We start from the raw sequence: 57671 nt of genomic DNA on the forward strand, positions 1-57671 counted from the left end.
TTGTTCATCCGAACTGTCGGTATCACCCGGGCCACCATGAGGATCGGGCTGGCCAATATCGTCTACAACATGCGCCGCTTCCTCTTCCTCGAAAGGTTGAACGCGAGCGCGTAGTCATCCAGCGGGAGGGCAGTCCCCGATCTGCTCAAAACGCAGATCAAAAGCTACCCCAAAAACCGTCAATCAAATCGCCAAAACCCTGAAATCACGAGCCAGGCGCATCAACCAACGGTTCTTCGATCCCTCCACCTTCACGTCATTCATATATGTCATAGCCATAGCGCTGCTATAGGTCGTATTGAAGTTAAACGACGCGCGGCGATAGGTATAATTGACGTTCGCTTTATACATGAACTTTGGATAGAAAACCTGATGCTTCCCCTTAATACTGACAGTGCCGCCATTATAGGGGATAGCGCTTGATTTATACTGGGCATCATTCCAACTGAAGCTATTGGTAATTTCCAGACCATGGAACGGGCGAATGGTACCCAGAACATCGGCACCATTCATGGTTTCACGCCCCACATTCAGATAGGCGCTGTAGGTATTGTTAACAGGGCCTGAGGTGATACCCGCCAGACGATTGTAATAATCCGTATGATAGAAATCGACTGCGCCGGAGAACAGAGCGGAGTTATAGCGGTAGCCGACAACATAGTTCCATGTTCTCTCCGGCTTCAGCTTACTCTTGTTTTCATCGAAAACCTGCTGGGCAGAATTGCTTGCATTCCCAAGACCTCCCCACGGCGTGCCACCGTTTGTCTGGGTTGCGTAATCATACGTGCGCATGTTTTCCGCAATATCCCAGTAGAATTCATGCTTATCAAGAAAATGGTAGTCAAAGGCAAAGTGCGGCAGAAACGCATTGGAAGAGGTCATGCTTCCGGACACGGGATGCGCGTAATACGTTCCCCACGTGGAAGCGAGTGCGGCAGTATTGTCCACTTTCGTGCCGCCATGCGTTGTCTGCGTCAAAGAGCGGAAGCCACCTTCCAACGTCATGCCCGGAATAATATGCCAGACGTCTTTCAGGTAAAACTGAAACGTATTGCTGTTGAATGAGTCCGCCCACCATGTGGTGCCGGTGCCTTTTTTAAAACCGCTCAGCGTGGCGTGTGCGCCATTCACGCCATCTTCATACAAACGTGTGGGATAGTTGAAGCTATTATTCTGATACCAGACACCGCTTTGAATATCATTATTATGCAGTTTCAACGTAAAGCTTTGCGTAAAGCCAATACGTCGGACGTCCGGGTGCCCCATCTGCTGCACCATGGGGATACCGGAGGTGGGAGACGTCAGAAAGTTGTTGGTCCCACCATAATCCCCGTTTGAAACATGCCCATAAAGAACCGTGTCAGATTTGAGATTACTGAGAATTTTATACTCATTGACCAGCGCGCTGAGATAATTCCTCTGCACCTGCGAGCCATCCCAGAAAATGTTGGAGGCTTCATCGGCTGAAAGCACACCCTGCACTTCTGTTGGTACCGTACCAGCCTGCGCATTAGCCGCCCAGCGAACGGCCTTTGCATAGTCAGGCTTGAGCATGGCAACCTGACCGTAGTTCTGCCACATGTTTTTCGTCATGGTCAGGAAGTTGTATTGTGTAAAACCAGAATAATCGAAAATTGCTGTCAGCTTCCCGCGGCCGTTCAGATAAGGTTGCACAAGTTTAAAGTTGGCCTGATTTTCCCGCTGATCTCCATACCCTTTCCATAAATTCTGTGACGTCCGAGCATAGGACGCGTAAAATTTTGTCCCGGTCTCATTCAGAATACCGCTGTCTACACGGGCAAAAGTACGAAAGCCGTTATAGCTGCCAAAGCTCTGGCTAATCTTGCCACCCGCCTTGTCTTTCGGGTCTGAAGACTGAAACGTCAACGCGCCGCCCAGCGTCTGGCCAGATGGCATATCGACTGCCCCTGCCCCCTGAGAGACAGACATGGACTGGATATTATCCTGAATTTCAATCTGGTCGATATTCAACCCATACCAGTTATGAAACCCAAATCCGCCCATTGGGATACCGTCAATCGTGCCACCCAGCTGAGACTGATTAAAGCCACGCACATAAAAGGTACTGGCAGCGGTATCCATCCCCAGAGCATCAGATGACCCAAAGCTGACACCCGGTGCCGTAGCAGCCAGAACCTGAAGCGGACTGGACCCAGCAGTAAAGTGATCAATCACGGCACGGGAGATAACCACCTTTGCGCCGACTGAATGGGCATGATTGGAGGTAACCTGCACCTCCTCCCCCGCAGCAGAACGGACAGCACGCGGCGCACGCGGAACAGAGGGAGAATGATGCCCCGCAGAGACACTCTTTTTAGAAGAAGGCTGCACCGGATGGCGCTGTTTTGCGACAGCCTTGCTAGACCGGGGTAATGAGGCATCGGCGCGGGCCTGCTCCACGCCCCCAACTGAGCACAACACGAGGGCCGTGCAGGTTAAAAAATAGGAACGTCCTCGCAAGCCATTAAGCAACGCCATCATTATATTCACCCGTGCCGCATATATTATACGATCTCACGGTATGGGATTCCGATACTAATTCGAAATGGATTCTCCGAAATTTGTATTCACGTTCTCGTGTACTTCCTCCATACGCAAGAATTCATAAATTTATTTCTTCAATGAATTTTATTCATGCAATTTTTTATAAAAATAAATGTAATTCTGTCTTTCTTAAAACGTAGCCATCACAATCCGATGCAGCCACACGCCCGCTTTTCCCTCCGGCACCGGCACTGCACTCTCAACTGCATCATCCTGCGCATGCACACTGCCTTGTTCCGAGCATTGATAAGGCAATACAGCCCAGCGTGTTCCCCTGTCTGAGCCAGAGGAGGTTTTTCCCTTGTCATTTTGAAGGGGAACTGAAGCCGGTGCCGCGCAGACACCATTATCTTGGGAGAACGCGTTTTCCACCAGAATCCCCAGAACCGGCTCCATCCCCGACCGCCAAAGCAGCACACGGTCAGAACGCCGGGGCGGCATATCGGGCATCAGCACCAGTGAACTACCTTCGCGCAGCAGCGGTTCCATACTGTCCGTATCCACGCGCACGGCGTAGGCGTCTCCCGTTACGGCGCAGGGGAGCGTCACATCTTCCCACAACACGCCGTTAGGGCGGCCTGTGCTATCAAACAGGCCGCTGCCCCGCAGGCGGGAGAGTGGCAGGCCGCGAATGCGCCGCGCTGCACCAATCCCTTGCCCGCGTCCCTCGCCTTCCAGCCTCCGAATAAAATCCGCCGGGGAAATTTTGAGAACATCCAGCGCCCGCAGCAGGGTGGGTAATGCCATCCACCGCATGTCACCATGCGGGCTGATCCTGCGAGACGGATTAAAGGTGGTCGGGTCCAGTCCCGCCGCACGAGCAAGACCGGAGGGTGTCAACCCCTGTTCCAGCGCCAGTGCATCCAGCGCCTCCCACAGATCATCCGGGCGAATCATTCATGTGGTGCAGACGCTGGCTTGAGCCCGTCTGCGATTTTCAGCACTTCCCGCGCATGGCGAGCCTCACCCTCATCGGTGACAAAAAAGCGGCCCTGTCCGTTATCCCGCACAAAGCCCATGCCTTCCATCCGCACCAGACACGGATCATCCCGCTGCCCGGCGGGACGTCCCACCGCTCCCGCCAGACACAAACGGTGCAGGGCGGAGCGACAACAGGTTTCCAGATACGGTTCATTCCACATGGAATGCAGGATCATCAATCACTACGGGGAATGCAAGCGGCTTCTCTGCTCAGGCCGCATTCTTCGTCAAAACCTGCTAAAAATAGGTTTTCAGATCAGTCGGGCCCTTTAGAGGGGCAGGAGGCACGTCATACGCCTGCGTGACAAAAATTTCTGTCATATGCGCGTAAGACTGCGCGGCACTGTCTGAAAACCCACTCTGACGATACGCTGCCAGCCACTCGGCTTTGGGAAGAGACGCCACGCGCACCGGCTGGTTCAAAACCTCCCCCAGCACCTCCGCCACATCCTCTGGACTATACTGCTCCGGGCCTTCCACCGCATACACGCCGACTTCAGAGACGGGCGCACGCAGCAACTGTGACGCCACCGCCCCAACATCCTGCGGAGCTACCATCGGCACTTTTTGCGCGGCAGGCAGAAAGGTTTCCAGAACGCCGGATGCACGCACGGCGTCCATGCCAAACGTCCAGTTGCTCATGTAGTAGGCGGCCCGTACCACACAGAGCGGAGTGCCCAACTGGCGCGCCCCTTCCTCAAATTCATACAGAACACCCAGATCCCCGCAGTGCGCGCCCGGCTGAGCGCCGTAGGTTGACTGAAGAACAATCTTTTCCAGCCCGGCACCCTGCAAGGCCTTCAAAATGGCCTGTACCGTCTTGCGTTCTTCCTCATCAGTATTCAGGGCCGGGCTGGCGGGCGGGTTCAGCACAAAGGCGCGCCTGGCTTTTTGAAACAAGGCGGCCAGAGCTGATGTGTCCTGCACATTCAGTATCGCTGCCTCAGCCCCTTTCTGCCGCCATGCTTCGGCTTTTGCCGCACTGCGGGTAACGACGGTAACAGCCTCTCCCGCCGCCAGCAACGCCCGCGCCACACTGCCCCCAACATGGCCCGTGGCCCCCATCACGACATACATTTACGCACCTCTTCTTACCCACATTCTGGCAGGCCATATCTGGAAATACCCCTGCACGCCACGGGCACAGCCTCATTTTCCCCATAAAAAAAGGGACGAACCCGTTTCCCGGTTCGCCCCTTCCCTTACGTCATGCCGGAACACCGTCCGGCAACAGTCTGGTCAGATCAATGCTTTTCCGCACCATCCGGCAGCGCATAGGCCACAATATAGTCGCCCAGCTTGGTGCCGAAGGAGCCGTGGCCGCCGTCGGCTGTCACCACAAACTGGCGACCATTGGCTTCATACGTCATCGGTGTGGACTGACCACCGGCAGGCAGACGGTCCTGCCAGAGCTGGCGGCCGGTCGTGACGTCATACGCCCGGATGTAATAATCCGCCGTGGAAGTCAGGAACGCCACGCCACCAGCCGTGGTCAGCGGGCCACCCAGAGACGGAATACCAACCTTGAAAGGCAGCGGCAGCGGAGAGCTGTCCCGCACGGTGCCGTTGCGGTGCATCCACATGATCTTGTTGGTCTTCAGATCAATGCCTGCCACATAGCCCCAGCCCGGCTGTTTGCACGGAATGCCCAGCGGGGAAAGGAACGCATGGAGGTCCACACCATACGGGGTGCCATATTGCGGCTGCACACCACTTTCTGAACCGGACGGCCCGACATTCGGGTTCGGCTCAGCCGGGTTGCGCGGCCCACGCGGGATAAGGGTAGAAACAAACGGAATGGCAATCGGGTTGGTAAAGGCAATCTGACGCACAGGGTCCACAGCCAGACCGCCCCATTCAAACATGCCCAGATTCCCCGGGAACACCAGCGTGCCCTGCTCGGACGGCGGCGTAAACGGCCCCTCATAGCGCAGTTTCTTGAACATGATGCGGCACACCATCTGGTCCAGCATCGTGCCGCCCCACATGTCCGCATCCGTCAGGTTTTTCTTCGGGCGGAAAGTGAGTTCGGAATAAGGCTGAGTAGGAGCCACATGGTCACCGGGGGCTGCACCCTGCGGCACCGGCGTTTCCGGAGCCGGGACAATCAGGTGCCCGTTGCGACGGTCCAGCACAAAGATGTTGCCCGTCTTGGCCGGCGCATACAGAGCAGGAACCACCGTGCCATCTGCCTGACGAATATCGACAAGGCTCGGCTGGGACGGAATATCCATATCCCATAGATCATGATGCACGGTCTGATAGAACCAGACCTTCTCACCCGTATCGGCGTTCAGTGCCAGAATACCGGAGGCATAGCGTTCCTGATCGGCAGAGCGATGACCGCCCCAGATATCCGGCGTGGCCACACCCGTGGGGATGTAGATCATGTTCAGCCGGGCATCGTAAGACGATGTAATCCAGGAGTTGGGAGAGTTCGCCACATATTTGTGGGTGTCGGACGGCAGTTCGTTCGGGTTGGGGTTACCCGCATCAAATGCCCAGACCAGACGGCCCGTATACAGGTCATACGCACGCGTCACACCGGAGGGTTCATGCGTGGAATAGTTATCCGTCACCGCACCGGAGACAATAACAACCTTCTGCGTCACCACCGGCGGAGAGGTCGGCTCATAGAACCCGGCCTCATGCATCGGCATGCCGCCCTTCAGGTCCAGTTCGCCATCCTGACCAAAACCGTGGCAGCGCTCACCCGTTTCCGCATCCAGCGCAAACAGGCGGCCATCATTGGTCGGCAGGAACACGCGGTGGCTGCACTCGGTAGGAGCCGGCGTGCCATCACTCGTCACATCACCGGGGTGCATCTCAGAATAAGAGACGCCACGGCAGGTCATGTGCTGGAAGGTCGGATTGTACTGAAGTTTCGGATCGAACTTCCACCGCTCCTTGCCCGTGGCCGCATCCAGCGCAAACAGGATCTGGTGCGGGGAGCAGAGATACAGTGTGTCGCGCACCTTGATGGGCGTGACTTCATCCGTGAATTCGCCCGGGTCATTCGGGGTCTTCAGGTCATGCGTGCGGAACACCCATGCCACTTTCAGACCGGACACATTGGCCGGGGTAATCTGCTTAAGCGGAGAATAACGGTCACCAAACTGGGTGCGGCCATAAGCGGGCCAGTCGGCATCGGCCGCATCCTGTGCATCACCCGGCACAATGGCAGCCTGCGGTCCTGCGGAGGGCAGAACGCCGGCAAGATCCTGCGGGTCCTGCGTCAGCGCAAAGCCATAGACTGCCAGACCAGCCACCACGCCCAGCGCCAGCGGCGCACGCCCCATGCGGGAGTGCGGGTAGAGGTCTCTGGTCACAAATGGCAGGAGCATCCACAGGCCCAGCGGCAGCAGCACGTCCCCACGCGGAGCCAGCGCCCAGAAGTCAAACCCGACTTCCCCCACGGACCAGATGAGTGTTGCGAAAACCAGAGCGGCATACAGCCACAGGGCTTCCTGCCGGCGCCGCCAGAGCAGCACCGCCGTGACGAGCAGGACCAGCCCGCACAGCACATAAAAGAGAGAACCGCCCAGAGAAGCGAGCCATGCGCCGCCTCCCGTCAGGAACAGGCCCAGCACTGCCACAAGGACAGTCGTAATCAGTAACGGCATACCGGGCCGCGAAGATGGTGGCGTCATTCAGGTCAACCAATGTTGTCAGAAATGTAAGAAAGGACCACAACCGTATAAGATAAATTCATTTTTTTCCAGAAAAATTCTGGAACTGCGTCGCGCCCGATAGAAAACAAAGCAACTGATTGCTCTCCGCACACACTCGGTATGCTTTTTATCTTTTCTCAAGAAAGAACACAGACTCTCTATCCTGAAGAAATAGAAATTTCTTCAAGAAGTCCTGAGAGAATTTTCTTTTTTTATCGACTCAATTCTAAAAACATTCCAGACAAGACTGTCAAAACATACAAAACCACAGACAGACACCGCCCGGCCCGTGGCCCTGGACATGAACTTTCATGCCCTCATGACGTTATTGGCCAGTATACGCCAACGCGGCGTACGGGCATTTGTTCCGGCCAGTACACATGAACGGTCTTACACCATGACTTCACGCTTAGTTTCGCCTGCTGCCAGACCACACGGCCTCATGGGCCGCCTCTCCCGCTCTGCAACACTGGGGCTGGCCGCGCTGGGGGCGCTGCTGCCGTCCCTGTCCCACGCGGCCCCGCCCGGAGCGTTTGAAGCCGAGCCGTTTGGCACACTGGCAAACGGGCAGAAAGTCTCGCGCTACACGCTGCGCAACAAGGCTGGCCTCACCGTGCAGTTTCTCTCTTATGGCGGGGTCATTACCGCCATTTCCACCCCGGATAAGACCGGAAAACAGGCCAATATCGTGCTCGGTTTTCCTACGCTGGAGGGCTACACACGGGATAGTGCAGAAGGCGGCCTATTTTTTGGCGCGCTAGTGGGCCGCTACGCCAACCGCATTGCAAAGGCGTCGTTTGATCTGGACGGCAGGACCTATCACCTCCCGGCCACCGAACCGCCGAACACCCTGCATGGCGGCCGGAACGGGTTTGATAAAAAGATATGGTCTGTCAAAAAACTTTCCGACCTGACAAACGCCACAGGGGCGGAACTCACGCTTGTCAGCCCGGATGGGGATGAAGGCTTCCCCGGCACGCTGACGGTCCGTGTGTCCTACATTCTGGACGACAGTAACCGCCTGAGCATCCGCTACCGCGCCAGCACCGACCGCCCCACCGTTCTGAACCTGACAAACCACAGCTATTTCAATCTGGGCGGTGAAGGCTCCGGCACGGTGGAAAATCACGTCCTAAGCCTGAACGCGGACCATTACACCCCGACAGATGATGCCTCCATCCCCACCGGTGATATTGCCAAAGTTGACGGCACACCACTGGATTTCCGCACACCGTACCGCATTGGGGAACGACTGCGCAGCACGTTCGGGCAGATGCGCCACGCCAAAGGGTATGACCACAACTGGGTTCTCACCGCACCAACCGGTCCGGCCCCCCGTCTGGCCGCCACGCTGACGGACCCGGCCTCAGGCCGCACCCTGTCCGTTTTCACCACGCAACCCGGCATTCAGGTTTACACAGGCAACAGTCTGGATGGCCGTTACGCAGGGCCGTCTGGCCAGACTTACCGCCAGACGGACGGCATTGCGCTGGAAACCCAGTTCTTCCCGGATTCCCCACACCACCCCAATTTTCCCTCAACCGTGCTCAGACCGGGTGAAGAGTTTGACCACACCACAGTCTTTGCTTTTGGGGTTGAGCCGTAAAAGGGTCTGATGGCCTGCCGTCACAACGCCGCAGTATGACGAAGCAAAAACGCATCAAGCCTTTCAAGCTGGTGCGTCAGAGCGTCATCATTCAGAAAAGAGCCAAGGAAACTGTTCCGCGCCAGCGTCGCAACATCCCGGTTTGACAGTTTCCCTGCATCGACAAGGGCGCGGTAATTCTCCGCAACGTAGCCGCCAAAATAGGCCGGATCATCCGAGTTCAGGGTCGCCCGCAGCCCTTTTTCCAGCATGATATCAATGGGGTGGTCCCGCAGATCTTCCACCACGCACAATTTGAGGTTGGAGAGCGGGCAGACGGTCAGGGTCATGGCGTCCCGCGCCAGACGGCTGGTCAGAAAAGGATCTTCCAGTGATCGGTTGCCGTGGTCCAGCCGGTCCACCCGCAGGATATCAAGGGCTTCATACACATAGGCGGGCGGCCCTTCTTCCCCCGCGTGTGCCACACGCTTCAAACCGGCATCGGCTGCGGCGGCAAAGACTTTTGCAAATTTTGAAGGCGGATGCCCGACTTCTGAAGAATCCAGCCCGACGCCGCTAATCTGCCCAAACCATTTTTCAGCAGAGCGGAACGTCGCAAACGCGGACTCTTCATCCAGATGCCGCAAGAAGCACAGGATCAGCAGCACGCTCATACCATGCCTGCGTCGGGCCTCTTCCACGCCAGCGAGTAGCCCTTCCATCACCACATCAAATGGCACACCCCGCAGCGTATGCGTCTGGGGATCAAAAAAGATCTCGGCATGCGTCACGCCATCTGCTGCAGCGCGGTCAAAATAGGCGACGGCCAGATCCCGAAAATCCTCCGCCGTCAGCAGCACATCAGCCCCGGCGTAATAGATATCCAGAAAATCCTGCAATTTTGTAAACTGATACGCCTTGCGCACATCCTCTACAGAAGAAAACGGGATGGAAACCCGGTTCCGCCGCGCCAGCGCAAACATCAGTTCCGGCTCCAGACTGCCTTCAATATGCAGATGCAGCTCAGCTTTCGGGATAGTCGAAATAAAATCCTGTGTAGACATTTTTGCTCCATCTCACCTTTTACTGCTGTGCAGGCTGAGTTGAAGCTGCGACTTCAGGCGGGGTAATACGCACCAGAATATACGGGCGTTCCTGCATGTCCTTGCCATTATGGAAGTCCGGCAGGCGCGCCCACTGGCCGACTGTCAGCAAAATGGTGTTGCCATCAAACGCCATGCTGTCCGGTGCAATCAGCCGGGCATCCTGCGCAACGAGGGACAGGCTGCCATCCGGTGCGCGGCGCACCACGGCATGGCGCTCAATATCCGTTACATACAGGCTGCCATCAGGGGCGGTCATCATGCCGTCCATAATCCCGACTTCCCCTTCGTCCTTCACGGCAGCTTCCAGCGTGGCTTCCGTGGCGTTGGGGTCTGCCAGCACAGCTGTCGGCGCGCTGTAGAGGCGGCGGGAAGACAGCGGAGACCAGTAAAGGCGCGTGGAATCCGCACTCAGGGCCACACCATCCACCCCGCCCTGCGGCACGGTGGGATGCTCGGCATCATACCGGCCAAGGCGACCGTCCGCTTCCATCACAAAACCCGGCACCGGGCTTACGGACACGGTTTCTTCCAGAATACGCCGCACCTTGCCACTGGCCAGATCCACCACCAGCAGAGCGGGGTGCGTGGTCTGGGACGTATCGCTAACAAATGCCGTGCCTGCGCTGCCATGTGTGAGGTCAACCCGCACATCATTCACATGGCTGTCTGGCCGCACAGCAGGTGTGCCAAACGCATAACGACGGACAATCCTGTTCGTCTTCGGGTCAATATGCAGCAGGGCCGGTTTGGCTTTGGCCTTGCTGCCAGCACGCACGCCTTCATCCAGCAGCCAGAGCTGGCCGTTGGCGTCCACCGTCATACCCAGCGGAGAAATCATCTTGCTCTGCGCGGCTTTGCTGGGAAACGGCGTCAGTTGCCCCTGCGTCCACGTAACCAGCACCGGGCCTTTATGTCGCTGGGCGCTGGTGGGGAGAGACAGCACAATCCGCCCGTCCGGCAGCCGCGCAATGCCGGACGCCTGCACATCCGGGAAGCGATCCGCCACCGTCACATTCCCGCTGGTGGTCCAGTTATGCACCGTGCTGTCTTCCGCCAGCGCCGTGCCGGACACGGATGCGCAGAGCAGGCCCATCAGCATGCCAGACCGCACCAGTGCCTTAAGCGTGCGACGCACCGGCTGGCGCTGTGTGTACTGTGTTTCGGGGCGTTGCGTGACCATACGGGAAAAACCTTTCTGAAATACGTCTCAAACTGTCTTGTCACTCTAACGCATGGCGTAAAAAAGGCCATTTGCCTTCTGGCATGCGCCCCGTGCGGGATCAGTAATTCAGCGTAAAGCCACCATATCCGGCGCGACCGGGCTGTAGGTAGCCAATCGGGTCTTCATACTGCCGGTTAAGCAGATTATCCGCCCGCGCAAAAACCGAGATATAGCGATTGATTTTGTAATGCGCGGTCAGATCAATCGTGAAATATCCATGCCCCTTGCCACAGGTGCTGCAATAATTTTCACCCACCAACGGGTAATCCCGCCAGCCGCTGGTGTAGAGAATATTGCCGGACAGCGTGAAGTCCTTCACCGGGGACCATGTGGTGTTGAAATTGAACTTATGCTGCGGGCGACGCTGCAACGGCGCATTATTTTCCGTATCCCGCGCGTGGGTCCAGGTATAGTTCAGCGCAAAACTGAGCGTATCCAGTGCTTTCCAGTCCAGGAACGCTTCCACACCATACATCCGCGCATGGCCAACATTGCCGTAGGAATAGATGTAATCCCCCCACGCGCTCCCTGCCACTGGCAACACGTAGGATGAAGACTGGATGAGATTCCGCACCTTGTTGTCATACCATGTGGCGCCAAAATGCAGTTTGTCATGCAGCAGTTTCTGCTCCACGCCCACATCGTAGCCAATCATGGTTTCGGCTTTCAGGTTAGGGTTGCCCTCTTCCCCCCAGCCTGCCCCACGCTGATTGACAAACAGCTGATACAGCGACGGCGCATGGAAGCCTGACCCGGCACTGGCTTTGATAATAGTGCCAGTGTTCGGCACATGAATGGCCGGAGCCACACGCCAGGTGACATGGTTGCCGTAGCGGGAATTGGAATCATACCGCACATTGGCCGCGCCGTAGAGAATGCGGTTCCAGTTGCCTTCATACTGCCCATAACCCGCTGTGGTATCCATGCCTGCTGTGGTGTGCATGGGTTCGGTCGGGTCACTGGTCGAGACATCAATCGTGTCATGAAAATGCTCGGCACCCACAAGAAGAGTCCCGTATTTGCGCAGGTCCACCGTGCCGTGCCAGTCCACCTTGAGTCTGGTTGAACGGTAATAGTACGGGTCCGTCATGGCGGGCTCACCATCTGCATAAGACCCGTCCTGCATGTAGCGGCGGCGGTTGGTCATGTAACCAAGCCCCAAAACCTGATCGAACATTCCGCCAAACGATGACAGATGCGCTGTGCCGCGCACAACAGCCTCATTCTGCGTATTCTGGTCCCGGATCAGCTGGTCACCGTTATACGGTGTGAACACGTCATCATACGATGTGAAGGTATGATAATTGGCCTGTATCAGGCGCGCCGTCAGACCGAGATCAAAATTATGCGTGACATCATAACCGAGTTTGACGTTTGCGCTGCGGTTATCATTCCGGTCGCCCGCGCGGCGCTGGGCACGATTGGCCTCATTATACCGATCAATATAACGCGGGATTTCATGAAAACCGTCGGTGCGGTAATGGGACAACACGACATTATAATGGAACCGCCCGCTGCTGCCGGACGCGCCAAACGCCTGATTGAAGGTACCGTAAGATCCACCCTCAATCCGCACAAACGGTTTGAAGCGCCCTTCACCCTGTTTGGTGTTGATATCAATCACCCCGGCCATGGCATCTGCGCCATACAGGCCGCTCTGTGGGCCGCGCAGGATTTCAATGGAGCCAATACCGTCCGTTACAAACTGCCCGGCATCAAACGCATTATCGGCGGAGCTGCCATCATTGATGTCCATGCCATCGATCCGCACCTTCACGTCATTGGCGTTTGAACCGCGCATGAAAATGGACGTTGTGCCGCCAAAGCCGCCAGACCGCACCACATTCAGCCCCGGCTGACGCGCCAGAATATCGGGCAGCGTGCGCCGCTGCTGGGTGGCAATCTGCTCATCCGTGACCACGGTGACGCTGGAGCCCACATCATCCGCCCGCACTGGCCTGCGCAACGCACTGACCGTGACAACCTCTGGCAATCCCTGAGACGGGCTGAGCGAAACAAGTGTACGCCCCGCCGGTGCTGTGCCGACCGGCTGCTGAGCCGCCGCTCCGGCCCGACCTTTCAGGATCTTGCCGGAAGAGGCGGCTTTATGGGCCTGAGATTTGCCTGAGGGCGTCTGTGCGTCAGAAAGGGCAGCAGCCTGCGCTACCCCGCCATAGCCAGCCACAGCCAGAATGGTGGAGGTTGTCAGCACGCAACGAAGGAAGGTCATAATACTCGTATCCTGTGGTCAGCCGTTGCCACAGGACAGCGTCTCCGGCCTGCCCCATACGGCAAGTAGCCGGGGCAGAACTCAGTTACGCACGCCAACACACCCCGACTGACGTTTCCTGGTCGCAACCACTTGCTGGATGGCAGGTCTCCTGGCTTGCGGCGTCGCAGCTGAGCAATCCCTTCCCGGAGAAACACCATCTCCAGTGGGCCGAACGCCTTGCGTCCGGACTACTCAGCCATACCGCTTACAGTTGCGGGGACAGCCCGGGACTAAGGCCAGCAAGGCCTGCACCCGGTTCCCTTTTCATTCCCTTGTGTGGGGGAAACCATCACAGGCGTTGTCTTATCGCCTCACCCCGCCGAGTCAATCACCCAAAAGGCACAGTGCAGCCCGGGCGCAGGCACAAAAAAAACGCGGCCCTCCGAAGAAGGCCGCGTTCCTGATCGACTGAACCTCTAAAGGAGAGGGATCAGACGGAGTAGTACATTTCGAACTCAACCGGGTGCGGGGTGTGTTCAAAGCGATACACGTCTTCCCACTTCACCGTCAGGTAGCTTTCGATCTGGTCTTTGGTGAACACACCACCAGCCAGCAGGAACTCATGGTCAGCAGCCAGAGCTTCCAGCGCTTCACGCAGGGAGCCGGCAACCGTCGGGATCTGCTTCAGTTCTTCCGGCGGCAGGTCATACAGATCCTTGTCCATGGCATCGCCCGGGTGGATCTTGTTCTTGATGCCGTCGATACCGGCCATCAGCATGGCGGAGAACGCCAGGTACGGGTTGGCCGTCGGGTCCGGGAAGCGGACTTCAACGCGCTTGGCTTTCGGGTTGGTGGCATACGGAATACGGCAGGACGCAGAGCGGTTGCGCGCAGAGTAAGCCAGCAGCACCGGAGCTTCAAAGCCCGGGATCAGACGCTTGTAGGAGTTGGTGGACGGGTTGGTGAAGGCGTTCAGCGCCTTGGCATGCTTGATGATGCCACCGATGTAATACAGGGCGGTGTCGGACAGGTCCGCATAGCCATTGCCTGCAAACGTCGGTTTGCCGTCTTTCCAGATGGACTGGTGAACATGCATGCCAGAGCCGTTATCGCCATAGATCGGCTTCGGCATGAACGTGGCGGTCTTACCGTAGGAATGGGCCACGTTGTGCACGCAGTATTTGTAGATCTGCATGAAGTCGGCAGAGCGAACCAGCGTGTCGAACTTGGTGCCCAGCTCATGCTGAGACTGTGCGACTTCGTGGTGCTGCTTTTCAATCGGCAGACCCATCTCACCCATGGTGGCGAGCATTTCGGCGCGCAGGTCGTTCTCGCTGTCCACCGGCGGTACGGGGAAGTAGCCACCCTTCACACCCGGACGATGGCCCATGTTGCCTTCCGGGTAGTCCTTCAGGGACGCGCCGGGTCCTTCGATGCTGTCGAGCTGATATTTGCCGAAGTTCGGGCCCGTGCCAAAGCGCACGTTGTCGAAAATGAAGAATTCAGCTTCCGGGCCAAAGAAGGCGGTGTCGCCCAGACCGGAGGACTTCAGATACTGCTCAGCCAGCTTGGCGGTGGAGCGCGGGTCACGGTTATAGGGCTGACCTGTGGACGGCTCGATGATGTCACAGAACAGGATCAGCTGCGGGCGGGCCGTAAACGGGTCCATCACGGCTGTTTCCGGGTCCGGCAGCAGAACCATGTCACTTTCGTTAATGGCTTTCCATCCGGCAATGGAGGAACCATCGAACATGAAGCCCTCGGTAAAGGTGTCTTCTTCAATCGTGGTGACATACTGCGTGGTGTGGTGCCACTTGCCGCGCGGATCCGTGAAACGCAGATCGACAAACTCGACCGAGTTTTCCTGGATCAGGTCAAAAACCTTAGCAATCGCTGCGGCTTTGCTGTCACCCGCAGTGGTCGTTTTCTTCACCATATGTCTTCACCTACAACCTGTTGCGCACCACACTCTTGCGGCACGTCTAGGATTATAAAACTCGCGTCCGCTCTCGGGGCGCCCCGGGCCGGGCTGCCTCAGATAGCATCTTCCCCTCGTTCCCCCGTGCGGATTCGCACCACGTCTTCCACCGGGAGAATAAAGATTTTGCCGTCGCCGATTCGTCCGGTGCGCGCTGCGGCCGAGATAGCCTCCACGGCGCGTTCCACCAGATTGGCGGGACAGACAACCTCAATTTTCATCTTGGGCAGAAAATCGACAATATATTCCGCGCCACGATAGAGTTCCGTGTGCCCTTTCTGCCGGCCGAAACCCTTGGCTTCGATCACGGTAATGCCTTGCAGGCCGAGTTCGTGAAGGGCTTCCTTCACCTCGTCCAGCTTGAACGGCTTGATTATGGCCTCGATCTTTCTCATGTCACGTCATCAATATATCTGGTGCTGCACTGAACAAGAGGGGGTCCTTCCTGCGCGTAACCTGCCCATAAGGCATGAAGGCTCAGGGCGAACAGCCCCAAACTTGCACGGGTTGGCCGCGCGGGCAATCGGCCTTGTGCGAAATATAACGATCCGGCATCAAACTCCCCTCTTTTCTCCCCTTGCCAGCCCGTGGCAGTCTGCCCGCCACTTTTGTAGTTTCCACTGCGTTTTTCCCCCGGCAGCCCCCAGGACATACGGCCATGACAAAACCGCTCAACCGGCAGATTGCCGCCCTGCCCACCACCATTTTCACCGTGATGTCGGAACTGGCCCGCGCGCATGACGCCATTAATCTGGGGCAGGGCTTCCCGGATACGGAAGGCCCGCAGGACATGGTGCAGGCGGCGGCAGATGCCCTGCTGGATGGCCGCAACCAGTATGCACCGCTGACCGGCCTGCCGGAACTGCGCCGTGCGGTGGCAGACTCCAACGCCCGCTTTCAGGGGCTGGAGATTGATGCGGAGTCGGAAGTTGTCGTCACCTCTGGTGCTACGGAAGCGCTCGCCGCCTCACTCATGGCGCTGATCGAACCCGGTGATGAAGTGGTGCTGATTGAGCCGCTTTATGACACCTACCTGCCCATGGTCCGCCAGCTTGGCGGCGTGCCAAAGCTGGTGCGGCTGGAGGAACCGGGCTGGACGCTCCCGCGGGAGGCTCTGACCGCCGCCTTTTCTGCCCGCACCAAGGCCATTCTGCTCAACACGCCCATGAATCCCACCGGCAAGGTCTTCACCACGGAAGAACTGGACTTCATCGCCGGTTTGCTGATTCAGCACGACGCCTATGCTGTATGCGATGAGGTGTATGAACATCTCACCTTCGGCACGCCGCATGTCTCGCTGATGAGCCGCCCCGCCATGCGGGAGCGGTGCCTGCGCATTGGCAGTGCGGGCAAGAGCTTCTCGCTCACCGGCTGGAAGGTAGGCTACGTCACCGCCCCGGCCCCGCTGGCCGCCGTGGTCGCCAAGGCGCACCAGAATCTGGTGTTTGCCACCGCCCCCAACCTGCAACGCGCCGTGGCGTTCGGCCTGAACAAGGACGAGCAGTATTTCCGCGATCTGGCCGGGGACATGGCCCGCAAGCGCGACATCCTCTCCGCAGGCCTGCGCGGCGTAGGACTGGATGTGCTGCCGTGTGACGGCAGTTACTTTGTGATGGCGGACATTACCCCTCTGGCCAACGGGCTGGATGATGTCGCCTTCGCCCGGATGCTGACGGAAGAAGCCGGTGTCACCACCATCCCCGCCTCCGCCTTTTATGACTCGTCCAACGGCACCCCGCCAAAGCATCTGGTCCGCTTCGCCTTCTGTAAGCAGGAGAGCGTATTGCAGGAGGCCGTGGCCCGCATCGAACGCTGGGCAAGCAAGCGCGGCTAACCCTCCCCGGACCTCTGGCGGCCCATAAATCAAGACACCGGACCGCCAGAGCGCCGCACCATCCGTGCGGCAAAAGCGGGTTGTGGAATTTTTTGCCCCTTCTCCGCATCTCGGTCTTGACGGGCCAGCTCCGTTTCTCTACATGAGCGCTTGCTGTGTGGCGGATGTAGCTCAGCTGGTAGAGCGCCGGTTTGTGGTACCGGTTGTCGCGGGTTCGAGCCCCGTCATTCGCCCCAGCAATTTTTTCCTGAAAAATCACCAATTAAACTCTTCGTTATTTTTTCAGAGTTTAGCGCGGCATAATGTGCTCCTCTTATACCTTTTAGTTCATCTGAAGGGGTGTGAAGACGTATACCAACCGCTTCTGAGGCGTCGGAGTTATACGATCAGATTCACAATTCCGAAGAAGCGCTGGATAGACGTTTGGGCCATGAAAGGCTTTGTCAGTTGTCTACATCGGGAAATTGTGCGGATCCCAGACACAACAGACAGTTTTAAAACTATCGGGCGTCAGGATGCCGCAATCACAGCTATTCATTCAACCTCATAGGGGTTTCTTGCGCTGTTCTTCATCAATCAATACAATCAATAACGTCTTTGGGTCTGCTTTTTGATAGTCAATCAGGGACTCGAATGGCTCACTATGACCTGCGGGAGATCCATTGCGGATGCTGTGATTAAATAATCCAGCCTACAAAAAATGCTCGCACTGCCAATTTTTCTAAATCAAGATGATATATATATTACAGGTGAAAAAAATTATGCCGTCAAAAGAAGTGCAATCATTTCTACACATAATATTTAGTATAGGAGCAAGAGATTATAAATTTTCTTCGGAATCTCGAGCTAAAGCAAAAACTAAGAAAATGTGGAGGCTTTCTCTTCCTAATAGAATTCCCTTTGCTGTTCAGATTAATACTAAAATACCTATAATTTGGATGGCAGCAAAGGATGAAAGAAACATATTAAAGGCTTTAGGAAAGTGGGATTTTTATCCGTCGAGCCTTGATGACGGTGAACGTAAAGGCAGCCATTCTAATCTCACGCAGATAGAAGAATTTCGCAATCGCCCAGACATGGTGAAAGTGACTATTACGACTCATAATCCCACATCTATCCAACAGGCTTTCTCTCGCATTATCGCTCACTGAAACGATGAATTGCACTCCAACAAGACAATTACGAGGTGCACCTCTACTCTCAAGCCCCAACTAGAAACCGCTCTGGCTCATATGCAAGAAGGCAGCATATGTCGTAATCACGAAACTAGACCATCCTGTTTGTTGGGCCTTAGACCTTCTCGGCCATGAGGAGAAGGTGAATGCTAAGAAGAGTATGGTTTAGTGATCCTGTCCATGTCCAGTATGACACTGGATCCCCCCCACGTCTAAGCTAAGGCTTTTCATGCTTACAGCGGTCCCAAAGTTTCAGTTGGGACTGATGAAAGAGCGTCAGGCTGAGCGTTGCCAGAGATCCATTCAAACTAACTGACACAATCAAGGAAAATAGCCCCGGTTTATGAGGCCAGTTGTAATGACTTTGAGCTCTGTCATTCGCCCCAGTATTTTTTCCTGAACACTACTCTCGTTTTCGCTTAAGTCTGTATGCGTTATTATGACGCTCCGTCTTAAAATACGGTACAGTGACGCACATTATCTCCCATCTTCCCATACATTTTACGCATCACCATAATGCACAAAATCGCACAGTAGCCCCCATTTTCCGGGGGAACGCTGCGCAACTGTATTATTCCTGCATCAGTCCCATGATTATATTCCTTCATATACAGGTTTATGCACGGCCATATATGGACAACGCTCGGCAGGCTCGGCAGAACCGGCTCACCTTTTGTTCATTTCTATTCCGGACCTGCCAGAGCCATGCACGATCGTTTTCCCCGCCTTTTCGCCACAGGGACATTTGGCGCACTCCTGCTGACGAGCTCTGCTCTGGCCTCAACGCCCGCTCCGGCCCCGCAGACCGCGCCTGACAAACAGGCCGCCATTAAAGCAGCCCCCGCCAAAAAAGTTGCGCTTAAAACCCCTGCGGCTGTGGTGCCCGCAAAGCGCACCTCCACTCCCATTGCCGGGATTCTTGACGGCTCCAATGGGGAAACGATCAACGTCCACGGCCACCATGCCGCCGACGGCACCGCCGCCAAATATATGAACAAGGTTGTGTATCTCGGCCCGCTGGGAAACCGCGATACGCTGGATACGCCCTATTCCGTCATGGGTGTGACGCATGACGTTGTGGTCAACCAGCAGATCCGCAGCATCAATGACATGGCGCAGTATCTGCCCTCCGTGCAGCTGGAAGTGCGTGGGGACCCCAACACATCCCGCCCGCAGTCCCGTGGGTTTGAATCCGATGTTGTCGCCAACTCCCGTCTGGACGGCCTGAACGTGGTCTCCACCACCCCGTATCCGGCGGAATGGGTGGATAACCTTCAGGTTCTCAATGGTCTGGCAGGGGCCATGTATGGGCCGGAAAACCCGGCTGGCGTGTTTGAATACACGCTCAAACGTCCGACTGACCGCCGCACGGAGCGGCTTTCCGTTGGTGTGGATTCCATCGGCACCCCGACTGTGAATGGCGATATTTCCGGTCGTCTGGGCCGCAATGGCTGGTTTGGCTACCGCCTGAACATGCTGCATGCCGATGGCACGGCCTACACGCAGGGCAGCTCCATGCGCCGTGAAATGGTCAGTGGCGATTTCGATTTCCATCTGGATGACAAGACAGTTATCGAAATTGACGCCAGCCACTACACCTATGACCAGCGCGGCGGCGCGCCCGGCTTTGGTATTCTGGCCACCGGCGTTGGCGGCGACAAGCTCCCGGAAGCTCCGGATCTGAGCAAGCGTCTGGCTCCGGAATGGAGCGGCTACCACATGGAAACCAACACCTTCCTCGGCAAAATCAAGCATCAGTTTAATGAAAACTGGAGCTTCACGCTGGGTGGTTTGTATCAGGACGCAGCACGTCAGGCTTTTGGTGTAGCTGATACGCTGTGTGACGGCGGCAAAACCTGTGGCGGTCTGCGCGGCAGTGACGGCTGGTACAGCTCCAAAGCCACCGCCACCACCACCGCGAACGATTTCCGCGTTGGCAGTAACATGGCCTACATCAACGGCCGCGTTTACACCGGCCCCATCCGGCATGATCTGGTGATTGGCACCAACGGCTACATGATGGGCAACTACAACCCGGTTGCGGCCTCAACCGCTGCGCAAAATCTGGGGATCCACAACATGTATGGCGCGAGCCAGAACGGTGGCACGCAGCCTTATTATCATGGGCGCTATAAATCCAGCAGCATCATGAGCCAGTCCTTCATTGTGGGGGATACCCTGCAACTGAACAAACACTGGTCCATCATGGGCACGCTCTCATGGGGCTGGATCCATCAGCGCGGCGCTCTGAACGCCAAAAGCGCTCTGCGGGATACGTTTGAAACTTCCGCAGCCTTCAGCCCGACCGCCAGCATCATGTATAAGCCGACCGATAACCAGACCTTCTACTTCACCTATGGTCGGTCTATTGAAGCCGGACCTGTTACCCCCAACAGCACCAGCTACACCAATACGAACATCGCGCTGCCTGCCGCCCATTCCGAAGAATATGAAGTGGGCTACAAACTGCGTTACAATACCATGCAGTTTAACGTAGCCGGTTTCCGCATGACGTCGCCCTACGCCATGTATGTCGCCGCCGCCAACCCGAACGCCGGCTGTGCTGCCATGACCAACTGCCAGACCTACCAGTATGGTGGCACGCAGCGGAACTATGGTGTGGAAGCCCAGATTTCGGGTGAAGTGCTGCCAAACCTTTCCGTTCTGGCGGGCATGACCTGGCTGGATGCTGAGCTGGTGCATGCGGCCTCCCCCACGCTGGACCGCAAGGAAATTGTGGGCGCGGCCCCGCTGCAGGCCAACCTGCTGCTGGACTATCGCCTGCCCGCGTCTCTCGGTTCCTTCGCCTCCGGCTGGGCGTTTAATGCCAACGTGCATTACATGGGCAACCGCGCTGCCAACGTGACCAACACGCTGCACACGGGCTCCTACACCACGCTGGATCTGGGCACGCGCTACACCTTCCGCGCGACCGAGCGCCTGCCGATGGTCCTGCGCTTTGGGGTGAGCAACGCCACCAACGAGCGCTACTGGGCCTCCGTCTTCACCGGTGCGCCCAGCGGCACATCCGGTGCCTCTTCAAGCCTGTATGCCGGCCTGCCGCGTGTGTATCACTTCACGCTGTCTGCTGAGTTCTAAGCACACCAGCCCTGCCAGCACTGCGGTGCAACGATCCTTCCTCTGACGTGTTCTGGTTACGCAAAACCAAGAGACTGGCCGGCCCTCCATGGGCCCGGTCGGAGTGAGGAAGTCTGTCGTTGAAGCTCTATATTTACGAACACTGCCCGTTCTGCTCCCGCGCCCGCATGATGGCGGGCCTGAAGAATATCCCGGTTGAACTGTGCGTTGTGATGGAAGGCGACAGCGAAACCCCGCTGCGCCTTACCGGTAAAAAGGGCCTGCCCATCCTGCAGAAAGACGACGGCACCTGCATGCCGGAAAGTCTGGATATTGTGCACTATCTGGATGACACCTACCCGCCACGCCTGCTGACATCCCCCGCCAATGAGTCCCTTATGGTCTGGAGCAAAGAGACGTGGTCTCTGGGGCTTAAGCTGATTGTGCCGCGCTTTACCCGTGGCAAATTTGCAGAAGTGGCGACCGATGCCGCGCGACAGGCCTTCATTACCCGTGAAGAGCAGCATTTTGGCAATCTGGATGCCCTCATGGCGCAGACAGACACGCTCCTGCCCCCTGTGCAGGCGCAGCTTGAGAAGCTGGACCCTCTGCTGGCCAGCCCACCTTCCCTGACAGAAGCCGACTTCCACCTCTACCCGGTACTGCGCTCCCTCAGCATTGTCCAAGGCCTGACCTTTGACCCCCACACTCTCCGCTATATGCAGGACATGGCGCAAAAAAGCCGTGTGCCGCTGCTGACGGATCAGGCCCAGTAACTGCTGATACCGACTGCTGATATTGGACGAACAGGAGACCCCGTATGACACCGCACACATCCGGCCAGTTTTCAGGCAAAATTGCTGTAATTACCGGAGCTGCCGGCACCATCGGCCTTGCTGTAGCCGAACATCTGGCCTCTCTGGGGGCGGACATTGCCCTTCTGGATCTGCAAAAAGACAAACTGGAGGACGCAGCCACCAAAGTTCGGCAATACGGCAGCACTGTCCGGCCTTATGTGTGTGACGTAACGGATGCGGAATGCGTTAACAGCACAACAGAGCAGGTTGTTTCCGATTTTGGAAAAATTGATTTCCTGTTCAACAACGCTGGTTTTCAGGGGGCTTTTGCGCCGATACAAGATTACCCGGAAGAGGATTTTAACCGCGTCATTCAGATCAACGTCTGTGGCGCATTTCATGTGCTGCAAGCCGTTGCCCGCCAGATGGTGGCGCAGAAATCCGGAGCCATTGTGAACACGGCCAGCATGGCCGGGGTGCAGGGGCCGCCCAATATGGCAGCTTATGGCGCGTCCAAATTTGCCATTGTGGGGCTAACGCAAACAGCCTCCAAAGACCTTGCGCCGCATAATATCCGCGTCAACGCCATTAGCCCTGCCTTTATGGGGCCGGGGCCGATGTGGGACATGCAGGTGGAAAAACAGGCCAAAGCCAAGACACAGTATTTCTCCACCGATCCTGAGACCGTAGCGAAGCAGATGATTAGCAGCGTGCCCATGCGCCGCTACGGCAATATTTCCGAAATTCCGGGGGTGGTGGCGTTTTTGCTGAGCGATGCCGCCAGCTACATGACAGGCGTTAATCTGCCGATTGCAGGCGGCATTCTGTAAAACCCGCACGGGGCACAGACCCGGCATACCGTTTTTACCCAGAACCTTTTGCAGCACCCTGCGTTTGGCCTCCAACTTTATTTATGGAGACCTGGTGTGAAAACGCTGCCGCCCTGCCCCGCAGATGCCCTTCAAACGCGGCGCAGACACGAACTCTGGACAAAGAGCAGCCTGTTTGCCCGCCCAGACGCAAACGGGGCGGAGGATTTCCCTCCGCCCCGTTCGGAACTCATGCAGGCAGGAACGCCGCCGCTTACTCCGCCGCAGCCTGCGCGGCGCGGTGCTGGGCGTCCCACCGGCGGGTAAAGGGCAGACACACCACAAACAGCAGCGTGCAGCCAATGCCCAGCAGGAACAGCATACGGAACAGGCCCGCATAAACCGGCAGGGTCTGGGACGGGTCACCCGAGGCCACAGCAGGCCCCACCGCCGCCAGATTGGCCAGCGCGCTGCCCAGATACATCGCCACACCGTTGGACACGTTGTAGCTGCCCATCATGAACCCACCGACATTGGCGGGCGCATACCGCGCGACCACGGCCAGCCCGAGCGCGCTGATCAGCAACTCCCCGACAGACAGCGCCCCATAGGCCCAGAACATCACCCAGGGTGAGACCAGATGGTTGCCCCCCGTCGCCGCACTCCACCACCAGATCAGGAAGGAGAGCGAGACCAGCGAGAAGCCGACAATGAACTTCTCGGCAATGGGGAAATTCCAGCCCCGGTCCGCCATGGATTTATAAACCCAGGACAGAAGCGGACTGGCCAGCATGATCCACACCGGGTTAAGCGCCTGAAACTGCCCGGCTGACATATGGAACAGCGTCACGCCACCCAGCGTAAAGGCAGAATCCACATCCCGCAGCGCAAACAGCGTGAGGGATGTCACCATTTGCTGGTAAAACACGAAATACAGCATGGTCTGCACAATCAGCAGATAAGCCAGACGCAGGCCGGGGCGCACAGCGGCAGAGGCGCGGCGATACAGCAGCGTCCACACCACACCCACGCTCAGTGCGGCAACCCACACGCAAGCTCGGCCCGCTGCCGGATAGCGCAGCAGCCCGACCATAACCGCCAGAACCAGCACCATCCCGCCCAGCACCGCCATAAAGCGGGAGAACACCAGCGGCTCAAAATCCGGGCGGGAGCCAATGCGCGCCAGCCACTTGCGGCACACCGTGTAGCACGCCACCCCAAGCGCCAGCCCGGCCGCACAGACCAGAAATGGCGGAGACCACCCATACTTCTCCTGCAACCACGGCGTGAGCAGCAGAGACAGTGTAGAGCCAACATTGATGCTCATATAGTAAATGGTGAAGGCCACATCGATGCGAGCATCATCCCCTTCGTAAACCCGCCGGACCAGATTGGCCGCGTTGGATTTGAACAGCCCGTTCCCCAGAGCGATGACCGCCAGAGCGACAAACAGCGCCATCTGGCCACCCAGATCCACGCCCAGCAGGACATACCCCAGCGTCAGCACCACAGCGCCCATCACCATGGTGCGGCGGGCGCCCAGAAGGGTGTCCCCTACCCAGCCCCCTACGGCCGGAGCGGCATAACACACGGCGGAAAAGGTGCCCCACAGCAGGTTGGCCTGCGTATCGGAAAAGCCAAGCCGCTGGATCATGTAAAGCAGCAGGATGCCCTGCATGCCGTAAAAGCCGAACCGTTCCCACAGCTCAATCGCCAGCACGACAGAAAAAGACTGGGTTCGGGACGGCAGAGAAGACGCAGATGCTGTCATGAAGTCCTGACCATATTGTGATGCCCCCTCCTACACCAGTTCCGCCACAAGCACACACCCCGCACAAATCCGGCCTCCAGCGGCACAAAACCGGGGAAAACACCCCTCTTACGGAGATTTTCCTAACCGGAATGTGAAGCGACAGACTGCCCCGGTCCTCTTATCCCGTTCATCCGCCTGCCGCATGATGCCCATACGCCTCATGCGGGTTTTTATGGTCCCGTGCGGGGACGAGGGAGTATTCACCATGACAAAAATTAAAGTTAAAAATCCCATCGTCGAGATGGATGGTGATGAGATGACGCGCATCATCTGGCACTTTATCCGTGAGCGCCTGATTCTGCCCTATCTCGATATTGACCTGAAATATTATGATCTTGGCATTGAACACCGCGACGCGACGGATGATCAGGTCACCGTCGATGCCGCCGAAGCCACCAAACGCTACGGCGTGGCCGTAAAATGCGCCACCATCACCCCGGATGAAGCCCGCGTGAAGGAATTCGGGCTGAAGCGCATGTATCGCTCACCCAATGGCACCATCCGTAACATTCTGGATGGCACCATTTTCCGTGAGCCCATCATCTGCTCCAACGTGCCGCGCCTTGTGCCGCACTGGACCAAGCCGATTGTGATTGGCCGCCATGCCTATGGTGACATCTATCGCGCGGTGGAAACCCTCGTGCCCGGCCCCGGCACCGTCAAGCTGACCTACACGCCCGAAGGCGGCGGCGAGGCCGTGACGCTGAACGTGCATGACTTCAAAGGCCCCGGCGTAGCACTGGGCATGCACAACACCCGTGCGTCCATTGAAGGCTTTGCCCGCGCCTCCCTCTCCTACGGGCGGGACCGCAACATGCCGGTCTACCTCTCCACCAAGAACACCATTCTGAAAGCCTATGACGGCCTGTTTAAAGACGTGTTCCAGGAGATTTATGACAAGGAATTCAAAGCCGATTTTGAAAAAGCCGGTCTAACCTACGAACACCGCCTGATTGATGACATGGTGGCCTGCGCCCTCAAATGGCCGGGCGGGTATGTCTGGGCCTGTAAAAACTACGATGGCGACGTGCAGAGTGACATTGTGGCGCAGGGCTTTGGTAGCCTCGGGCTGATGACCTCCGTGCTGCTCGCCCCCACGGGTGACGTGGTGGAAGCCGAAGCTGCGCATGGCACCGTGACCCGCCACTACCGCGAGCATCAGAAAGGCCGCCCCACCAGCACCAACCCCATTGCGTCCATTTTTGCATGGACCCGCGGGCTGGCCTACCGGGGCCGGTTTGATAACACGCCGGACGTTGTCCACTTTGCCGAAACGCTGGAACGCGTGTGTATCGAAACGGTCGAAGGCGGCCAGATGACCAAGGACCTCGCCCTCCTGGTTGGCAAAGACGCCAAATGGCTGAACACGCAGGACTTCCTTGATGTGCTGGATGCCGGATTGAAAAAAGCTCTTAAAACAGCCTGAAGGGAACGGGGATTGTGCGGATTCGGAAGAAAAAAATCCGCGGCACAGTCCCCCTTTCTCCTCATACCCAGCAGGCAGTCTGTACGTTATTGCACACGCCTGTCTGGGGACCGCCTGCTGTGATATCCTAACGATACCTCCTGATACAGCACGTCAATTAACACCTCATCCATGATAGAACCTTAGCCCGCACAGCCTCTCCCACTTCAAACATATCTTTCAAATGCTGCGGACCTGTTTCAATATCGATCATATCTTCGTATAAATATTTATTCTCATCCTGAACAAAAAGTGGGAATTTGTATTCACATGTCGACTTTAGGTGCCCATTAAGGGTCGGGGAACAGGACACAACTTTTTTTATATTATTAATTTCTTTTTCGTAAAGCGTATTTATTATTCCATAATATTCATTAAATCCTAATTTGTCTTTAACCGGATTATTTAAATTCTTTATCCCTCCTATTTCGACATTTCTGTCAAGTAACGCCTGACCAGAAACATTTCCTGGAGAGTTAGAAAAAATAGAAATCGTGATCACACCCCGGTCTTCAAAGGGGCCATGAGACGTCGGATCTGGATGATAGAATTGATAAGAATTTGGAGATAAATCAGGCCACTTGCTTATCATTCCAAGATAATCTTCTCCACCGGGCTGACCTGATGCAATATAAGCAACCACATAACCCGCAGGAATTCTGAAACATTTTCCGTTTAATCTGTAGTCTTCAAAAGGAGAAGGCTGGTCGTAAAAAGATTTAAAAGCCGCACCAGCTAGTAGTAAGACAAGGCCTGCAAGCACCCATTTGCGGCATGTCAATTTTTGAAAAATATTAGACATTTCAATAATACCCTTTAACAATATAATATAAAATTATAACTTTTCCTTCCAATCATGCTTTTTTAAAAAATACGCATCCTTATGACTTCCTGATCCTCACTAAACGGATGACATTGAATTTTGGTCATATAGACTGAGCATCTCAAACTTATATACCCGGTACATTCAGCAATCCAATGCTGAAACGTCCGTCCTCTATGTTCATGTCTAGCATGTTTATACTGCTCGGGAATCCCACTCCCTCTAATAGGGGCATAGAAGGCTCCCGAACCCTGCCCTATTGCGCGGACTGCGGACCTGTCGCAAAAACAACGGCAGATCATACGGGCAGAAGGGGAGATGTACCGCGCCATGACGGATATGCCGATCGAGACTGACGTCGCCATTATCGGCGCTGGCCCCACGGGGCTGTTTGCTGCCTTCCAGTGCGCCATGTTGCGCCTGCGGTGCGTGCTGATTGACGTGCTGCCGGAAGTGGGCGGCCAGTGTGTGGCGCTCTACCCTGAAAAGCCGATTTACGACATTCCCGCCTGCCCCGCTGTGGAAGGTGCGCAGCTGATTGCCAATCTGGAACAGCAGATTGCGCCGTTTGATATCCCCCGTCTGCTCAAACACCGGATTGAAAGCCTGAGCGGCCACCGTGGCGCGTTCACGCTGGGGACGGATAAAGGCGCAACCCTTAACGCCAAAGCGGTGATTATTGCCGCCGGTGCAGGCGCATTTGGCCCCAACCGTCCGCCGCTGGACGGGCTGGAAGCGTTTGAGGAAAGCGGCGCTGTGCAATATTACGTGCGCCGCAAAGCTGATTTTGAAAACAAGCGCATTGTGATTGCCGGCGGCGGGGATTCCGCGCTGGACTGGGCGCTGTCTCTCAAAGACAAAGCGGAAAAGCTGTATCTGGTGCATCGCCGGGACCGCTTCCGTGGTGCGCCGGAAAGCCTGCGTCTGCTGGATGAAGCCGTGGCCGCCGGGCAGATTGAAAAGGTTGTGCCCTACCAGTTGCACGCCCTGCACGGGGCCAACGGCGCGCTGGAAAGCGTGGAAGTGGCGGATCTGGACGGCACAACCCGGCATCTGGAAGCCGACACGCTTCTGCCCTTCTTCGGGCTGGCGACGGACCTCGGCCCCATTGCCCGCTGGGGCATGGACACCGTCCGCTCCACCATCCCCGTCACCCCGTCCACCTGCGAGACGAGCATGCCCGGCGTGTTCGCCATTGGCGATGTCGCCACCTACCCCGGCAAGCTCAAGCTGATCCTGCAAGGCTTTAGTGAAGGTGCAATGGCCGCCCATTCCATCTACCCGATCGTCAACCCCGATCAGGCCCTGCACTTCGAATATTCCACCAGCAAGGGCGTCCCTGCGGCCTGAGGCCGTCCCTTCTGGCAGGCGGCACTCTTTTCCTCCGGGTTTCCGGGTGCCGCCTGCATTGCGTCTCCAAATTCAGAATTGGAGACTTCCCCCCAAAAAGGTTTTTAGTGAATCTGCCTTGGATATGAGGAGCACAGGTCGCGGCCTTGAAGCCTCTGTTCCGGGTATCCTCCACGAATGGGCGCTCCAGCCGGAAGACCAGATGTAAGGCACCACCCGATACCGCGTGGAGCCGGTCAGCACGCAATGCAGACGGGTCAGACAGACAGGGCGGTGTCATGATAACGTCATTTTAAATCGACGCTGAGATCGTCAAAATTCCCCCTCACCGCGCAAAAAGGAGCAGGCGTGCCACATCCCCGACCACCCTGCTTATGCGTCCCACACCGCCCAGCCTTCCCCACGCCTGACACGCTGACGCCTGACCGACAGCCCCGGCATTCGGCAACGGGCCGCCTGCTCACCGTGCTCTGCGGTCTGCTCGCCTGCCTGTTTTCCATCCCTTCAGCACACGCCGCCAACATCCCGCTCGCCACGGACATTCTGCCTTCCGGCGTGCCGCTTCCCGTGCCCTCGCCCACCTTCTCCCCACCGGAGGAAGACGCCAGCACGGAACTGCTCGGCACCATGGGCGGGGCGCGCTCATGGCTGGGCAAGAAAGGTGTCAGGATCACCATACAGGATGTGGAGGAACTCTGGGGGCTGGCCTCCGGCGGCATGCAGCGCGGGGCGACGTATGATGGCATGACCGCCGCAGCCCTCTCACTGGATACCGGCAAAGCCTTTGGCTTGCAGGGCGGTTTGCTGAATGTCAGCGCCCTGCAAATTCGCGGACGCTCCTTTACCGGGGAACGACTGGGCGCGCTGAATACCGTCAGCGGTTATGATGCCGGGCGCTCTACCCGTCTGTTTGAACTCTGGTATGGCCAGAGTTTTCTGAACAGCACGCTGGACGTGCGCGTAGGCTCGCTGGATCTGGATACGGAATTTCTTGTCAGTCAGAACGCCTCGTTCTTCCTGAACTCCAGCTTCGGCTGGCCGCTTTCCACCTCCAACAACCTCTATTCCGGCGGTCCGTCCTGGCCATATTCCGCTGTTGGCGGCCGCGTAAAGTGGCGGGCGGCAGCCCCGCTGGTGCTCATGGGTGCCATCACCAATGACAACCCGACTCATGGCCCATTTTACAGCACCATCAGCGCAGCCCAGCGCGACCCGTCCGGCACCTTGTTTTCCACCAAGGGCGGCACATTGTTCATAGGGGAAGCCCAGCTCTGGCTGGACGCAGCAAAGCAGATTGGCAGCCGTGACGATGTGGCTCTGCCCGGTGTGTGGAAAGTAGGCGGCCTGTACGATACCGGGCGCTTTCCGGATCAGCGTTACGATGCGCAGCGCGGCCTTCTGGCCAGCCCCGCCAGCAGCGGCTCCCCGCTCTACCATCAGGGCAACTGGATGGCCTATTTCGTGATTGACCAGATGATCTGGCGTAAGGAAAAAGGCTCAGGCAAGACCATCAACTTTTTTGCCCGCGCCACTTTGAGCAACGGCACCAACAGCCGGTTTTCTTCTGAAATTCAAAGCGGTTTTACGTTTGATGAACTGCTACCCGGCAGACCGGATGACACACTCGGCTTAGCGTGGGGCACCGGCCTGTATGGCCTGCGCGCCAAGGAAAACACGCATGACAGTTTTCGGCTGGGCACCAATACCGCAGGCGCGCTCACGCCGGAGCATCATCTGGAATTCACCTATCAGGCCGCCGCGACCCCCTGGCTGATTGTGCAGCCGGATTTCCAGTATTTCTGGCATGTGGGCGGTACGTCGCTTAACCCGGATACCGGCAAGCATATCCGCAACGGCGTTGTCACCGGGCTGAACGTCACCACAACATTCTGATGCGCCCTTCAATGTCATCAAAGTTTCAAACCGGTTCATCCCCTCAGTCTTTATAGTCCGCGGCGCAGAGTATGACCTGCGGCGATAAAGGGATGAGAATGAGCGATCTGGAGAGCCTTTCAGCAGAAGAACGCGAACGCGTGCAGATGCGCCGTGAGATTATTGATGATCTTGACGAGGAATTTGAGCTTTCTCTGGAAGACGATGCCGGTGGCATAAGCAGTCTGGGTGCTGAAGAGCGCGCTTTCCGTCGTGTCTATTTTCGTGAACTGGTGCGTCTGCAGGGCGAGCTGATCAAACTCCAGGACTGGGTGCAGGCCACCGGCCATCGCGTAGTGGTGCTGTTTGAAGGGCGTGACGCCGCAGGCAAGGGCGGGGCCATCAAACGCATTACCCAGCGCCTCAACCCGCGCACCTGCCGCGTTGCCGCCCTGCCCGCCCCCAATGACCGGGAACGCACCCAGTGGTATTTCCAGCGGTACGTGGCGCACCTGCCCGCAGCGGGGGAAATCGTTCTGTTTGACCGCAGCTGGTATAACCGCGCCGGTGTGGAACGCGTGATGGGTTTCTGCACAGACGAGGAGTATGAAGAGTTCTTCCGCTCCGTGCCGGAATTTGAACGCATGCTTGCCAGCAGCGGTATCCAGATTATCAAATTCTGGTTCTCCATCACGGATGATGAGCAGGAAGCCCGCTTCCGCGCCCGCATGGATGATCCACTCAAACAGTGGAAACTCTCCCCCATGGATCTGGAAAGCCGCAAACGATGGGAAGCCTACACGCTGGCAAAAGAAGTCATGCTGGAACGCTCCAGCATTCCGGAAGCGCCGTGGTGGGTGGTGCAGGGCGTGGACAAGAAGAAGGCCCGCCTGAACTGCATCAGCCACCTTCTGTCTCTGGTGCCGTATCAGCCCGTCTCCCGCCCCGAGGTAGTCCTGCCCCCGCGCATCTACCACCCGGATTATGAACGGCAACCGACACCCGAATCCATGATTGTGCCGGAACTCTACTAAAACAAACGGCGCGTTCACTGGTCCTTTTGTGAACGCGCCTCAGAGATTTTCAAAAGATTCTGACCAGATAATCCCTTGTCCGATTTAAATCCCGGATGAAATGGTCACCTCATGATGCTCCGCACCAGCGCCGCCCATCATCCCCATTTCATGACCGCCGCCACCGTCTCCACCTCCTCCACCACCGCCGCCTTTCCCGCCGCCGTCCTTCTTGCCATCATCCTTTGCGCGGCCACCCCCAGAGGCCTGCACGCGGGCTGGGCCCTGTGCGGGCAGCGTGAGGTCTGAAGGCATAGGCTCAAGGTCCAGCGCCTTGCGGATAAAGGTGCGGAGAGAAACAACCAGATCATGCGTATGGACCGGCTGACCGGCCACCAGTTCCCGCGCGGCCCGGTCCGCCAGACGCACATGCTCTTCCGTGCCCAGAAGGATAATGTCGGAAAGCGCTGCCTCCACGGCATCCCGAATACGCCGGGCGCGCTCGGACCCAACCTCGCCGCCTGCCTCAGCGGAGCCCTCCGCCCCCTCGGCCGACACCGCGCCTTCCGCTGTCATGCGTAAATCCCGCTTGTGCCGGGGGTCCACCGCCAGATCTCCGGTAAAGGAACCACCCAGTGTGCGATATGCGGCAATCAGGGTGCGTAGCCGCTCATTGATCTGCCGGTTCATCCGCTCCCGCCGCTGCTGGATCACCACCATTGTCAGCAGCCGGATGCCAACACCCAGCAGTGTGATGAGTGACAGCCCGATCAGGGTGACTAAAAGATTGTGCCATGAACTGAAATCAAGAGTACGCACTCACAAAGCCCTCGCATAAGGAAGCAGACACATCAGTGAACGATGCCACTCCGGTCGGCCAGTTAAAATTTCTCTCCCAAGGGAACGTCTCACACGCTGCTGAGTCTTAAAATTATATCGTCCGTCATGGCCTCTCACATGAGGAACACTCCAATGCGGCTGAGCGTCCGCTACCTTGTCGCCGTCTTCATCTTCAGCCTCATCTGGTCAGCGCTGGTCAGCCTGCACGCTGCGGGGCATGGCCCCACAACACTCACGCCGCCCTCCGCCATTCTCTACTGCCTTGCCCGAAGCGGGCTGTTCTTTCTGGCGTTTTCCTTTCTGGGCGTGCCGATGGGATGGGTCTGCCTTTCCCTGTATCGCGCCACCCACCACCGCAGCCTTCTGCATTGCCTGCTCTTCGGCATGCTCTGGGGGTGCGGCACCATGGCGTTACTTGGCGTGTTGCTGGCCCTCGGCAGCTTTGCTCTTTCTGCCTCGGGGCATGAGGCGCTCAACTGGACCCGCGCTCTGACCACAAGCGCTCTAAGCGGTGCTGTGGCCGGACTGGTGTTCTGGTCTCTCACGCCTGTTTCCAGACGGATGGCTACGCTTTGACTGCTGCCGCCTATCAACTCCCCTCTCCATTCCCCGTCTGCCTTTTGCCAGCCTCTGCGAAAAAATGATAAAGACGCGCGTCATGAAGGCAGGAGACGGACCATGGACAGGGACGGCTGGGAAGGCGGGCGGCTGCTTATCAATCTTGCCGCCATTGCCGAGAATTATGCGCAGCTGAGCGCACGCGTCAGCCCGGCGGAATGCGGGGCTGCGGTCAAGGCCAATGCGTATGGGCTGGGGCTGAAGGAAGTTGGCCAGACCTTGTATGAGGCCGGGTGCCGCACCTTTTTTGTCGCGCATCTGGCAGAAGGCGCCGCCCTGCGCCCGCTGGTGGGGGAAGACAGCCGCATTTTTGTGCTGCATGGCCCGCCCCCCGGCACCGCTAACGCCTGCCTGACGCATAATCTCCTGCCCGTTTTGAACAGCCTGCAACAGGTGCAGGAATGGCAGGCACTGGCTCACGCACAGGGGCACCCTCTGGCGGCTGCCCTGCAGGTCGATAGCGGCATGTCCCGCTTCGGGCTGACCGAGGCGGAAGTGGATTACCTCGCCACCCAGCCACAGACGCTGGGGGGTATTGAGGTCACGCTGGTGATGAGCCATCTGGCCTGTGCCGACACACCCGACCACCCGCTCAACCGCCAGCAACTCAACGCTTTTGTCAAACTGAAGCAGCGCCTCCCCGCCGCCCCCGCTAGTCTTGCTGCATCCTCCGGCATTTTTCTGGGGCCGGAGTGGCATTTTGACCTCGCGAGGCCCGGTGCCGCCCTGTACGGCATTGCGCCCACTGCAGGGCAGCCCAACCCTATGCATGCCACCCTCCGGTTGCAGGCCCGTGTTATTCAGACCCGGCAAGTGCCCGCCGGGGCCGCTGTCGGCTATGGCGCGGCCTTTACCGCCCGGCAGCCCACCCCGGTCGCCCTGATGGGCATTGGCTACGGAGACGGCTTTCCCCGCAGGCTGGGGCAAAAAGGATTTGTGATCTACCCGGACTGGCCTGACATTAAATTACCAATAATCGGGCGTATCTCCATGGACTCACTGGCCGTGGACCTCTCTCCACTGGTCGCAGCAGGTGTGGCTCTGCCGCCTGCCGGAGCGGTGTTTGACCTGATAGGCCCCCATGCGCCTCTTGATGACGTTGCGCATCTGGCAGACACCATTGCTTACGAACTTCTGACGGACCTCGGGGCCCGCTACCATCGTCTCCATTACGATCCCCGGAAAGGATGAAAGTGTGAAAGTCATCATTCTCGGCGCCGGCGTTATCGGCGTGACGTCAGCCTGGTATCTCAACAGTCTGGGTCACGAAGTGACTGTGGTTGACCGCCAGCCGGAGCCGGGGCTGGAGACATCCTTTGCCAATGCCGGGCAGGTTTCTCCGGGTTATTCCACCCCCTGGGCCGCCCCCGGCCTGCCGATCAAAGCCATGAGCTGGATGATGCAGCGGCATAGCCCGCTGGTGATCCGCAAGCGGATCGACTTCGCCATGTTCCGGTGGATCGAACAGCTTCTTAAAAACTGCAACACGCACGCCTATGACATCAATAAAGGCCGCATGCTGCGCGTGGCGGAATACAGCCGCGACTGTCTGGACGCCCTGCGGGAAGAAACCGGCCTGACGTATGATGACCGGCAGCGCGGGCTGATCCAGCTTTTCCGCACGGAAAAGCAGATCGACAAAGCCCACCATGACATGAAGCTGCTTTCCGACAGCAACATCCCGCATGAACTGCTGAACGTGAACCAGATTCTGGAGCATGAACCGGGCCTGTCCCACGCGCGCGATTTGCTGAAGGCCGGACTGTATCTTCCGGGCGACCAGTCCGGGGATGCGCACATCTTCACCCAGCGTCTGGCCAAAATGGCCGCAGCAAAGGGCGTGACGTTCCTGTATGACACCACCATTAAAGGGATGGACGCGGCGGCGGATGAGGTCATGTCCATCCGCACCAGCAAGGGCCATCTGCGGGCGGATGCCTATGTGGTCTCCATGGGCAGCTACAGCCCGCTGCTGCTCAAGCCGCTGGGCGTGCATCTGCCGGTTTACCCGGTCAAAGGCTACTCCCTCACCCTGCCGCTGACGGATGAAAGCCACGCCCCGCTCTCCACCGTGAATGATGAGACCTACAAGGTCGCCATCACCCGGCTGGGCAACCGCATTCGCGTGGGGGGCACGGCGGAGCTGACCGGCTACAACCTGCGCCTGAGCCCGGACCGGCGCGAGACGCTGGAACTCTCCTTCTCGGAACTGTTCGGCGGGGGTGACCTTTCCGCCGCCACCTACTGGACCGGCCTGCGCCCCTGCACGCCGGATGGCACGCCGGTAGTTGGCCCGGTGCCGCGCTTTAGCAATCTGTGGCTCAATACCGGCCACGGCACGCTGGGCTGGACCATGGCCTGCGGTTCCGGCCGCCTGCTGGCGGATATGATCCACGGCATCAAGCCGGAAATCCCGGCACTGGACCTGTCCATCAGCCGCTATAGCTGAACCAGACACGGGATTTTTCGCGCGCAGCCTTTCTCAGTTTGATTGACCGTACTTTTATCGTTACAGATTAAGAACGATTGAGCGGTCATACCAACTGGAGGCCTTCCCGTGCGGCGCAGGCTGATTCTGAAGATGATCCCGGCTGGGGTTCTGGCAGGGCTACCAACCTTTGCAGGGGCCGCGCGAGCAGCGGGATTAGTCCCGGCCTTTCGGGGGACGCCGCGCATTGCTGTGGGCGGCATTGCATCGGAATGCAGTACATATAGCCGCATCCGGGCACGGATGGAGGACCTGACGGTGCTGCGCGGGCAGGACGTGTTCAAAGCGCCGCTCTCTTTGCCACTCCAGCGCTATGAGGCCCCTTTCCTGCCAACCCTGACGGCCTCCGCTCCATCCGGCGGCCCGGTAGAACGGCAAACCTATGAAACCCTGAAGGCGGACTATCTGGAGCGTTTGAAAAAGCTCCTGCCACTGGACGGTGTTTACCTGATGATGCATGGCGCTCTGAGCGTTGAGGGCATGGATGACGCAGAGGGTGATTGGTACGAGGCCACGCGCGCCGTTGTGGGGCCGGATTGCCTAATTTCCGCGTATTACGATCTGCATGGCAATCTAAGCCGCCGCGCGGTGGATACGCTGGACGCCATGACGGCGTATCGCACAGCCCCGCATGTGGACCGCATTGAAAATGTGATGCGGGCCACGGACATGCTGACGCATTGCCTCCGCTACGGCCTGCGACCGGGCATTGTGTGGGCAAGTATTCCGGCCCTTCTGCCGGGAGAGCAGAGCAGCACGGAGTGGGAACCGGGGCGACGGCTGTGGGCAGACCTGAGCGAGTATAATCGCCTGCCGGGGATTCTCGATGTGTCGCAGTTGGTTGGCTACGTGTGGGCGGATGAGCCTCGGGCGGCAGCCTCTATGGTGACAACGGGCACGAATATTGAAGAACAGACGCGGATTGTAACAGAACTGGCCGCCCGATACTGGGATGCACGCCATGACTTCCATTTTGACAGCCCGACAGGGACAATTGAGGAGTGCCTCTCCCGCGCAATGGTCTCTGCCACGCATCCCGTCGTGATTTCAGATTCCGGCGATAATCCGGGCGGTGGTGGCAATTCCGACCAGACGTTTTTCCTTCAGGCCTTGCTGAAGGCCGGCACGAAAGATGTCCTGCTCGGCGGGATGACCGACCGCCCCGCGACGGACGCCTGTTACCGCGCCGGTGTAGGAGCCACGCTCCCCCTTTCAATCGGCGCGACGCTTGATCCGCTCATGTGCCGCCCGGTGCATGTGAAGAAAGCCGTGGTGAAGCACCTGACGCCGGTCACGCGCCCGGAGGACGGCGAGGCCGTAATTGAATTTGCCGGCATTACCGCAACACTGTCCGCACGGCGACGACTGTATCATTCTGCTGAATCGTTCCGTGACATAGGCGTGGACCCGGCACAGTTCAAAATTGTCGTCCTGAAATGCGGCTACCTGCACCCGACCATGAAAGTTCTCGCCAACCCTGCCCTCATGGCACTCTCACCCGGCGCCATTAATCAGGACATTCTGCACATCGGCAATCACCGCAGACAGCCCACATGGCCGTGGGTCGCTGATCTGAACTGGACACCCGAACCGTATATTTCCGCGCGGTTCCGGCGGGGGTAAAGGGGAAATGCTCTTATGGCCGTCCGGGCGGGACAAGGAGCAGCGTCGCGACGGTCAAAAGCACGACGCTATCGCTATTCCGGGCCATTCAGTTTATAAACACTCATTCCCTTTCAGGAAGGGTCACAGGACGACCTTTCTCCGGGGTATAGCCGTTTAGCCCCTTCCTCCAACGCAGGTAAGATCAGGCACCTCCGGCATATCGTTCCCCTAAAACTGAACCAGGCCCGTCCGTGGTCCGGCGCGCTTTCGAACAAAGCAGGCATTCTCCGGCTTTGATCGTAATCAGCTGTTTTATCTGAGGATTTCTCCCTGATGACCGACAGCTGCAAGGTCTTGATGATCTTCCCGCTTTTCAACTCAGGTTCGTTCTGGAACTACAAGGAAGCCTGCGATCTGACCGGCGCACGCTACCCGGCGGCCCCCCTTGGGCTGATTACCGTGGCAGCCCTGTTACCTAAGAACTGGGACGTCAGACTGGTCAACCGCAACACGGAAGAGCTGACGGAAGAAGATTTCGCCTGGGCCGATATGGTCATGACCGGCGGCATGCTTCCGCAGAGAAACGATGCCCTGCATCTCATCGACAAGTGCCGCACAAGCGGCAAGCCGGTGGTGGTCGGTGGTCCTGATGTCACGTCCAGTCCCGACATCTATAAGGCCGCGCATTTTCAGGTTCTCGGTGAAGCTGAAGAAATCATGGTCAATTTCATCTCTGCGTGGCGAAACGGGGCTACGGAGGGTGTTTTTGTAGCGCCCATGGGGAAGACGGATGTCACGAAAAGTCCTCTGCCCCGTTTTGACCTGCTGAAGATGGATCAGTATCTGCATGTGGGGATTCAGTTCTCGCGCGGGTGCCCGTTCAGCTGCGAATTCTGCGATATCATCGAGCTGTATGGCCGCGTCCCCCGCACCAAGACAACCGAACAGGTCATGGCAGAGCTGGATGCGCTCTATGCCCTCGGCTATCGCGGCCATGTGGATTTTGTTGACGATAACCTGATTGGCAACAAAAAGGCGCTCAGGAAATTTCTGCCCGATCTAAAGCGCTGGCAGGACGAAAAACGCTTCCCGTTCGAGTTTTCAACCGAAGCATCAATCAATCTTGCCGATGATGCCGAGTTGCTGCGTGACCTTGCCGAAAGCAACTTCTTTGCCGTGTTCGTCGGCATTGAAAGTCCGGACACAGACACGCTGATCATGACGCAGAAAAAGCAGAATACGCGCCGGAGTTTGCAGCAAAGCATCGAGACCATTCATGGAGCCGGAATTTTTGTGAATGCCGGCTTCATTGTCGGTTTTGATAGCGAGAAGGGCAGTGTCGCTCCGGGTATGATCGCCTGTATCGAAGATACGGCAATCCCTGTCTGCATGGTCGGCCTGCTTTATGCCCTGCCCACCACCCAGCTCACACGCCGACTGCTGGCTGAAGGACGCCTCTTCTCTGACGACGGGCAAACGCAATCAGGCGACCAGTGCACCGCCGGACTGAATTTTGAGACCAACCGCCCCCGCCGGGATGTGCTTGACGATTACAGGGCAGTCCTCAGGACAATCTATGAGCCGACCGCTTATTTTGGCCGCGTACGTCGGCTGGGGCGTATGCTCAAACGCAAGCGGGCTCATCGGATGATTAAGGGAGATCTTCGCAGTTTCGTCCGACTGCTGTTTCGCATTCATCGGGCCGGGCCGGGAACGGCGGGGCAATTCTGGCGCATGCTGGTGGATTGCGCCCTGCATAACCCCAAAGCCTTGCCGTATGTAGTCATGACAAGTGCGCTCTACCTGCATCTCGGGCCGTTTGCACGGCAGGTCGTCGCTGAGATTGATCAGGAAATCGTCAAGATTGATCAGGGTCACTGGCAGATGCCATCCCTCCAGCAGACGCCTGTCGAGGAACGCGCTCAGCTTGCCTGAGCACGAATCGCGCTCCCTCATGCGACAACGCTAAACTGCCTGCCGCATCTTCATTTTCTGCTCGTCTGAAAACACTATGGCGTCAGTATGCAGACTGGGACGATAACCCTCTGTTGACGAAGATATGCCAAACAAAAAGGGCCGGAGGAACAATCCCCCGGCCCTTTTTGCAGGACACAAGGCCCGAAGGCCCCGTATCGCTTATCCGTGTTCCGCTCTGATTACTGAGCAGACGTGTCGGAAGAAGATGCGTCAGAAGAAGCAGCTTTCTTGCTCTTCTTGCCATGGTGCTTACCGTGGTGGTGCTTCTTCTTGCCTTTTTTCTTGGTGCCTTCTTCTTTAGCAGCTTCCGGTGCGGCTGCAGGAGCAGCGGAGTCAGCGGAAGGAGCAGCAGGAGCTTCAGCAGCCGGTGCGGCAGGAGCAGGAGCAGCAGGAGCTTCCTGAGCGAAGGACGGAGCAGCGAAGCCCATCAGAGCGACGGTGGACAGAGCTGCGAGAAGGCGACGAGAAATCATAATCATGTCTCCAAAAATATCTGAGACGTCAGGGGTCCCGACCAGTACGCCAGAAGTCCGTATGACGAGCTGCATCCGTCTGGCTGGCAGCTTGGATAGCATGACAGCTTCTTCACGTCTCGGATTAAAATTCAGATAGACCAGGAGGTTGCCGTGGGTGTGACACCCGGAAACCTTCATCTCGCCACAATGATTTTAAGGCGTGAAGGGAATGCATCCCTGCCCGCACACCCTTTACGGGCAGACCGGCATGGCAGGGATGCACATCTTGCGTAAAACGCGGAAGGATCAGTCTTTGTTGCCTGAGCGTTCGCGCTTCTTGCGTTCGTTGGGGTCAAGGTAACGCTTACGCAGACGGATGGCAGACGGGGTCACTTCCACCAGCTCATCGTCTTCAATGTAGGCAATCGCCTGCTCCAGAGACATCCGGCGCGGCGGCGTCAGGAACAGGGCGTCGTCCTTACCGGACGCACGCATGTTGGTCAGCTTCTTTTCGCGAACGCCGTTCACTTCCAGATCGTTTTCGCGGGAATGCTCACCGATGATCATGCCGACATAGACTTTTTCGCCAGCATCCACGAACAGCGTACCACGGTCCTGCAGAGAGAACAGGGAGTACGTCGTGGTGCTGCCGTCTTCTGCGGAAATCAGGGACCCGTTACGGCGGCCTTCAATGGTGCCGGCATAGGGCTGATAGCCGTGGAACAGACGGTTCATGATGCCCGTGCCGCGCGTGTCGGTCAGGAATTCACCATGATAGCCGATCAGCCCGCGAGACGGGATGATGAAGGTCAGACGCACCTTGTCGCCACCGGAGGGACGCATGTCCTGCATCTGGCCTTTACGCAGAGACATCTTCTCCACGACCACGCCGGAATAGGGCTCGTCCACGTCAATGGTGACTTCTTCGAACGGCTCTTCGCGTTCACCGGTTTCCTCGTTGGTGCGATACAGCACGCGGGGACGACCAATGGTCAGCTCAAAGCCTTCACGGCGCATGGTTTCAATCAGCACGCCAAGCTGAAGTTCGCCACGGCCAGCCACTTCAAACGCTTCGCTTTCCGGGCTGTCGGTCACGCGGATGGCGATGTTGCTTTCCGTTTCCTTGAACAGACGGTCACGAATCTGGCGAGACGTCACCTTCTTGCCTTCACGGCCACCCATCGGGCCATCGTTCAAGCGGAACGTCATGGACAGCGTCGGCGGGTCCACCGGAATAGCGTGCAGCGGCTCAGCCACTTCCGGGGCAGCAATCGTGTCAGGAATGGTGGCTTCGGACAGACCAGCAACGGCAACAATGTCACCGGCTTCCACTTCCTCAACGCCCACGCGGTCCAGACCACGGAAGGACAGCAGCTTGGTCAGACGACCCGTTTCCACAACGGAGCCATCAGCGCGCAGAACCTTAACCGGCATGTTAACACGTGCACGGCCCTGTTCGACGCGGCCCGTGAGCACGCGGCCCAGGAAGTTGTCGTTCTCAAGGATGGTGGCCGTCATGGCGAACGGCTTTTCCTTGTCCAGCACCGGAGCGGGAACGTGCTTGAGGATCAGGTCGAACATCGGGCTGAGGTCTTTACGCGGACCTTCCAGCTCAACATCGGCCCAGCCCTGACGGCCAGAGGCATACAGCATCGGGAAGTCGAGCTGTTCGTCATTCGCACCGAGGGCAGCGAACAGATCGAACACTTCGTTGTGCACTTCGTCCGGACGGGCATCGCCACGGTCAATCTTGTTGACCACAACAATCGGCTTCAGGCCACGGGCCAGAGCCTTGCCAACCACAAACTTGGTCTGCGGCAGCGCGCCCTCAGCAGAGTCAACCAGCACCACAGCGCCGTCCACCATGCTCAGAATACGTTCCACTTCCCCGCCGAAGTCGGCGTGTCCGGGGGTGTCGATGATGTTGATGCGCGTGTCTTTCCAGACAACGGACGTGCACTTGGCAAGAATGGTAATACCACGCTCACGTTCCAGATCATTGCTGTCCATGGCGCGTTCAGCAACGTGCTGATGCTCATGGAACGAGCCAGACTGTTTCAGCAGTTCATCAACGAGAGTCGTCTTGCCATGATCGACGTGAGCAATGATGGCGATATTGCGGATATCCATGAAAAAGGCCTGATTTTCCCTACACGCTATGCCGCCGCCGACTGTCTCTTTGTCGGGGCGGTTGGTCGCGGTCTATAATTTCGCTGGCCTGTTGATAATCTCCAGCGCGGAATATTGCACGTAAAATCCTCACAAGGTCCGCAACTCTTCTGCGCCATATCCCCTCCACGCCCTGCTGGCAGAGGGTTTTTACCCCCTTCATCACAGGGGTGTGACATTGGACAGCGGGCATAAATGGAATTAAGGATCACTCTCAACACCACACGTCCCACCCGCCACAGCAGGACAACGCAACCGTGCGCCTGAACGAGCTTCCCCTTGAGTGTCAGGGCATTATCGACCACGTCGCGCCCGCAACACCGGCAGACCCCATTGCCCGGCGGCTGGAGGAATTTGGCTTTGTTCCCGGTGAGCCTGTGAAAGTTGTCGCCTTTGGCCCCTTTGGGGGAGACCCGATGGCGGTGGAAATCGGCTTTACCCGCTTCGCCCTCCGCCGGTCGGAAGCCGCGCGCGTAGTGATGCAGGCCCCGCAGGACTCCGCAGAGACCCTCAACGCACTGGACCCGGCCCTGCACACAGCGCCCCCCGCCCAGACGGAGGAGGCATGACCAGCACCCTGCCCCTGCGCGTCGCTCTGGTGGGCAACCCCAACTGCGGCAAGACAGCCCTTTTCAATCAGCTTACCGGCAGCCGCCAGAAAGTGGCGAACTATGCGGGCGTCACGGTGGAGCGCAAGGCCGGTCGCCTGACCACACCCGCAGGTCGCCCCGTACAAATTCTTGATCTGCCGGGCACCTACAGCCTGAACGCCACCAGCCCGGATGAGGCCGTCACCCGCGATGTCTGCCGGGGTGTCTATAAAGGTGAGCCCGCGCCGGACCTGCTGATCAGCGTTCTGGCCGCCACTAACCTCCGCCTGCATCTGCGCTTTGCGCTGGAACTGCGCCAGCTTGGCCGCCCCATGATGATCGTGCTCAATATGATTGACGCGGTGCGGAAGCAGGGGCTGGAAATTGATGTACCGCGCCTGCAGGCGGAACTGGGCGTGCCCGTCGTTACCGCCATTGGCGTCAAACGCGGCGGGGCCGCCAGCATTGTGCAGGCACTGGACGAACCCGTGCCCCCTCCTCCGGCCCCGCTGCCCGAGGGCACAGATCTGCACGCCGAAATCCGCCGCCTGATGGCGCTGTGCGTCCGCCGCACCTCCACCCGCCACCCGCAGTTTGATGCCCGGCTGGACCGCTGGGTGCTGCACCCCGTCTGGGGCATGCTCATCCTGCTCGTGCTGCTGTTCATTATGTTTCAGGCGGTGTTCTCATGGGCCCAGCCCTTCATGGACCTGCTGCAAAACGGCATGGACCAGCTGGGCGAATTTGTCGGCACGCTGCTACCCGAAGGCATTCTGCGCAGCCTGATTGTGGAAGGCATTATTGCCGGGGCGGGCACGGTGATTGTCTTCCTGCCGCAAATCCTCATCCTGTTCCTGTGGATTCTGGCACTGGAAGAATCCGGCTACCTGCCCCGCGCGGCCTTCATGCTGGATAAGCTGATGGCCTCTGCCGGGCTGAGCGGCCGCTCCTTCATCCCGCTGCTCTCCAGCTTTGCCTGTGCCGTGCCGGGCATCATGTCCACCCGCACCATTCAGAACCCGCGGGACCGGATGGTGACGATCCTCATCGCCCCGCTGATGACGTGTTCAGCCCGCCTGCCGGTCTATGCGCTGCTGATTGCAGCCTTTCTGCCCTCCCGCACGGTGCTGGGGCTGTTCAACCTGCATGGGCTGGTGCTGTTCGCGCTCTATGCCGCCGGTGTGCTGAGCGCGCTGGTGGTCGCCCGCGTTCTCAAAAAGCGAGACACGGCAGAGCACCCGCTGCTGATGGAACTGCCCAGCTACCGCGTGCCCGGCCTGCAAAGCCTGTGCATCGAACTCTGGCAGCGGGCCCGCATTTTCCTCTCCCGCGTGGGCACCATCATCGTCACGCTCAGCGTCATCATGTGGGCGCTCTCCAGCTTCCCCGCCCCGCCTGCCGGTGCCGTTGGCCCGGCCATTGACTGGAGTCTGGCAGGCCGCATTGGCCACCTCATGCTGCCGCTCTTCGCCTTTATCGGCTTCAACTGGCAGATTTGCGTGGCCCTTATCCCCGGTCTGGCGGCGCGAGAAGTGGCTGTGAGCGGCCTGGCGACGGTCTATTCCGTCGGCGCGTCTGAAGGCGATGCCGCAACCCAGCTTGCCCCCCTGCTCTCCGCCCACTGGAGCCTTGCAACGGCATTCTCTTTGCTGGCATGGTATGTGTATGCGCCGCAGTGCTTCTCAACGCTTGCGGTCATCCGGCGGGAAACCGGGTCCTGGCGTCTGGTCTGGGTCTCTGTGGCTTACCTCTTCGGGCTGGCCTATCTGGCCTCTTTCCTGACCTACCACATCACCCGCTTCTTCACCGGCTAACGCCCCACGGCTGATAACAGGAGGACACCTGTGACACAGATTATCCTCGTTGCTCTGATCGTCGTTTTCTGCGCGGCCTACTGGCTGCAAAAGCTGGCTCCGGCAACCCTTGTGCCCTTCTGGCGCACGCTTGCGGGCCTGCTGCGTAACACCCAACATCTGACCGGCCTGCGCGCCCGCGCCGAACGGCTGGCAACCCCCGGCGGCCTGCGCACCGGCTGCGGGAGCTGCAAGAATTGTGACAGCAGCAAGGGTGGTGGCTGTCACTAAGCGCCGGATAAACCGATGGAACGCACGGTGATGACGGTCTATAACGCCGGGGAGACTGACCCCAAACAGCCCGGCGTATGGAGTGTGCAAAGCGTTCTGGCCGCCCCCAGCCAGTAAGCCTGAGTTTTTATGAGCTTTTCCCGCACCAGTACGCCTGCCTTCTCTGCCCGCCTGCCCGTTCTCTCCCTTGTTTCTGTCGGGATGATTTTCGGTCTGACCTACGGGCTCAGCACGCCGCTTCTTACCTTTTCCCTGCTGGACCACGGGTACGGCCCGCATACCATTGCCGCTCTGGCCATGATGCACGGCGTCGGGGTGCTGGGCATTGCCCCGTTCCTGCCCCGGCTGGCCGGATGGGTAGGGCCGCGCACGGTTCTGCTGGCAGCACTGGGCTGCACCGCCGTAACACTCCTGCTGTTCCCTCTTGTGCCGTCTGTCTGGTTCTGGTTCCCCCTCCGCCTTGTGCTGGGGATCGCGACCGAGAGCATGCTCATCATGTCGGAAAGCTGGCTGAACCAGAGCACGGATGACAGCAACCGCACGCGCACCATGGGGTTTTATAGCGCCATGCTTTCCTCCGGCTTTGCCATTGGGCCGGTGCTGCTCACGCTGGTCGGGCGGCATGGCATAGCCCCGTTCGCCATCACCGGTGTTTTCGTGTTGGCGGCCTTTGCCATGGTGGGCATGCCGTGGATGCGTGCGCCTAAACCCGAACGCCCGGCCCATAGCGGCCTGTGGCGCTATATCGGGATGGCCCCCATTGCCATTTGCGTCACGCTGCTCATGGCCATGCTGGAAGCGGCAAGCTCCGCCTTCCTGCCGCTTTACGCCCTGCATACGGGCTGGTCGGAACGTCAGGCGACGCTGCTGCTCTCCGTCATGCTACTGGGAGCCATTGTGTTGCAGGCTCCGCTGGGCTGGCTGGCGGACCGACTAAAAAACCCGCGTGCGCTGCTTATCACCCTCGGCACGGCCTCCACGCTGGGGGCATGCCTCTGGCCCCTCGCCATTGGCACTCCGGCGCTGGCCTATCCGCTGCTGTTTGTGTGGGATGGACTGTTCGCAGCACTCTATACCGTCGCTATGTCCGTGGTCGGCAGCCGGTTTTCCGGGGGAGACCTCGTCTCCGTTTACGCCGCCACCTCTGTTGCGTGGGGGCTGGGCTCCTTTATGGGGCCGGGCATGGCTGGGTCCGCCATGGCGTTTTCTCCCACAAGCGGCCTGCCCTTGTTTGTGGCCTGCGCCTGTGGGTTGTTTACGCTGCTGCCCGTCTTCCTGAAAAACCGCGCCTGATCACGCAGCGCGTTACGCTGCGCCCGCGCCCTGCGTGTTGACCTGAAGGCGGTAGAGGGATTCCCCCGCGCACATCAACAGCCAGTTCCGCTTCGGCCCACCAAAGGTGAGGTTGGATACCCCGTGCGGCAGACGGATACGGCCAATCAGCTGACCTTCCGGGTTAAACACAAACACCCCGCACAGCCCCAGCGGCCCGCTGGCCCCGCACCAGAGATTGCCGAAGATATCGGCCTTCATCCCGTCCGGCCCCATCTGCACACCCTGAAAATGCATGTTGGTAAACAGGCGCGGGTTGGAGAGCGTGTTGTCCTTGTGCACGTCATACACATGCACGGCCTGATCCCCCTCATGCCCATACCCACCCGGCTGCTTGCCGGAAGAAATGACATACAGACGGGAATGATCGGGCGAGAAGCACAGTCCATTGGGGTTGGGCAGTTGCTCCTGCGTCAGCACACATTCAATCCGGCCTGAGGGATCAATGCGGAAGGTATGGTCCGCCTGCCGCTTCACGCCGCCAAGCTCGCCAATCAGCTCCTCGCCAATCCGCCAGCGAATATGGCCGTCCGGGTTAGCCTCACCGCCCGGTTCATCCGCGTGGCCTTCGGTAAAGCCATCACCATAGCCGGGGTCGGTAAACCAGATGCTGCCGTCCGGATGGGCAATCACATCATTCGGGGAGTTCAGGGCGTGGCCTTCATACCGGTCGGCCAGCACGCGCACAGAACCGTCATGCTCCCAGCGAATCACACGGCGCAGGAAGTGCTCGCAGGAAATCTGGCGACCCTGATAGTCAAACGTGTTGCCGTTGGAATGGTAGGATTCCGGGCGGAAGACCGTGACCTCGCCCGTCTCCCACAAATAGCGATACTGGCGGCTGGTCACGGTATCACTCAGCAGCAGATACCGGCCCTCGGCAGACCAGGCCGGGCCTTCCAGCCAGGTGCCCTGATCCCACACCCGGTGCAGGGTTGCGGCTCCAAACAGCAGATCCCGGAAGGAGCGATCAATCACAATCACATCCGGGTCCGGCGTGTAGCCCGGTGGTGCCCCCGGCCCCCACTGGCGCGGGGGTGTGGTGGTTACATCCGCAGGGCGGGCTGTTTCCGGCTGCGGCGGGGCCGCTGCATGGTCCGCCGCCTGCGCGAGCGAGGAAACCGCAAGCCCCGTCGGAACGCAGGCAAGCCCCTGCAAAACCGTCCGGCGCTGCATAATCCTGCGGCGTGTCGCCTTAGCCATTGTGTCTGACTCCTGCCTCATCAGGCACACCATCGGCGGGTACGCCTTTWTTTTYCCTTCCCAGTGTCATTCCTCGGGCGATGTGTCCACCCGGAGAGCGGACACAGCACCCAAATCCTCAGGGAATTTTGGCAACCCGCAGGGTGTTGGTGGAGCCACTCACCCCAAACGGCACCCCTGCCGCAATCACGATGGAATTGCCGGAGCTGCCTATTCTGGCACGGCGCACCACATCCAGCGCAGAGTCCACCATGTCTTCCACGTTCGTCACCTGCCTGCCTTCATTCACAAAGGCCCGCACGCCCCAGACCAGCGCCATGCGCCGCCCGGCTTCATGCGTGGGAGTAATGCCCAGAATGGGGCAGGATGGCCGCTCCCGCGCAATCCGGAAGGCCGTGGCCCCACGGTGCGTATAAGCCACAATGGCCGGAGCCTTGAGTGTATCCGCCACCTGCTGGGCTGCCCCGGCAATGGCGTCGGCCACGTAATCTTCCGGAGCCAGACGGGCACGGGCCATCATGCTCTGCCATTCCGCATCCTGCTCAATGCGCCAGATAATCCGGTTCATGATGCGCACGGCCTCACGCGGATACTGTCCGGCGGCGGATTCTGCGGAGAGCATGACGGCATCCGCGCCATCAAACACCGCTGTCGCCACGTCGGACGCTTCCGCGCGGGTCGGTGTGGGGGACGAGATCATGCTTTCCAGCATCTGCGTCGCCACCACCACCGGCTTACCCAGACGGCGGGCCAGACGGATGATGCGCTTTTGCACCAGCGGCACGTTCTCGGGCGGCAGTTCCACGCCCAGATCACCACGGGCGACCATCACGGCATCCGTCAGTTCCAGAATGGCTTCCAGATTTTCGATCGCCTGCGGCTTTTCCAGCTTGACCAGCAGGTTGGCGCGCTCACCCACCAGCGTGCGGGCCTCGCTCACATCTTCCGGCCGCTGCACGAAGGACAACGCGACGTAATCCACGCCCAGATCCAGCGCGAACGCCAGATCCCGCCGGTCCTTTTCCGTCAGGGCCGGGATGGGTAGCGCCACATCCGGCACGTTCACACCCTTATGGTTGGAGAGCACGCCCCCCACATCCACCGTGGTTTCCAGCCAGTCCGGCCCGACATCCTTCACCACCACAGCCAGCTTGCCATCATCCATCAGCAGGCGGCTGCCGGGTTTGGCGACGGCAATAATTTCAGGGTGTGGCAGGCAGACGCGGGTTTCATCCCCCGGCATGCTGGACAGATCGAACCGGAAAGAAGCGCCGGGTTTGAGCGTCACCTTGCCATTGGCAAACACGCCCACCCGCAGCTTTGGCCCCTGCATGTCGGCCAGAATACCAATCGGCTCGCCCAGTTCGGCTTCCACCCGCCGCACAATGGCGTGGCGGGCAGCGTGGTCCTCATGCGTACCGTGGGAGAAGTTGAAGCGGAACACATCCGCCCCGGCCACAGCCAGATCCCGGATTGTCTCGTAATCGCTGGATGCCGGGCCAAGAGTGGCGACAATCTTGGTCCGGCAGATAAGCGCGTGTGAGGTGGGCATGATCACTCCTTCTCCTTACTTAACCAGTCCGGGGTTCAGGAGGGAATGATGGCTTCCTCCGCGTCCACGCCCCAGATTGCACGGCGGGGAACCCAGCCGGTGTAGTTCTTGACCGAGACCTTGCACCACTCAGACCCGGCTGCACATTCCTTAACAGATCCCACAGAGCCGGGTTTCAGAACAGCAACCGCAGGCGCATCGTTGCTGCCCGTGCTGTGCATGACAACCGCCCCCGTCACACTCTTTGCATCGGCAGGCGTGGGCAGCGTGGCCACTACGCGGGTGTCCATATGGCCGGAGGGCTGTTCCTTATTGCCGTTCTTATCGAGTTTGACTTCCAGCGGCGCTTCATCCCCCGGCGGTTCACCCGGCACAAGGAAGTCCCTCCCGCCGGACAGCGTGGCCTGCTGGATCCAGCCTTTCTGGCCGGTCTCATCTTCCACCAGACGCCAGACATCAAACTCACGCTCAATCCGCATGGGCATGCCACGGCGATGATAAACCCAGAGAATGGGGAAACGACGGCCCGGACCAGCCCGCATATTCACTTCATCAGACCGCAGAGCGGCGTAGCGCGGCAGCGGCAGGCCCGTCACGGTGCCTTTGGGTGGTTCCGGCGGGGTGGCTGCGGCAGGCGGCGTTGCAGGCTGGTCGGCTGCAGCGGCCCCGGCTGCGCCCGCGGCGGCTCCGGCAGCCGCAGCGCCAGCGGCAGCCGGAGCAGCTTTATGTTTTACGGGAGCATGGGCCGTCTGCCCCGCAGCGTGGTGGGCCTTGGCGGCCTCATGATGGCTGCGATGCGCACTCTTGCCGTCCGCCGTAGCGGCCTTTTTGGCAGCGGGTTTGTCTGCTGTCTTTTTCCTGGCAGCAGTGTGGTCCGCTTCGGCGTGGTGTGCATGGTGCTTGTGCGCGGCGGGCTTCTTATCAGCAGCAACCGCGCCAGACAGAGCGACCGCACACCCTGCCAGACAGGACAGCAGTCGGAACCGGAAGGTCAGAGGCAATGTGAACATCATGCCTGCATCCCTGCCAAGAGAGAAACGCGGGGGCAAGCGGTTTTTAGAAAACCGCCACGCGGGCCGCCCCCGCCCTGTCCAGAAACGTAGGCAGGCCCACAACCGCCACGCCCTCTTCCAGCGCCTCGTCCGTCAGGCCCATGGTCTTCAACCCGGAGTCGCACACCATCAGCGTGGCGTCCATCTCTCGCAGGGCGGTGCGCAGGTCATTCAGCCCCGCCACACCGGCAGCTTTCCGCCAGTCTTCCCGCTGCGCGTCTTCCAGTCCCTCCCACTGAGCACAGAAGGCGGCCACACCGGCCCCCATGCCAAACAGCAGGACCGTCTGGCCCAGCGCGCAGGCCGTGGCGGCCAGCATCAAAGCGGCATGCACACGCTCATAGCGGGCTTCCACAATCACCAGCGCCAGATCACACTGCGGAAAGGCCGAGGCCCCCACGGCAGCGGAAAAGCCGGTGCGGCCCGAAGGGGCAGCGGCGGGTGCCGAAGAGCCGGCAAACAGGCCGCCGCCAGATTCTCCAGAAAGTTCAGCCATCAGACGTCTCCCGTTTCAGAGTTCCGCACACCGGGCATGTCGGGTCCCGTTGCAGGGCGATGGTGGTAAACCGTGCGCTTAAAGCATCCCACATCAGCAGCCGTCCGGCCAGCGACGTCCCCAGCCCCAGAAGCTCCTTGAGCGCTTCCGTGGCCTGAAGGGTGCCCATCACGCCCGTTACGGCCCCAAACACCCCGGCCTCGCCACAGGTCAGACCCTCTGCCGCGCCGTCGGTCTGCGGGTAAAGGCAATGATAACACGGGCCACCGCGCGCAGGATGAAAAGTGGAAAGCTGGCCTTCAAACCGCTGCACGGCGGCGGACACCAGTGGTCGCCCCGTCCGCACGCAGGCGGCGTTCACCAGATAGCGGGTGGTGAAGTTATCGCACCCATCACACACCAGATCATACCGGCTGACCAGATCCTCCACATTGTCCGCTGTCAGCCGCAGGGGCCATGTTTCCAGCGTAATCTCGGGGTTAAGGGCTTCCAGCCGGGCGCGGGCGGAGTCCACCTTGGGTGTGCCCACGGCCTGCGTGGTGTGCAGAATCTGGCGTTGCAGGTTGGAGAGTTCGACGGTGTCATCATCCACCAGTCCGATCCGCCCCACCCCGGCGGCGGCCAGATAGAGCGCTGCGGGCGAGCCAAGGCCACCCGCGCCCACGATCAGCACAGAGGCCGCCTTAAGAGCCGCCTGCCCTGTGCCGCCGACCTCCGGCAGAAGAATATGGCGGGAATATCGCTGAATTTCGGCTTCCGTGAAATCAAACGCCATCTGAGCGCCCTTTTGCTGCGGGCAGAGTATCTCTGCGAATTAGGTCTGTCTGACTTGGGGCGGGCCAGCAGTGTGGCCCTTCTATGCCATGCCGGGGTTTTTTATACCCCGTTCACTTTTTCGTGATCTTATGAATTCATATTAATGAAACTATGCATGGGAGCCATGCGTCTGCTATACGTGAACTGCAATTTTAGCATATGAGGAGTGCAACCAATGACCGCCCTCACCTCTGCCGGACCTTTTGTCCGGCGTGCCGCCAGTCTGAACAATTTGCAGGCCGCACGCAGAGTGTGTGTCGGCGCCTCAGCGGCTGCACTTGGCCTGTATCTGGCCTCCCCGTTCGTCACGCTCTGGAACATCGGCTCAGCCATTCAGACGCATGACATGATGGCTCTTGGGCAGGTCATCAACTGGTCCGAACTGGATGCATCCATCAAGCACCAGACGCTCTCCGGTCTGCATCTGGAACAGGCATCGGATGATCTGCCGGACTTCGGCTCATCCTTCGCCACCACGGCTGTGTCCAACGCAGTGGATTTCACCGTCACGCAGGCCAATCTCGGCACGCTGGTTGATCAGGCCGTCCCGGCGGCCATTCCGGCCAACCAGCCCGCGCCGTCTTTTGCCTCACTGGTAGAAAAGGCTTCGGTCCGCTTCACCCGGATTGACCAGTTTGAAGTGGATGTGCCCCTGCCCGGCCACGAGCATGACACGCCGCTGAAAATTGAAATGCGGATTCAAAACTGGCGCTGGAAAGTGACCAAGGTGGAATTTCCCACCGCACGCGCGCCCATCATGCAGGCATCCGTCGCCCCCTCCAACGCCTGAAGGCCCGATGGGGAGCAGACCCTTCCGGGTCTCTCCCTCTCTGGTTAAAGCCTGAAAGACTGCGGCTTATTTTTCAGCCGGCAGATCTTCTTCCAGAAGAATGATGTTGATGGCGTAAGACACTTCGCCCTCGTCATCATCACGATGAATCGTGCCAATCACTTCCCCGTCTACAGCCAGTTCAACCGACATGCCGGCGCGCGGCGGCGGGTTAACGGACAGACCCTTGGCACCAAGCAGGCGGCGCAGAGCGGTCTGGAGACGGGTAATTTCGGAGGGAGAAGGAGACGTGCTGCTCATAGAAAAATCTGATCCTCTGGGGGAAGGGTTACACAGACAGACGCCTTAAAGCTCTGACCAATCCGGCCCGCTATAGGACACACGCCGCCTCCGCCGCAACCTTTCCGTGCTCCTGCCTTCACCGCGCCATTTTCTGCCTGCCTCAATGGACTTCAGTCAGTCTTACGCTGCGGCCCGCCCCTTCTGGTCTGGTCGCCTCTTCAGGAAAGGAGACAGTTCTTATGCGTATGCCCCGCTTTGTAATCCTTTCCGCTCTGGTTGCTGGCGCGCTGAGCCTGTCCACGTTCTCGCATACTCCGCCCCGGCCTCTGGTGGCGGATATGCGCCGGGCCGCTCTGTCCGAAACCGCGGCCACCAGCCCCGCCAAACCAGCGCAGCCAGCCACACCCGCCACAGCACCGCTCAGTGCCTCCCTTGCGCGGGCCTTTGCGGCCCCGCAGCAGGCAACGGAGACGGTCGGCACGCCTGCCCGCACCAGCCCGAATGCGGTGGCGCAGTCCCCAATTCAGAACGCGTCCCAGACGGTGGCAAACCAGTCTTCCACGCATATTCTGCACATGCTGGAGAGTGACGGGCCGGAGCAGACCGCGCGCACCCTGACCAAAAGCCGCAAATGGTCAGACGTGCGGCTGGCTGTCAGCACCGGTCAGCCGGAAGCCGCCTCCGTTCTGGCAGCTCTGATGCCCGAGGCCGACCCGGCCACAGCGCTTTCCCTCCGCACCGCCATGCGCCGCGCCCTGCCTACGCATCCGGCAGCCGTTCTGGCGGCCATGGACCAGACGGACGGCCCGCTTTTTGGGGCCCGCGCCGTCTGCTCCCCGCAGGGCATGCCGCGCAGCTGGCAGAGCAATGCGCGCAAGGCCGTTGCCAGCGTGCATGAAATCCACCTCGTCACCCGCGCGCGGGACTGCCTGACGCGGCTGGGCGGCCTGCCGCAATCCGGCTGATCCTGCACTTAAAGATTTCGTGTCACACGTAAACGCGAGATGACAGGGCTCGCGTTTAGCTATACCCATAACGCACGTCAGAATAACAAAAAATGCATGGCAAGCCATTTGGTTAAGCCATGACGCAATAAGGTCGTGCCGTCATGCTGATGCTCTGCTGTCCCGGTTCGGACACCATCTACCATCTGCCCCCATCCCCCCTGCGGTCCACGCAGAACGAGGGACGCCGGTGCCGTGTGGCTGCCTTACCAGCCCCCGCGCACCTTAGGGCGATCCGAGAGCGACTTACGCTCTCCCGCTCCTTCCGCGCTCCCGCATAAGGCTCCGGCGTTCCCGCCGCACAGCCTTATCGCTGCCCTCAGGTTCCCCTTTTTTCAGAGTGTTCTGTCATGAACCATCTGTTTGCTCGCAGCGCAGGCGCGCCCGCATCGCGCCTGTGGTCTGCCCGCTCCCGCTTTTGTTTTTCCAGCGGCCTGTCCACAGGGCTGCTCTGGCTGATGCCTGCCGGGGCCCTTCTTGCTGTTGTGGTGCCCCTTGCGGCGGCCCATGCACAAAGCACCGTGCAACCCGCACCCTCCGTGGTGCGCCATACCGCGCCAGCGCATGAGATCAATGCCTCGCATGACACCATGCCCGCACGGCTCTCAGACGTAGTGCGCAAGCCGCCTAAAGCCACAGTTGCGCCCAACGGCCAGGAACCCACCACCACCCAGCCTCCGGCGCGTGGCGGATTCTGGGATAATATGCTGCTGCCGCCGCTCACCAGCCGACCGGAAGCCTACGGCCAGCCGCAGTCTCTGGAACTCAAGCCGCTGCCGTCTTCCCTCATGCATCAGGGGCCGTGGGGTGTGTTCAACGCCAATACCGGGGCGGCTGCCGGGTTCGGCACGGTGGCGTATTACGCCGTCTCCCGGTGGGCGGAAGACTGGTCCAGCCTGCGGGACAAGAGGAACCGTATCGACTGGGCAGACCCGCTGAAATACATCCCGCTCAATAACAGCGGCTCCATCTACCTCACGCTGAGCGGCAACTTCCGCCATCACGGGTTTTACGACCAGCGGGCTATGTTCGGCACCGTCAAGAAAGACCCCGCCTACCGCTCCACCCTGCGCTGGAATGCCGGGGCGGACCTGCATCTGGGCGAGCATGTGCGCCTGTATGGGGAGCTGATGAGTGGCCAGGCCGGGGGTATCAATTATTACGGCTATACCGGGGGCCGCTGGCGCAGCAAGCTGGACGCACAGCAGGCGTTTGTGGAAGTCAAAGGTCACCTGCTGGGCGCGACCATGGGGGCCATGGTCGGCCGCATGTCTTTTCTGGATGCGCCGCCTTACGTAACAGCAGGCAGCGTTTACCCCACCCTGCCCTATTCCTGGAACGGCCTGCGGGGCTACGCCTTCTGGAAACGCTTCCGTGTGGATCTGTTTGACCTCACCCTGACCAACAACGCCCCCACCACTGCGTTCCATGATCAGGTGGGCTGGAGAACGCGCCTGTTCGGGGCGTATACGTCCTACGCTATCCCTGAATTCAAATTTCTGGATAAAAAGAGCCAGATTTTCGTGGATACGTTTTATCTGGGCTACACGCTCTCCAGTAACCCTATTGCCAGCACGACCAGCACCATTGCGGGCTCCACGCATCGTGACACGCCCGGCACACGCATCTGGGGCAATGCCGGACCCATCGAATTTTCTCTGGGCGGCATGTGGCAGGGCGGCAACTTCCACGCGGCCAACAATGGCCCCAAACGCCCGGTGTCCGCCTATTCCTTTAACGGCACCGTCTCATGGCGTTTTGCCAAATGGTGGGGGCGTCCGGCCATTGGAATTCAGGCCGATGCCATTTCCGGCGGGGATACGCGCAAAAGCCAGACCAGCAGCTGGGGCAACTTCCTCTCCCCCTTCGTGCCCAGCGCCTACTATCTGGATATGAGCACCTATATCGGCAACTCAAACCTGATTGACGTCGGCCCGCTGGCCACCATTGCCACCAGCCGCAATACCAGCCTGCTGCTGAAAGTGCCGGTCATCTGGCGCAACAGCACGCATGACGCGATTTATGCCAACCCCACGGCGGCCTACAGCTTCCGCCCGCAGGGGGGCTATACTGCCACCATGCCACAGGCCAGCTTTACCTGGCGCGCCACCCGCCACATTACCTTCAGCCTTGATGGCGAATACATCTTCGCCTCCCGCGCCATGATCAAAGCCGGGGCGTCCTCCGGCGCGTATGTGCAGAGCAATCTGGAGCTGACATTCTAAGCTTCAGGCAGAAGTTTTTAAGACCAGCCGCAAAGAGGCCGCGATGGGGAGTGCTTTTTTCTGAAGCACTCCTCTCGGTTTGTGTGGACTAAGTCCTCTCCACTTACAGTGACGTTTTCCTGCCAGTCATGCTCTGAAGCACGCCATCCCGCCGGATAAGACCGTGGAACAGAGCCGCGCCACTATGGGCCAGCACCAGCCCAAACAGGGTGAAGGCCAGAACGGTGTGGATAGAACGCAGCCAGGACCAGACAGCCGGGTTATGCGGCAGGATGGGCGGCAAAAGCACCCCGTTCCCCCATAAGGGAATAGGGTAACCCCCAGCCGAGAGCATGCCCCAGCCCACAAGAGGCAACGCAATCATCAGGGCATACAGTAGGATATGGGAGCCTTTGGCGGCCAGTTTGAGAACGGCGGGAAGGTCATTCGGCAAAGGTGGCGGGGCATGACGCAGCCGGTATGTCAGCCGAAGGAGAGCAAGCACCAGAATGGCAATTCCTAAAGGCCGATGCAGTGAGACCAGCCGATGGTAACTGGGACCAAGGGACGAGGCCATAAAAATACCGATGAACAGCATGCTGAGAATCAGCACAGCCATCAGCCAGTGCAGCACGCGCGCCACAGGCGAAAATGAGGGTACGGCCTTCATGATTTTTTCTCACTTTCTGCCGCTGGGGCCTGTGTCATGGCAGGCGTGATGGCGCTCGGCCCGCGCTTCTCCCCGGAACGCAAAGAGAAGGACCGCATATAAGCACCTGACCGAAGCTGAAGGATGGGGTCAGCCGAAGCGACAATGCCGGGGGGCAGAATAAGAGGGTCAAAAGTGAGGCCGGTGCAGGGGCCCCCGTCCTCGCTCTCAACGACGCTCAGGGTCAGGGTGCCTGCATCAATCGTCCGGTCGTCCGACGCCCAGATCTGGCTGGGGTCATTAACGGCATCCTGAGGCCCCGCCACCGTCAGCACCATGCGCCATTGCAGAGGGTGGTCATGGATATCTGCAATCAGCCTTTGAAACAGATAATCACGCCCGCCTGCTGCGGTATCGGCAGGAGCCAGAGGCTGCACAGGCACCATGGCCCAGCGGACAGCCGTTTTCGTGCCGGTTTCTGCAACAAGCAGAAAGCTGTCGAGGCTGTGATACGTGTCATCCGCAAAGCCGGAAGAGATCACGCGTTGCGCGTTTTTCTCCGCTGCGGCCTGAAGCCAGGGATGCGCTGCGCCAAACGCTTTGACGCGCGCCGGGTCGGGTTTTCCTGTCGCGGGATCTATGCGTTGAGAGGAAAAGAAGTCTGAAGCATCCTGTGCATCCCGCAAAGGCAGAACGGGTGGGTTGTTCATAGCGGCACGCCATTCCGGCGCATCTTTGGGCATGAAGCGCAGCGCCATGCTGCGCACCGTTGCGGGATTGTCGGTCACATAGGGTTGCCCTGCCCCCAGAGCAAACCGCCCGACTACGGGCACAGACTGTTCCTGAAAAATGGCGGCTTTCGACACAGAGGCTGCAGCGCCGCTGGCATCAAACCGCCCCGTAACGCACACACCTTTGGAATGAGCGCGCCGGAAACCCTGCCCGTAACTGCCCGCGTCATGCAGTTCCGCCATCAGGCGGTTCTGTGTCACGCGGTTGGGGGAAAGCCAGCCACCGGCCCAGAGAAAGCCGAGAGCAAGTGCTGCCGGTGCGGCTGCAACGCCCAGCCAGCGGAGTGCAGAGCCCGAAGGGCCTGTCGATTTTGCCGCCATTGAGGCCGCTCCTTTGATGTCATCTGTGGGGAAGACGCAGGAGAGCCGGATCTATTCCCCGACAATCGCGCGACTGAGAAACATTTTTTCTTTTGCTCTGCGCCATTGGGAATAAAGTGGCGCGCTGAGCGTCTCTGTCCTCAGGAGATGAAGCACATGAGGGGCAGAGCCGGGTTGGACGATGACGAGACCATCAGACTACAGAGCGTTATTCCGGCTTTGAGACGGTATGCGCGGGTTCTGACCCGTGACCCGCATCAGGCCGACGATCTGGTGCAGGACTGTCTGGAACGCGCCCTGACCCGCATGGATCAGGTGCGGGATCGGTCCGATTTACGCCCCTGGCTCTTTACTATCGCTTACCGCCTGAACGTCAGCCGGTGGCGGCGTGTCCGGCGTCTGGTGCCCATGGCAGAAACCTCTTTCCCGGAACCATTGCAGGACGCCGGGCAAATTCCTCATCTTGAATGGCAGGACATGACGCAGGCCTTCGGGCGTCTGTCCGATGACCATCGGCAGGTGCTGCTGCTCGTGGGTGTTGAAGGGCTGGAATATCAGGCGGTGGCGGAAATCCTCGGTGTGCCGGTCGGCACCGTGATGTCCCGCCTTTCCCGCGCCCGGTCTGCCCTGCATGATCTGGCAGGCCATGAGAAACGTCCCATCCTGAGGAGGGTGAAATGACGCACCCCGACAGCCCTGTGACCGAGGATGACCTTCACGCCTGGGTCGATGATTTTCTCTCCCCCGAACGTCGCCAACAGGTGGATCTCTGGCTGGCAAGCCACCCGGAGGCACGGCAGCGTGTGATGGCATGGCGGCAGGAGCGTGACGGCTTGCGGGCCGCGCTGGATACAGACCTCCGCGAGCCGATCCCCGCCCGCTTTGATATTGCCCGCCTGAGAGAACGCAGGGTGCGACGTTTCAGCCTGCCGCAAATGGCGGCATCCATTGCGTTTGCACTTTCCATTGGGCTTGGTGGCGGATGGTTTTTGCGGGACCGACAG

The 57671-nt window shown here is 59.0% G+C and carries 47 protein-coding genes, 1 tRNA gene, 1 pseudogene and 1 riboswitch (1 of these 50 running past the window's edge); of the genes and pseudogenes, 26 read left to right on the top strand and 23 right to left on the bottom strand.

What is annotated here, in order from left to right; all coding sequences use genetic code 11:
* A pseudogene (locus tag KP703_RS05185) lies at positions 1-114 on the top strand (IS5/IS1182 family transposase); the annotation flags it as partial.
* 69 nt (positions 115-183) lie between these two features.
* On the opposite strand, the gene KP703_RS05190 reads toward KP703_RS05185, so the two are convergent.
* The 5 genes from KP703_RS05190 to KP703_RS05210 form a co-directional block, all read right to left on the bottom strand.
* Entirely contained in the window at positions 184-2442 is a 2259-nt protein-coding gene (locus KP703_RS05190) for a TonB-dependent receptor domain-containing protein (protein ID WP_373687440.1), read from the bottom strand.
* A gap of 252 nt (positions 2443-2694) precedes the next feature.
* Positions 2695-3462, bottom strand: coding sequence for a helix-turn-helix transcriptional regulator (locus tag KP703_RS05195; RefSeq protein WP_215754014.1), 768 nt, complete (start codon positions 3460-3462; stop codon positions 2695-2697).
* Positions 3459-3707 carry a hypothetical protein gene (locus KP703_RS05200; RefSeq protein WP_061507846.1) on the bottom strand — a complete coding sequence of 83 codons (249 nt, stop codon included), beginning with the start codon at positions 3705-3707 and terminating at the stop codon, positions 3459-3461. Before KP703_RS05200 ends, KP703_RS05195 begins: the two co-directional genes overlap by 4 nt.
* Positions 3708-3783: 76 nt before the next feature.
* Positions 3784-4623 (bottom strand): NmrA family NAD(P)-binding protein, encoded by an 840-nt coding sequence (locus KP703_RS05205; protein ID WP_215754015.1) that lies wholly within the window; start codon positions 4621-4623, stop codon positions 3784-3786.
* A gap of 167 nt (positions 4624-4790) precedes the next feature.
* Positions 4791-7196 carry a glucose/quinate/shikimate family membrane-bound PQQ-dependent dehydrogenase gene (locus KP703_RS05210; protein ID WP_215754016.1) on the bottom strand — a complete coding sequence of 802 codons (2406 nt, stop codon included), beginning with the start codon at positions 7194-7196 and terminating at the stop codon, positions 4791-4793.
* Positions 7197-7614: 418 nt separating this feature from the next.
* On the opposite strand from KP703_RS05210, the gene KP703_RS05215 reads away from it, so the two are divergent.
* Positions 7615-8823, top strand: coding sequence for an aldose epimerase family protein (locus KP703_RS05215; protein WP_252353857.1), 1209 nt, complete (start codon positions 7615-7617; stop codon positions 8821-8823).
* A gap of 20 nt (positions 8824-8843) precedes the next feature.
* On the opposite strand, the gene KP703_RS05220 is transcribed toward KP703_RS05215, so the two are convergent.
* The 5 genes from KP703_RS05220 to KP703_RS05240 form a co-directional block, all read right to left on the bottom strand.
* Positions 8844-9866 (bottom strand): adenosine deaminase, encoded by a 1023-nt coding sequence (locus KP703_RS05220; RefSeq protein ID WP_215754017.1) that lies wholly within the window; start codon positions 9864-9866, stop codon positions 8844-8846.
* A 19-nt stretch (positions 9867-9885) separates the two neighbouring features.
* Entirely contained in the window at positions 9886-11007 is a 1122-nt protein-coding gene (locus KP703_RS05225) for an L-dopachrome tautomerase-related protein (protein WP_215754093.1), read from the bottom strand.
* 181 nt (positions 11008-11188) lie between these two features.
* Complete coding sequence (locus KP703_RS05230) at positions 11189-13360, bottom strand: TonB-dependent siderophore receptor (protein ID WP_215754018.1); 2172 nt, start codon at positions 13358-13360, stop codon at positions 11189-11191.
* A gap of 123 nt (positions 13361-13483) precedes the next feature.
* Positions 13484-13708: riboswitch (cobalamin riboswitch) on the bottom strand.
* 124 nt (positions 13709-13832) lie between these two features.
* Positions 13833-15278, bottom strand: a complete 1446-nt coding sequence (gene glnA / locus KP703_RS05235; RefSeq protein ID WP_043551888.1) for a type I glutamate--ammonia ligase — start codon at positions 15276-15278, stop codon at positions 13833-13835.
* A gap of 98 nt (positions 15279-15376) precedes the next feature.
* Positions 15377-15715 carry a P-II family nitrogen regulator gene (locus KP703_RS05240; protein WP_043551886.1) on the bottom strand — a complete coding sequence of 113 codons (339 nt, stop codon included), beginning with the start codon at positions 15713-15715 and terminating at the stop codon, positions 15377-15379.
* Between the two features lie 263 nt (positions 15716-15978).
* On the opposite strand from KP703_RS05240, the gene KP703_RS05245 reads away from it, so the two are divergent.
* The 6 genes from KP703_RS05245 (at position 15979) to KP703_RS05270 (ending at position 23034) form a co-directional block, all read left to right on the top strand.
* Entirely contained in the window at positions 15979-17154 is a 1176-nt protein-coding gene (locus KP703_RS05245) for an aminotransferase (protein WP_215754019.1), read from the top strand.
* Positions 17155-17314: 160 nt separating this feature from the next.
* Positions 17315-17390 (top strand) — tRNA-His (locus tag KP703_RS05250).
* A gap of 525 nt (positions 17391-17915) precedes the next feature.
* Positions 17916-18305 carry a hypothetical protein gene (locus KP703_RS05255; RefSeq protein WP_215754020.1) on the top strand — a complete coding sequence of 130 codons (390 nt, stop codon included), beginning with the start codon at positions 17916-17918 and terminating at the stop codon, positions 18303-18305.
* A 729-nt stretch (positions 18306-19034) separates the two neighbouring features.
* Positions 19035-21428, top strand: a complete 2394-nt coding sequence (locus tag KP703_RS05260; protein ID WP_215754021.1) for a TonB-dependent siderophore receptor — start codon at positions 19035-19037, stop codon at positions 21426-21428.
* A 119-nt stretch (positions 21429-21547) separates the two neighbouring features.
* A complete protein-coding gene (gene grxB / locus KP703_RS05265; RefSeq protein ID WP_215754022.1) occupies positions 21548-22183 on the top strand; it encodes a glutaredoxin 2 in 636 nt (211 codons plus the stop codon).
* A 44-nt stretch (positions 22184-22227) separates the two neighbouring features.
* A complete protein-coding gene (locus KP703_RS05270) occupies positions 22228-23034 on the top strand; it encodes an SDR family NAD(P)-dependent oxidoreductase (protein WP_215754023.1) in 807 nt (268 codons plus the stop codon).
* A 253-nt stretch (positions 23035-23287) separates the two neighbouring features.
* Here the strand turns inward: KP703_RS05270 and KP703_RS05275 are convergent, their stop codons facing one another.
* Positions 23288-24784 (bottom strand): peptide MFS transporter, encoded by a 1497-nt coding sequence (locus KP703_RS05275; RefSeq protein ID WP_215754024.1) that lies wholly within the window; start codon positions 24782-24784, stop codon positions 23288-23290.
* Between the two features lie 247 nt (positions 24785-25031).
* Here KP703_RS05275 and KP703_RS05280 point away from each other — a divergent pair, with 247 nt between their 5' ends.
* Complete coding sequence (locus tag KP703_RS05280) at positions 25032-26252, top strand: NADP-dependent isocitrate dehydrogenase (protein ID WP_215754025.1); 1221 nt, start codon at positions 25032-25034, stop codon at positions 26250-26252.
* A gap of 157 nt (positions 26253-26409) precedes the next feature.
* On the opposite strand, the gene KP703_RS05285 is transcribed toward KP703_RS05280, so the two are convergent.
* Positions 26410-27093 (bottom strand): hypothetical protein, encoded by a 684-nt coding sequence (locus KP703_RS05285; RefSeq protein WP_215754026.1) that lies wholly within the window; start codon positions 27091-27093, stop codon positions 26410-26412.
* 351 nt (positions 27094-27444) lie between these two features.
* Here KP703_RS05285 and KP703_RS05290 point away from each other — a divergent pair, with 351 nt between their 5' ends.
* The 3 genes from KP703_RS05290 (at position 27445) to ppk2 (ending at position 31370) form a co-directional block, all read left to right on the top strand.
* Positions 27445-28464, top strand: coding sequence for an NAD(P)/FAD-dependent oxidoreductase (locus KP703_RS05290; protein ID WP_215754027.1), 1020 nt, complete (start codon positions 27445-27447; stop codon positions 28462-28464).
* A 348-nt stretch (positions 28465-28812) separates the two neighbouring features.
* Positions 28813-30357, top strand: a complete 1545-nt coding sequence (locus KP703_RS05295; RefSeq protein ID WP_373687441.1) for a carbohydrate porin — start codon at positions 28813-28815, stop codon at positions 30355-30357.
* A 98-nt stretch (positions 30358-30455) separates the two neighbouring features.
* Complete coding sequence (gene ppk2 / locus KP703_RS05300) at positions 30456-31370, top strand: polyphosphate kinase 2 (RefSeq protein ID WP_215754028.1); 915 nt, start codon at positions 30456-30458, stop codon at positions 31368-31370.
* Between the two features lie 84 nt (positions 31371-31454).
* On the opposite strand, the gene KP703_RS05305 is transcribed toward ppk2, so the two are convergent.
* Entirely contained in the window at positions 31455-32168 is a 714-nt protein-coding gene (locus KP703_RS05305; protein ID WP_215754029.1) for a hypothetical protein, read from the bottom strand.
* Positions 32169-32321: 153 nt separating this feature from the next.
* On the opposite strand from KP703_RS05305, the gene KP703_RS05310 reads away from it, so the two are divergent.
* From KP703_RS05310 to KP703_RS05330, 5 genes are all read left to right on the top strand, one after another.
* Positions 32322-32765: a hypothetical protein gene (locus KP703_RS05310; RefSeq protein WP_215754030.1), complete on the top strand. Its 444-nt coding sequence runs from the start codon at positions 32322-32324 to the stop codon at positions 32763-32765.
* A gap of 102 nt (positions 32766-32867) precedes the next feature.
* Entirely contained in the window at positions 32868-33998 is a 1131-nt protein-coding gene (alr, locus tag KP703_RS05315; protein ID WP_215754031.1) for an alanine racemase, read from the top strand.
* A gap of 4 nt (positions 33999-34002) precedes the next feature.
* Complete coding sequence (locus KP703_RS05320; RefSeq protein WP_061505359.1) at positions 34003-35256, top strand: D-amino acid dehydrogenase; 1254 nt, start codon at positions 34003-34005, stop codon at positions 35254-35256.
* 108 nt (positions 35257-35364) lie between these two features.
* Positions 35365-36918, top strand: coding sequence for a M81 family metallopeptidase (locus KP703_RS05325; protein ID WP_215754032.1), 1554 nt, complete (start codon positions 35365-35367; stop codon positions 36916-36918).
* Positions 36919-37233: 315 nt separating this feature from the next.
* A complete protein-coding gene (locus tag KP703_RS05330; protein WP_215754033.1) occupies positions 37234-38835 on the top strand; it encodes a B12-binding domain-containing radical SAM protein in 1602 nt (533 codons plus the stop codon).
* Positions 38836-39056: 221 nt separating this feature from the next.
* On the opposite strand, the gene KP703_RS05335 is transcribed toward KP703_RS05330, so the two are convergent.
* Positions 39057-39350: a hypothetical protein gene (locus KP703_RS05335; protein WP_062248613.1), complete on the bottom strand. Its 294-nt coding sequence runs from the start codon at positions 39348-39350 to the stop codon at positions 39057-39059.
* A gap of 288 nt (positions 39351-39638) precedes the next feature.
* Complete coding sequence (typA, locus tag KP703_RS05340; RefSeq protein ID WP_062142556.1) at positions 39639-41462, bottom strand: translational GTPase TypA; 1824 nt, start codon at positions 41460-41462, stop codon at positions 39639-39641.
* Positions 41463-41758: 296 nt separating this feature from the next.
* On the opposite strand from typA, the gene KP703_RS05345 reads away from it, so the two are divergent.
* From KP703_RS05345 to KP703_RS05360, 4 genes are all read left to right on the top strand, one after another.
* Entirely contained in the window at positions 41759-42070 is a 312-nt protein-coding gene (locus KP703_RS05345; RefSeq protein ID WP_062142559.1) for a FeoA family protein, read from the top strand.
* Positions 42067-43905 (top strand): ferrous iron transport protein B, encoded by a 1839-nt coding sequence (gene feoB / locus KP703_RS05350; protein WP_215754034.1) that lies wholly within the window; start codon positions 42067-42069, stop codon positions 43903-43905. Before KP703_RS05345 ends, feoB begins: the two co-directional genes overlap by 4 nt.
* A gap of 30 nt (positions 43906-43935) precedes the next feature.
* A complete protein-coding gene (locus KP703_RS05355) occupies positions 43936-44175 on the top strand; it encodes a DUF6587 family protein (protein ID WP_062142566.1) in 240 nt (79 codons plus the stop codon).
* Positions 44176-44304: 129 nt separating this feature from the next.
* Complete coding sequence (locus KP703_RS05360; RefSeq protein ID WP_215754035.1) at positions 44305-45468, top strand: MFS transporter; 1164 nt, start codon at positions 44305-44307, stop codon at positions 45466-45468.
* A gap of 12 nt (positions 45469-45480) precedes the next feature.
* Here the strand turns inward: KP703_RS05360 and KP703_RS05365 are convergent, their stop codons facing one another.
* The 5 genes from KP703_RS05365 to KP703_RS05385 all read right to left on the bottom strand — a co-directional run bounded on the left by KP703_RS05365 (position 45481) and on the right by KP703_RS05385 (position 50585).
* A complete protein-coding gene (locus tag KP703_RS05365) occupies positions 45481-46710 on the bottom strand; it encodes an SMP-30/gluconolactonase/LRE family protein (protein WP_252353859.1) in 1230 nt (409 codons plus the stop codon).
* A 118-nt stretch (positions 46711-46828) separates the two neighbouring features.
* Positions 46829-48262 carry a pyruvate kinase gene (gene pyk / locus KP703_RS05370; protein ID WP_215754036.1) on the bottom strand — a complete coding sequence of 478 codons (1434 nt, stop codon included), beginning with the start codon at positions 48260-48262 and terminating at the stop codon, positions 46829-46831.
* Positions 48263-48297: 35 nt separating this feature from the next.
* Positions 48298-49275 (bottom strand): SH3 domain-containing protein, encoded by a 978-nt coding sequence (locus KP703_RS05375; RefSeq protein WP_215754037.1) that lies wholly within the window; start codon positions 49273-49275, stop codon positions 48298-48300.
* Between the two features lie 43 nt (positions 49276-49318).
* Positions 49319-49810, bottom strand: a complete 492-nt coding sequence (locus KP703_RS05380) for a DsrE family protein (RefSeq protein ID WP_215754038.1) — start codon at positions 49808-49810, stop codon at positions 49319-49321.
* Entirely contained in the window at positions 49803-50585 is a 783-nt protein-coding gene (locus KP703_RS05385; RefSeq protein ID WP_215754039.1) for a molybdopterin-synthase adenylyltransferase MoeB, read from the bottom strand. The genes KP703_RS05380 and KP703_RS05385 overlap by 8 nt, the downstream gene beginning before the upstream one ends.
* A gap of 216 nt (positions 50586-50801) precedes the next feature.
* Between KP703_RS05385 and KP703_RS05390 the strand changes: the two genes are divergently transcribed.
* Complete coding sequence (locus KP703_RS05390) at positions 50802-51416, top strand: DUF2939 domain-containing protein (protein WP_062273900.1); 615 nt, start codon at positions 50802-50804, stop codon at positions 51414-51416.
* A 66-nt stretch (positions 51417-51482) separates the two neighbouring features.
* Here KP703_RS05390 and KP703_RS05395 read toward each other — a convergent pair whose 3' ends face one another.
* A complete protein-coding gene (locus KP703_RS05395) occupies positions 51483-51716 on the bottom strand; it encodes a DUF3126 family protein (RefSeq protein WP_062142587.1) in 234 nt (77 codons plus the stop codon).
* A gap of 221 nt (positions 51717-51937) precedes the next feature.
* Between KP703_RS05395 and KP703_RS05400 the strand changes: the two genes are divergently transcribed.
* Both KP703_RS05400 and KP703_RS05405 read left to right on the top strand, forming a co-directional pair.
* Positions 51938-52663 (top strand): hypothetical protein, encoded by a 726-nt coding sequence (locus KP703_RS05400; RefSeq protein WP_215754040.1) that lies wholly within the window; start codon positions 51938-51940, stop codon positions 52661-52663.
* A 497-nt stretch (positions 52664-53160) separates the two neighbouring features.
* Positions 53161-54927 (top strand): alginate export family protein, encoded by a 1767-nt coding sequence (locus KP703_RS05405; RefSeq protein ID WP_373687445.1) that lies wholly within the window; start codon positions 53161-53163, stop codon positions 54925-54927.
* Positions 54928-55030: 103 nt separating this feature from the next.
* Here KP703_RS05405 and KP703_RS05410 read toward each other — a convergent pair whose 3' ends face one another.
* Positions 55031-55576, bottom strand: coding sequence for a cytochrome b (locus KP703_RS05410; protein WP_215754041.1), 546 nt, complete (start codon positions 55574-55576; stop codon positions 55031-55033).
* Positions 55573-56667, bottom strand: coding sequence for a catalase family peroxidase (locus tag KP703_RS05415; RefSeq protein ID WP_215754042.1), 1095 nt, complete (start codon positions 56665-56667; stop codon positions 55573-55575). Before KP703_RS05415 ends, KP703_RS05410 begins: the two co-directional genes overlap by 4 nt.
* Positions 56668-56823: 156 nt before the next feature.
* On the opposite strand from KP703_RS05415, the gene KP703_RS05420 reads away from it, so the two are divergent.
* Together KP703_RS05420 and KP703_RS05425 are read left to right on the top strand one after the other, a co-directional pair.
* Entirely contained in the window at positions 56824-57348 is a 525-nt protein-coding gene (locus tag KP703_RS05420) for an RNA polymerase sigma factor (protein WP_252353861.1), read from the top strand.
* On the top strand, positions 57345-57671 hold the 5' end (the start) of the coding sequence (locus KP703_RS05425; protein ID WP_215754043.1) for an anti-sigma factor. It continues 429 nt past the right edge of the window; only the first 327 of its 756 coding nucleotides appear in the window; the start codon lies at positions 57345-57347; its stop codon lies off the right edge, out of view. The genes KP703_RS05420 and KP703_RS05425 overlap by 4 nt, the downstream gene beginning before the upstream one ends.

The organism is Acetobacter sp. P5B1 (genome assembly GCF_018811985.1).
Classification (GTDB): Bacteria; Pseudomonadota; Alphaproteobacteria; order Acetobacterales; family Acetobacteraceae; genus Acetobacter; species Acetobacter cerevisiae.

Excerpts from the sequence above, each read along its gene's own strand:
- KP703_RS05195 (WP_215754014.1), bottom strand. The coding sequence starts at position 3,462 with ATGATTCGCCCGGATGATCTGTGGGAGGCGCTGGATGCACTGGCGCTG.
- KP703_RS05200 (WP_061507846.1), bottom strand. The coding sequence starts at position 3,707 with ATGTGGAATGAACCGTATCTGGAAACCTGTTGTCGCTCCGCCCTGCAC.
- KP703_RS05205 (WP_215754015.1), bottom strand. The coding sequence starts at position 4,623 with ATGTATGTCGTGATGGGGGCCACGGGCCATGTTGGGGGCAGTGTGGCG.
- KP703_RS05210 (WP_215754016.1), bottom strand. The coding sequence starts at position 7,196 with ATGACGCCACCATCTTCGCGGCCCGGTATGCCGTTACTGATTACGACT.
- KP703_RS05215 (WP_252353857.1), top strand. The coding sequence starts at position 7,615 with ATGACTTCACGCTTAGTTTCGCCTGCTGCCAGACCACACGGCCTCATG.
- KP703_RS05220 (WP_215754017.1), bottom strand. The coding sequence starts at position 9,866 with ATGTCTACACAGGATTTTATTTCGACTATCCCGAAAGCTGAGCTGCAT.
- KP703_RS05225 (WP_215754093.1), bottom strand. The coding sequence starts at position 11,007 with ATGCTGATGGGCCTGCTCTGCGCATCCGTGTCCGGCACGGCGCTGGCG.
- KP703_RS05230 (WP_215754018.1), bottom strand. The coding sequence starts at position 13,360 with ATGACCTTCCTTCGTTGCGTGCTGACAACCTCCACCATTCTGGCTGTG.
- glnA (WP_043551888.1), bottom strand. The coding sequence starts at position 15,278 with ATGGTGAAGAAAACGACCACTGCGGGTGACAGCAAAGCCGCAGCGATT.
- KP703_RS05240 (WP_043551886.1), bottom strand. The coding sequence starts at position 15,715 with ATGAGAAAGATCGAGGCCATAATCAAGCCGTTCAAGCTGGACGAGGTG.
- KP703_RS05245 (WP_215754019.1), top strand. The coding sequence starts at position 15,979 with ATGACAAAACCGCTCAACCGGCAGATTGCCGCCCTGCCCACCACCATT.
- KP703_RS05255 (WP_215754020.1), top strand. The coding sequence starts at position 17,916 with ATGCCGTCAAAAGAAGTGCAATCATTTCTACACATAATATTTAGTATA.
- KP703_RS05260 (WP_215754021.1), top strand. The coding sequence starts at position 19,035 with ATGCACGATCGTTTTCCCCGCCTTTTCGCCACAGGGACATTTGGCGCA.
- KP703_RS05270 (WP_215754023.1), top strand. The coding sequence starts at position 22,228 with ATGACACCGCACACATCCGGCCAGTTTTCAGGCAAAATTGCTGTAATT.
- KP703_RS05275 (WP_215754024.1), bottom strand. The coding sequence starts at position 24,784 with ATGACAGCATCTGCGTCTTCTCTGCCGTCCCGAACCCAGTCTTTTTCT.
- KP703_RS05280 (WP_215754025.1), top strand. The coding sequence starts at position 25,032 with ATGACAAAAATTAAAGTTAAAAATCCCATCGTCGAGATGGATGGTGAT.
- KP703_RS05285 (WP_215754026.1), bottom strand. The coding sequence starts at position 27,093 with ATGTCTAATATTTTTCAAAAATTGACATGCCGCAAATGGGTGCTTGCA.
- KP703_RS05290 (WP_215754027.1), top strand. The coding sequence starts at position 27,445 with ATGACGGATATGCCGATCGAGACTGACGTCGCCATTATCGGCGCTGGC.
- ppk2 (WP_215754028.1), top strand. The coding sequence starts at position 30,456 with ATGAGCGATCTGGAGAGCCTTTCAGCAGAAGAACGCGAACGCGTGCAG.
- KP703_RS05310 (WP_215754030.1), top strand. The coding sequence starts at position 32,322 with ATGCGGCTGAGCGTCCGCTACCTTGTCGCCGTCTTCATCTTCAGCCTC.
- alr (WP_215754031.1), top strand. The coding sequence starts at position 32,868 with ATGGACAGGGACGGCTGGGAAGGCGGGCGGCTGCTTATCAATCTTGCC.
- KP703_RS05330 (WP_215754033.1), top strand. The coding sequence starts at position 37,234 with ATGACCGACAGCTGCAAGGTCTTGATGATCTTCCCGCTTTTCAACTCA.
- KP703_RS05335 (WP_062248613.1), bottom strand. The coding sequence starts at position 39,350 with ATGATTTCTCGTCGCCTTCTCGCAGCTCTGTCCACCGTCGCTCTGATG.
- typA (WP_062142556.1), bottom strand. The coding sequence starts at position 41,462 with ATGGATATCCGCAATATCGCCATCATTGCTCACGTCGATCATGGCAAG.
- feoB (WP_215754034.1), top strand. The coding sequence starts at position 42,067 with ATGACCAGCACCCTGCCCCTGCGCGTCGCTCTGGTGGGCAACCCCAAC.
- KP703_RS05360 (WP_215754035.1), top strand. The coding sequence starts at position 44,305 with ATGAGCTTTTCCCGCACCAGTACGCCTGCCTTCTCTGCCCGCCTGCCC.
- KP703_RS05365 (WP_252353859.1), bottom strand. The coding sequence starts at position 46,710 with ATGGCTAAGGCGACACGCCGCAGGATTATGCAGCGCCGGACGGTTTTG.
- pyk (WP_215754036.1), bottom strand. The coding sequence starts at position 48,262 with ATGCCCACCTCACACGCGCTTATCTGCCGGACCAAGATTGTCGCCACT.
- KP703_RS05375 (WP_215754037.1), bottom strand. The coding sequence starts at position 49,275 with ATGATGTTCACATTGCCTCTGACCTTCCGGTTCCGACTGCTGTCCTGT.
- KP703_RS05380 (WP_215754038.1), bottom strand. The coding sequence starts at position 49,810 with ATGGCTGAACTTTCTGGAGAATCTGGCGGCGGCCTGTTTGCCGGCTCT.
- KP703_RS05385 (WP_215754039.1), bottom strand. The coding sequence starts at position 50,585 with ATGGCGTTTGATTTCACGGAAGCCGAAATTCAGCGATATTCCCGCCAT.
- KP703_RS05390 (WP_062273900.1), top strand. The coding sequence starts at position 50,802 with ATGACCGCCCTCACCTCTGCCGGACCTTTTGTCCGGCGTGCCGCCAGT.
- KP703_RS05395 (WP_062142587.1), bottom strand. The coding sequence starts at position 51,716 with ATGAGCAGCACGTCTCCTTCTCCCTCCGAAATTACCCGTCTCCAGACC.
- KP703_RS05400 (WP_215754040.1), top strand. The coding sequence starts at position 51,938 with ATGCGTATGCCCCGCTTTGTAATCCTTTCCGCTCTGGTTGCTGGCGCG.
- KP703_RS05405 (WP_373687445.1), top strand. The coding sequence starts at position 53,161 with ATGCCTGCCGGGGCCCTTCTTGCTGTTGTGGTGCCCCTTGCGGCGGCC.
- KP703_RS05410 (WP_215754041.1), bottom strand. The coding sequence starts at position 55,576 with ATGAAGGCCGTACCCTCATTTTCGCCTGTGGCGCGCGTGCTGCACTGG.
- KP703_RS05415 (WP_215754042.1), bottom strand. The coding sequence starts at position 56,667 with ATGGCGGCAAAATCGACAGGCCCTTCGGGCTCTGCACTCCGCTGGCTG.
- KP703_RS05420 (WP_252353861.1), top strand. The coding sequence starts at position 56,824 with ATGAGGGGCAGAGCCGGGTTGGACGATGACGAGACCATCAGACTACAG.